Annotated in this window: 54 protein-coding genes, 1 tRNA gene, 1 pseudogene and 1 riboswitch (2 of these 57 cut by a window edge); of the genes and pseudogenes, 33 read left to right on the top strand and 23 right to left on the bottom strand. The window is 66.8% G+C overall.

Annotated features, from left to right (window positions below):
* Positions 1-15, bottom strand: partial view of a phage holin family protein gene (locus A8G08_RS23410; RefSeq protein WP_084436772.1) — the beginning only. 537 nt of this gene lie to the left of the window's left edge; 15 of the gene's 552 nt are visible here — the first part of the coding sequence; the start codon lies at positions 13-15; the stop codon falls past the left edge of the window.
* On the bottom strand, positions 1-1,261 hold the 5' portion of the coding sequence (gene nhaA, locus A8G08_RS23405; protein WP_084436770.1) for a Na+/H+ antiporter NhaA. The gene continues 26 nt to the left of window position 1, outside the view; the window shows 1,261 of its 1,287 coding nt (coding positions 1-1,261); the start codon lies at positions 1,259-1,261; the stop codon falls past the left edge of the window. The genes A8G08_RS23410 and nhaA overlap by 41 nt, the downstream gene beginning before the upstream one ends.
* 45 nt (positions 1,262-1,306) lie before the next feature.
* Positions 1,307-3,271 carry an acetate--CoA ligase gene (gene acs, locus A8G08_RS23400; protein ID WP_068279532.1) on the bottom strand — a complete coding sequence of 655 codons (1,965 nt, stop codon included), beginning with the start codon at positions 3,269-3,271 and terminating at the stop codon, positions 1,307-1,309.
* Between the two features lie 184 nt (positions 3,272-3,455).
* Positions 3,456-5,924, bottom strand: a complete 2,469-nt coding sequence (locus tag A8G08_RS23395; RefSeq protein ID WP_068279529.1) for a phosphoketolase family protein — start codon at positions 5,922-5,924, stop codon at positions 3,456-3,458.
* Between the two features lie 160 nt (positions 5,925-6,084).
* Between A8G08_RS23395 and A8G08_RS23390 the strand changes: the two genes are divergently transcribed.
* Positions 6,085-6,525 (top strand): VOC family protein, encoded by a 441-nt coding sequence (locus A8G08_RS23390; RefSeq protein ID WP_068279527.1) that lies wholly within the window; start codon positions 6,085-6,087, stop codon positions 6,523-6,525.
* Between the two features lie 84 nt (positions 6,526-6,609).
* On the top strand, positions 6,610-7,350 hold the full coding sequence (locus tag A8G08_RS23385; RefSeq protein ID WP_068279524.1) for a Fic family protein: 741 nt from the start codon (positions 6,610-6,612) through the stop codon (positions 7,348-7,350).
* A 576-nt stretch (positions 7,351-7,926) separates the two neighbouring features.
* On the opposite strand, the gene A8G08_RS23380 is transcribed toward A8G08_RS23385, so the two are convergent.
* Entirely contained in the window at positions 7,927-8,745 is an 819-nt protein-coding gene (locus A8G08_RS23380) for an HAD family hydrolase (protein ID WP_068279521.1), read from the bottom strand.
* Positions 8,746-9,061: 316 nt separating this feature from the next.
* Between A8G08_RS23380 and ssd the strand changes: the two genes are divergently transcribed.
* The 8 genes from ssd to A8G08_RS23340 all read left to right on the top strand — a co-directional run bounded on the left by ssd (position 9,062) and on the right by A8G08_RS23340 (position 14,448).
* Complete coding sequence (gene ssd, locus A8G08_RS23375) at positions 9,062-10,156, top strand: septum site-determining protein Ssd (protein ID WP_084436768.1); 1,095 nt, start codon at positions 9,062-9,064, stop codon at positions 10,154-10,156.
* Positions 10,144-11,331, top strand: coding sequence for a TadA family conjugal transfer-associated ATPase (locus A8G08_RS23370; RefSeq protein WP_068279518.1), 1,188 nt, complete (start codon positions 10,144-10,146; stop codon positions 11,329-11,331). The genes ssd and A8G08_RS23370 overlap by 13 nt, the downstream gene beginning before the upstream one ends.
* A complete protein-coding gene (locus A8G08_RS23365) occupies positions 11,328-12,119 on the top strand; it encodes a type II secretion system F family protein (RefSeq protein WP_068279515.1) in 792 nt (263 codons plus the stop codon). The genes A8G08_RS23370 and A8G08_RS23365 overlap by 4 nt, the downstream gene beginning before the upstream one ends.
* Entirely contained in the window at positions 12,116-12,694 is a 579-nt protein-coding gene (locus tag A8G08_RS23360; protein WP_068279512.1) for a type II secretion system F family protein, read from the top strand. Before A8G08_RS23365 ends, A8G08_RS23360 begins: the two co-directional genes overlap by 4 nt.
* Before the next feature lie 72 nt (positions 12,695-12,766).
* Entirely contained in the window at positions 12,767-12,970 is a 204-nt protein-coding gene (locus A8G08_RS23355; RefSeq protein WP_068279508.1) for a DUF4244 domain-containing protein, read from the top strand.
* Positions 12,971-12,996: 26 nt separating this feature from the next.
* The gene (locus tag A8G08_RS23350; RefSeq protein WP_068279505.1) at positions 12,997-13,356 is read left to right on the top strand and encodes a TadE family type IV pilus minor pilin; all 360 of its coding nucleotides are present in this window, start codon (positions 12,997-12,999) and stop codon (positions 13,354-13,356) included.
* Positions 13,353-13,721: an Rv3654c family TadE-like protein gene (locus A8G08_RS23345; protein ID WP_068279502.1), complete on the top strand. Its 369-nt coding sequence runs from the start codon at positions 13,353-13,355 to the stop codon at positions 13,719-13,721. The genes A8G08_RS23350 and A8G08_RS23345 overlap by 4 nt, the downstream gene beginning before the upstream one ends.
* 175 nt (positions 13,722-13,896) lie before the next feature.
* Positions 13,897-14,448, top strand: a complete 552-nt coding sequence (locus A8G08_RS23340) for a hypothetical protein (protein ID WP_245672972.1) — start codon at positions 13,897-13,899, stop codon at positions 14,446-14,448.
* A gap of 33 nt (positions 14,449-14,481) precedes the next feature.
* Here A8G08_RS23340 and A8G08_RS23335 read toward each other — a convergent pair whose 3' ends face one another.
* Both A8G08_RS23335 and A8G08_RS23330 read right to left on the bottom strand, forming a co-directional pair.
* Complete coding sequence (locus A8G08_RS23335; protein ID WP_068279499.1) at positions 14,482-14,937, bottom strand: VOC family protein; 456 nt, start codon at positions 14,935-14,937, stop codon at positions 14,482-14,484.
* Positions 14,934-16,160 carry an alkyl sulfatase dimerization domain-containing protein gene (locus tag A8G08_RS23330; protein WP_068279497.1) on the bottom strand — a complete coding sequence of 409 codons (1,227 nt, stop codon included), beginning with the start codon at positions 16,158-16,160 and terminating at the stop codon, positions 14,934-14,936. Before A8G08_RS23330 ends, A8G08_RS23335 begins: the two co-directional genes overlap by 4 nt.
* 72 nt (positions 16,161-16,232) lie before the next feature.
* Between A8G08_RS23330 and A8G08_RS23325 the strand changes: the two genes are divergently transcribed.
* Together A8G08_RS23325 and A8G08_RS23320 are read left to right on the top strand one after the other, a co-directional pair.
* The gene (locus tag A8G08_RS23325; protein ID WP_245672971.1) at positions 16,233-17,423 is read left to right on the top strand and encodes a sulfotransferase family protein; all 1,191 of its coding nucleotides are present in this window, start codon (positions 16,233-16,235) and stop codon (positions 17,421-17,423) included.
* Positions 17,420-18,397: a zinc-dependent alcohol dehydrogenase gene (locus tag A8G08_RS23320; RefSeq protein WP_068279496.1), complete on the top strand. Its 978-nt coding sequence runs from the start codon at positions 17,420-17,422 to the stop codon at positions 18,395-18,397. The genes A8G08_RS23325 and A8G08_RS23320 overlap by 4 nt, the downstream gene beginning before the upstream one ends.
* Positions 18,398-18,410: 13 nt before the next feature.
* On the opposite strand, the gene A8G08_RS23315 is transcribed toward A8G08_RS23320, so the two are convergent.
* The 3 genes and pseudogenes from A8G08_RS23315 to A8G08_RS26900 form a co-directional block, all read right to left on the bottom strand.
* Positions 18,411-18,950 (bottom strand): nuclear transport factor 2 family protein, encoded by a 540-nt coding sequence (locus A8G08_RS23315; protein ID WP_068279494.1) that lies wholly within the window; start codon positions 18,948-18,950, stop codon positions 18,411-18,413.
* Positions 18,951-18,981: 31 nt separating this feature from the next.
* Complete coding sequence (locus tag A8G08_RS23310; protein WP_068279481.1) at positions 18,982-19,935, bottom strand: SDR family NAD(P)-dependent oxidoreductase; 954 nt, start codon at positions 19,933-19,935, stop codon at positions 18,982-18,984.
* Between the two features lie 338 nt (positions 19,936-20,273).
* Positions 20,274-21,058: pseudogene (locus tag A8G08_RS26900) on the bottom strand (IS110 family transposase); the annotation flags it as partial.
* Between the two features lie 743 nt (positions 21,059-21,801).
* Between A8G08_RS26900 and A8G08_RS28150 the strand changes: the two are divergent.
* Both A8G08_RS28150 and A8G08_RS28145 read left to right on the top strand, forming a co-directional pair.
* Positions 21,802-22,161: a transposase gene (locus A8G08_RS28150; protein ID WP_245672970.1), complete on the top strand. Its 360-nt coding sequence runs from the start codon at positions 21,802-21,804 to the stop codon at positions 22,159-22,161.
* Positions 22,050-22,589 (top strand): IS5 family transposase, encoded by a 540-nt coding sequence (locus tag A8G08_RS28145; RefSeq protein WP_245672969.1) that lies wholly within the window; start codon positions 22,050-22,052, stop codon positions 22,587-22,589. The genes A8G08_RS28150 and A8G08_RS28145 overlap by 112 nt, the downstream gene beginning before the upstream one ends.
* A gap of 873 nt (positions 22,590-23,462) precedes the next feature.
* Here the strand turns inward: A8G08_RS28145 and A8G08_RS23290 are convergent.
* The gene (locus tag A8G08_RS23290; protein ID WP_068279557.1) at positions 23,463-25,787 is read right to left on the bottom strand and encodes a DEAD/DEAH box helicase; all 2,325 of its coding nucleotides are present in this window, start codon (positions 25,785-25,787) and stop codon (positions 23,463-23,465) included.
* A gap of 460 nt (positions 25,788-26,247) precedes the next feature.
* On the opposite strand from A8G08_RS23290, the gene A8G08_RS23285 reads away from it, so the two are divergent.
* The 6 genes from A8G08_RS23285 to A8G08_RS23260 all read left to right on the top strand — a co-directional run bounded on the left by A8G08_RS23285 (position 26,248) and on the right by A8G08_RS23260 (position 32,324).
* Positions 26,248-26,451: a cold-shock protein gene (locus A8G08_RS23285; RefSeq protein ID WP_005248460.1), complete on the top strand. Its 204-nt coding sequence runs from the start codon at positions 26,248-26,250 to the stop codon at positions 26,449-26,451.
* Positions 26,452-26,605: 154 nt separating this feature from the next.
* Positions 26,606-27,190, top strand: a complete 585-nt coding sequence (locus A8G08_RS23280) for a hypothetical protein (protein ID WP_068279474.1) — start codon at positions 26,606-26,608, stop codon at positions 27,188-27,190.
* 142 nt (positions 27,191-27,332) lie between these two features.
* A complete protein-coding gene (gene topA / locus A8G08_RS23275; RefSeq protein ID WP_068279553.1) occupies positions 27,333-30,278 on the top strand; it encodes a type I DNA topoisomerase in 2,946 nt (981 codons plus the stop codon).
* A 98-nt stretch (positions 30,279-30,376) separates the two neighbouring features.
* Positions 30,377-30,946 (top strand): mycothiol transferase, encoded by a 570-nt coding sequence (locus A8G08_RS23270; protein ID WP_068279471.1) that lies wholly within the window; start codon positions 30,377-30,379, stop codon positions 30,944-30,946.
* 31 nt (positions 30,947-30,977) lie between these two features.
* The gene (locus A8G08_RS23265; RefSeq protein ID WP_068279469.1) at positions 30,978-32,177 is read left to right on the top strand and encodes a DNA polymerase III subunit delta'; all 1,200 of its coding nucleotides are present in this window, start codon (positions 30,978-30,980) and stop codon (positions 32,175-32,177) included.
* 71 nt (positions 32,178-32,248) lie between these two features.
* Positions 32,249-32,324 (top strand) — tRNA-Thr (locus tag A8G08_RS23260).
* Between the two features lie 145 nt (positions 32,325-32,469).
* Here the strand turns inward: A8G08_RS23260 and A8G08_RS23255 are convergent.
* The 3 genes from A8G08_RS23255 to A8G08_RS23245 all read right to left on the bottom strand — a co-directional run bounded on the left by A8G08_RS23255 (position 32,470) and on the right by A8G08_RS23245 (position 34,909).
* Positions 32,470-33,192, bottom strand: coding sequence for a hypothetical protein (locus tag A8G08_RS23255; protein ID WP_068279466.1), 723 nt, complete (start codon positions 33,190-33,192; stop codon positions 32,470-32,472).
* Between the two features lie 314 nt (positions 33,193-33,506).
* Positions 33,507-34,346: an SDR family NAD(P)-dependent oxidoreductase gene (locus tag A8G08_RS23250; RefSeq protein ID WP_068279465.1), complete on the bottom strand. Its 840-nt coding sequence runs from the start codon at positions 34,344-34,346 to the stop codon at positions 33,507-33,509.
* A 71-nt stretch (positions 34,347-34,417) separates the two neighbouring features.
* Positions 34,418-34,909, bottom strand: a complete 492-nt coding sequence (locus tag A8G08_RS23245) for a Clp protease N-terminal domain-containing protein (RefSeq protein WP_068279464.1) — start codon at positions 34,907-34,909, stop codon at positions 34,418-34,420.
* An 81-nt stretch (positions 34,910-34,990) separates the two neighbouring features.
* Between A8G08_RS23245 and A8G08_RS23240 the strand changes: the two genes are divergently transcribed.
* The 4 genes from A8G08_RS23240 (at position 34,991) to A8G08_RS23225 (ending at position 39,155) form a co-directional block, all read left to right on the top strand.
* Entirely contained in the window at positions 34,991-36,727 is a 1,737-nt protein-coding gene (locus A8G08_RS23240) for a DUF3556 domain-containing protein (RefSeq protein WP_068279462.1), read from the top strand.
* The gene (locus A8G08_RS23235) at positions 36,724-38,181 is read left to right on the top strand and encodes a phytoene desaturase family protein (RefSeq protein WP_245672968.1); all 1,458 of its coding nucleotides are present in this window, start codon (positions 36,724-36,726) and stop codon (positions 38,179-38,181) included. The genes A8G08_RS23240 and A8G08_RS23235 overlap by 4 nt, the downstream gene beginning before the upstream one ends.
* 75 nt (positions 38,182-38,256) lie before the next feature.
* Complete coding sequence (locus tag A8G08_RS23230) at positions 38,257-38,748, top strand: MarR family winged helix-turn-helix transcriptional regulator (protein WP_068279455.1); 492 nt, start codon at positions 38,257-38,259, stop codon at positions 38,746-38,748.
* Positions 38,749-38,768: 20 nt separating this feature from the next.
* Entirely contained in the window at positions 38,769-39,155 is a 387-nt protein-coding gene (locus A8G08_RS23225) for a DUF5313 family protein (RefSeq protein ID WP_068279549.1), read from the top strand.
* On the opposite strand, the gene A8G08_RS23220 is transcribed toward A8G08_RS23225, so the two are convergent.
* The gene (locus tag A8G08_RS23220; protein WP_169823361.1) at positions 39,152-40,015 is read right to left on the bottom strand and encodes an alpha/beta fold hydrolase; all 864 of its coding nucleotides are present in this window, start codon (positions 40,013-40,015) and stop codon (positions 39,152-39,154) included. The genes A8G08_RS23225 and A8G08_RS23220 overlap by 4 nt on opposite strands.
* A gap of 125 nt (positions 40,016-40,140) precedes the next feature.
* On the opposite strand from A8G08_RS23220, the gene A8G08_RS23215 reads away from it, so the two are divergent.
* Complete coding sequence (locus A8G08_RS23215; protein WP_068279547.1) at positions 40,141-40,905, top strand: crotonase/enoyl-CoA hydratase family protein; 765 nt, start codon at positions 40,141-40,143, stop codon at positions 40,903-40,905.
* On the opposite strand, the gene A8G08_RS23210 is transcribed toward A8G08_RS23215, so the two are convergent.
* Positions 40,906-42,018 (bottom strand): AbrB family transcriptional regulator, encoded by a 1,113-nt coding sequence (locus tag A8G08_RS23210; protein WP_068279449.1) that lies wholly within the window; start codon positions 42,016-42,018, stop codon positions 40,906-40,908.
* Between the two features lie 88 nt (positions 42,019-42,106).
* Between A8G08_RS23210 and A8G08_RS23205 the strand changes: the two genes are divergently transcribed.
* From A8G08_RS23205 to A8G08_RS23195, 3 genes are read left to right on the top strand one after another with little or no spacing between them, the layout of a single operon-like run.
* Positions 42,107-42,781 (top strand): DedA family protein, encoded by a 675-nt coding sequence (locus A8G08_RS23205; RefSeq protein WP_068279431.1) that lies wholly within the window; start codon positions 42,107-42,109, stop codon positions 42,779-42,781.
* 20 nt (positions 42,782-42,801) lie between these two features.
* Complete coding sequence (locus A8G08_RS23200) at positions 42,802-43,194, top strand: DUF2752 domain-containing protein (protein WP_245672967.1); 393 nt, start codon at positions 42,802-42,804, stop codon at positions 43,192-43,194.
* Positions 43,195-43,240: 46 nt separating this feature from the next.
* Positions 43,241-43,435, top strand: a complete 195-nt coding sequence (locus A8G08_RS23195; protein WP_068279425.1) for a hypothetical protein — start codon at positions 43,241-43,243, stop codon at positions 43,433-43,435.
* Between the two features lie 29 nt (positions 43,436-43,464).
* On the opposite strand, the gene A8G08_RS23190 is transcribed toward A8G08_RS23195, so the two are convergent.
* Together A8G08_RS23190 and A8G08_RS23185 are read right to left on the bottom strand one after the other, a co-directional pair.
* Positions 43,465-44,790 (bottom strand): M1 family metallopeptidase, encoded by a 1,326-nt coding sequence (locus tag A8G08_RS23190; RefSeq protein ID WP_068279422.1) that lies wholly within the window; start codon positions 44,788-44,790, stop codon positions 43,465-43,467.
* Complete coding sequence (locus tag A8G08_RS23185; RefSeq protein ID WP_187344515.1) at positions 44,790-48,749, bottom strand: Pls/PosA family non-ribosomal peptide synthetase; 3,960 nt, start codon at positions 48,747-48,749, stop codon at positions 44,790-44,792. The genes A8G08_RS23190 and A8G08_RS23185 overlap by 1 nt, the downstream gene beginning before the upstream one ends.
* Positions 48,750-48,916: 167 nt before the next feature.
* Positions 48,917-49,030: riboswitch (SAM riboswitch) on the top strand.
* Positions 49,031-49,077: 47 nt separating this feature from the next.
* Between A8G08_RS23185 and A8G08_RS23180 the strand changes: the two genes are divergently transcribed.
* On the top strand, positions 49,078-50,421 hold the full coding sequence (locus tag A8G08_RS23180) for an aminotransferase class V-fold PLP-dependent enzyme (RefSeq protein ID WP_068279414.1): 1,344 nt from the start codon (positions 49,078-49,080) through the stop codon (positions 50,419-50,421).
* Here A8G08_RS23180 and A8G08_RS23175 read toward each other — a convergent pair.
* Complete coding sequence (locus A8G08_RS23175; protein WP_245672966.1) at positions 50,414-50,842, bottom strand: hypothetical protein; 429 nt, start codon at positions 50,840-50,842, stop codon at positions 50,414-50,416. The two genes, A8G08_RS23180 and A8G08_RS23175, sit on opposite strands and share 8 nt — an antisense overlap.
* Before the next feature lie 283 nt (positions 50,843-51,125).
* Between A8G08_RS23175 and A8G08_RS23170 the strand changes: the two genes are divergently transcribed.
* Positions 51,126-51,677, top strand: a complete 552-nt coding sequence (locus A8G08_RS23170; protein ID WP_068279411.1) for an ester cyclase — start codon at positions 51,126-51,128, stop codon at positions 51,675-51,677.
* 235 nt (positions 51,678-51,912) lie between these two features.
* Complete coding sequence (locus A8G08_RS23165; RefSeq protein WP_068279408.1) at positions 51,913-52,515, top strand: hypothetical protein; 603 nt, start codon at positions 51,913-51,915, stop codon at positions 52,513-52,515.
* A gap of 16 nt (positions 52,516-52,531) precedes the next feature.
* Here the strand turns inward: A8G08_RS23165 and A8G08_RS23160 are convergent, their stop codons facing one another.
* From A8G08_RS23160 to A8G08_RS23150, 3 genes are read right to left on the bottom strand one after another with little or no spacing between them, the layout of a single operon-like run.
* Positions 52,532-53,110 (bottom strand): flavin reductase family protein, encoded by a 579-nt coding sequence (locus A8G08_RS23160; protein WP_068279405.1) that lies wholly within the window; start codon positions 53,108-53,110, stop codon positions 52,532-52,534.
* 22 nt (positions 53,111-53,132) lie between these two features.
* Positions 53,133-53,606 (bottom strand): YbaK/EbsC family protein, encoded by a 474-nt coding sequence (locus A8G08_RS23155; protein ID WP_068279402.1) that lies wholly within the window; start codon positions 53,604-53,606, stop codon positions 53,133-53,135.
* Between the two features lie 38 nt (positions 53,607-53,644).
* Complete coding sequence (locus A8G08_RS23150; protein ID WP_068279399.1) at positions 53,645-53,965, bottom strand: 2-oxo-4-hydroxy-4-carboxy-5-ureidoimidazoline decarboxylase; 321 nt, start codon at positions 53,963-53,965, stop codon at positions 53,645-53,647.
* Between the two features lie 199 nt (positions 53,966-54,164).
* Between A8G08_RS23150 and A8G08_RS23145 the strand changes: the two genes are divergently transcribed.
* A complete protein-coding gene (locus tag A8G08_RS23145; protein WP_068279395.1) occupies positions 54,165-54,986 on the top strand; it encodes a crotonase/enoyl-CoA hydratase family protein in 822 nt (273 codons plus the stop codon).
* Here the strand turns inward: A8G08_RS23145 and A8G08_RS23140 are convergent.
* On the bottom strand, positions 54,973-55,875 hold the full coding sequence (locus tag A8G08_RS23140) for a LysR family transcriptional regulator (RefSeq protein ID WP_068279392.1): 903 nt from the start codon (positions 55,873-55,875) through the stop codon (positions 54,973-54,975). The genes A8G08_RS23145 and A8G08_RS23140 overlap by 14 nt on opposite strands.
* Positions 55,876-55,959: 84 nt before the next feature.
* On the opposite strand from A8G08_RS23140, the gene A8G08_RS23135 reads away from it, so the two are divergent.
* Positions 55,960-56,289: EamA family transporter (locus A8G08_RS23135; RefSeq protein WP_157108754.1), on the top strand; the 330-nt coding region annotated here is incomplete at its 3' end.

The raw sequence follows: 56,289 nt of genomic DNA, 5'->3' as shown, positions 1-56,289 counted from the left end.
CCTCCGGTTCGTCATCGTTGCCTGAGCTACCGACATGCCGCGGTGCTCCCGCGCCACCGTCGCCGGCGCGCGGTCGCGTCGTCCGCCGCTGACCATGTACCCGGCCGCGGCGGAAGAGAAGCGCCGAGCCGAGCAGACCAGCAATCAGCGACGCTGACAGTACCGCCGCCTTCGCCGTGTCGACCACCGATCCCGGCTCGTGCTCGAGCGCGAGTTCCGCAATCAAAAGGCTAACGGTGAACCCGATGCCACCGAGCACCGATAGGGCAAACATGTCTCGATCGGCCAGTCCGGTCGGGCGGGTGGCCACCCCGAGCCAGGTGGCGAGCCGGCTTACACCGAAGATGCCGAGCGGCTTGCCGACCAGCAGGCCCACGATGACCGCGAGTGCGACGGGATCGGTGAACATGTCGCCCAGCACGGTCGCATTGATCGGAACACCGGCCGCGAACAGGGCGAACAGCGGTACACACAGCCCGGCGGAGATCGGCTGAAGTCGGTGCTCGAGCCGGGCGGCGGGTGCAAATTCCTCATTCGGATCCCGCCGCACGCGCGTCATGAGGCCGAGTGCCACTCCGGCGAGCGTTGGGTGGACCCCGCTCGAGTACAACGCGAACCAGGCGAACGCGGCGAGCGGGACGTACAGCAGTGCCGTGCTGATTCGCGCGTGTTGCGCCCACGAATATGCGGCGACGGCCGCGACGGCGGCGAGGAGCCAGCCGAAGGCGATGGTCGCGGTGAACAGGACTGCGATGAGCACGATCGCGAGCAGGTCGTCGACCACCGCCAGGCTGAGCAGAAATACCCGCGCACTCGCTGGAATCCGCGAGCCGGTGAGAGCAAGTACGCCGAGCGCGAAGGCGATGTCGGTCGCGACCGGGATCGCCCAGCCCTGCTCCATGCCCGGCGTGCCCCACCCGATTGCGGCGGCAATGATGGCGGGCACCACGACGCCACCACATGCGGCTATCACGGGCAGGGCGGCACGCTTGCGATCGGCGAGTTCGCCGACCACGAACTCGCGTTTGAGTTCGAGGCCGGCGACGAAGAAGAACACCGCCAGCAGGCCGTCCTGCGTCCACTCGCCGATGCTCAGGTGCAACGCCTCGGGCCCGAAAGCCCAATCCCGCACCGTGACATAGGAATTGCCGAAGGTGTTCGCCCACAGCAGTGCCACCGCGGCCGCGGCGAGCAGGATCGTGCCGCCTACCGTTTCCGTCCGCAGGTATCGCGAGAGCTCATTGCGCAGCGGGGGAGGCAACGTCCTAAACCTCCGATCGCGGCACCGGTCAGCCGATCTCGACGCTCACCCGTTCTTGATCGCGTCGAACACCTTGGGATCGACGAGCGTCGACGTGTCGCCGAGTTCGCGGCCCTCCGCGATATCGCGCAACAGGCGGCGCATGATCTTGCCCGACCTCGTCTTCGGCAGTTCGGGCACGATCTTGATCTCCCGCGGCTTGGCGATCGGCGAGATCTCCCGCGCGACTTCGTTCTTCAGCTCCGCGATCAGCTCGTCGCCGGTGTTCTCGGTGTTCGAGGCGAGGATGACGAACGCGACGATGCCCTGGCCGGTGGTCGAATCGGACGCTCCGACGACCGCGGCCTCGGCGACACCGGAGTGGCCGACAAGCGCGGATTCCACTTCGGCAGTGGAGATCCGGTGGCCGGACACGTTCATCACGTCATCGACGCGGCCGAGGATCCAGGTATCGCCGTCCTCGTCGTATCGCGCGCCGTCACCCGCGAAGTACCAGCCCTGGTCGGCGTAGCGGGACCAGTAGGTCTCGCGGAAGCGCTCCGGGTTGCCCCACACGCCGCGCAGCATCGACGGCCACGGCTCGTCGAGCACGAGGTAGCCGGTATCGCCCGGCTTCAGCGGCTTTGCCTCGTCGTCGACGATGCTGGACGAGATACCGGGCAGGGGCGTCATCGCGGCGCCCGGCTTGGCCGCGGTCACGCCCGGCAGCGGCGCGATCATGATTGCGCCCGTTTCGGTCTGCCACCAGGTGTCCACGATGGGGGTCTTGCCGCTGCCGATGACGTCGCGGTACCAACGCCACGCCTCGGGGTTGATCGGCTCGCCGACGCTGCCGAGCAGACGCAGGCTGGACAGGTCGTGCGCATCGGGGATCTCGCGGCCCCACTTCATGAACGTGCGGACCAGCGTCGGCGCGGTGTAATAGATGCTGACCTTGTACTTCTCGACGATGTTCCAATGCCGGTGCTCGTCGGGCGAATTCGGCGTTCCCTCGTAGACGACCTGGGTGGCGCCGTTGGCCAGCGGGCCGTAAACGATGTAGGAGTGCCCGGTCACCCAGCCGATATCGGCGGTGCACCAGTACACGTCCTGACCCGGCTTGTGGTCGAAGACGTAGTGGTGGGTGTAGGCGACCTGGGTCAGGTAGCCGCCACTCGTGTGCACGATGCCCTTCGGCTTACCGGTGGTGCCCGAGGTGTAGAGGATGTACAGCGGGTGCTCGGCCTCGAACGGCCGCGCGGTGTGCTCGCTCGACGCGGGATCCACGACCTCGTGCCACCACAGGTCGCGGCCGTCGGTCCAGTCCACGTCGATACCGCAGCGCCGCACGACCAGCACGTTGCGCACCGATTCGGCACCGTCGAGCGCCTCGTCGACCGCGGTCTTCAGCGGTGCGGCCTGACCGCGCCGGTACTGGCCGTCGGTGGTGATGACCAGCTTGGCCTCGGCGTCGTCCACACGGGAACGCAGTGCGGTGGCGGAGAAGCCGGCGAATACGACGCTGTGGGTGAGCCCGAGCCGGGCACACGCGAGCATCGAGACGATCGCCTCGGGCACCATCGGCATGTAGATCGCGACCCGGTCGCCGGCCTGCAGACCGAGTTCGGTGAATGCGTTGGCCGCGCGGGATACCTCGGCGAGCAGGTCCGAGTAGGTCAGCGTGCGGTCATCGCCGGGCTCGCCCTCCCAGTAGATCGCGACCCGGTCGCCGTTTCCGGCCTCGACGTGCCGGTCCACGCAGTTGTAGGCGACATTCAATTCACCGTCGGCGAACCACTTCGCGACATAGCTGGGTCGCTCCGCAGGCTCCGCTCCTGCGGCGCCCCCTGACCAGTCGAGGGTCTCGGTAAACGGCTTGTGCCAGTGCAGCCGCTGCGCCTGCTCCGCCCAGAACCCGAGTCGGTCGGTGGACGCCGCTTCGTAAATGCTCGCGTCCGCATTGGCGGCCGCGACGAAATCCGCGCTTGGCGGGAAGGCGGTGGGTCGTTCGCTCTCGTCGGTGGTGGTCATTGCCTTCCGCCTTCCGCGTCGAAATGAGGTGAGCCGCCGAACGTGTGCTCGGTTCGGCGGCCGGCGACTGTGGCTCGTGCGCGAGGCTGCCACCGATCGGAGCCGATGCTACCGGCGCGGTCGCACCCGACTCGGCACGAGACGCGTTCGCGGGTACCCGGTTGCGAGCACCCGCGAACACACGTCACTCGTTGTCGCCGCCAGTGGCTGCGGTCGCGCCGATGTCTCCACTACCTGCCAGGGCGCGCGCAGCGGGCCACACCCAATCGCGCACCTCGGGGAGGTCCTCGCCGTGCGCGCGGGTGTACTCACGAGCAGTGATTCGCGCGTCGACCATCTTCTGCCGCAACCCAGCTGCCCGACTGCGCAGGAACGGCACGTGGTCGATGACGTCCATCACCAGGCTGTAGCGGTCGAGGTCGTTGAGCATGACCATGTCGAACGGCGTGGTGGTGGTGCCCTCTTCCTTGTACCCGCGCACGTGAATGTTGCTGTGCCCGTTGCGCCGGTAGGTCAACCGGTGGATCAGCCACGGGTACCCGTGGTAGGCGAACACGATTGGCTTGTCGGCAGTGAAGATGGAGTCGAAGTCCCGGTCCGACAGACCGTGCGGATGCTCGCGTTCATCCTGTAGCCGCATCAGGTCCACGACGTTGACGAACCGGATCTTCAACTCGGGCAGATTCTGTTTCAACAGATCCACCGCTGCGAGCGCCTCGATGGTGGGGATGTCTCCGGCACAACCGATCACAACATCCGGGTCTTCACCATCGGTTTCGGTGCCTGCCCACTCCCAGATGCCGAGTCCGCGTGTGCAATGCGCGATGGCCTGGTCCACGGTGAGGAAGGTCGGGCTCGGCTGCTTGCCTGCCACGACCACGTTGACGTACTGGCGTGAGCGCAGGCAGTGGTCGTAGGTGGACAGCAGTGTGTTGGCGTCCGGCGGCAGATACACCCGCACCACTTCGGCCTTCTTGTTCACCACATGGTCGATGAAGCCGGGGTCCTGATGGCTGAAGCCATTGTGGTCCTGACGCCAAACATGGCTGGACAGAAGGTAATTCAGGCTTGCAACCGGCCGCCGCCAGGGGATGTCGTTGGTGACTTTCATCCATTTGGCGTGCTGGTTGAACATCGAGTCGATGATGTGGATGAACGCCTCGTAGCAGTTGAACAGGCCGTGCCTGCCACTGAGCAGGTAGCCCTCGAGCCAGCCCTGGCATTGATGCTCGGAGAGCATTTCCACCACGCGCCCGGCGCGCACGAGGTGCTCGTCGACCTCCGGGCCGATGAGGTCTGCGTTCCACTGCTTGCCGGTTACCTCGAATACCGGCTGCAACCGGTTGGATGCGGTTTCGTCGGGACCGAATATCCGGAAGTTGTCCGGATTGAGCCGCACGACGTCGGTGAGCCACTGACCGAGCACCTTCGTCGTCTCCACGGCACCGGCGCCCGGCGTCGGCACATCGACGGCGTACTCGCGGAAGTCCGGCAGGCGCAGGTCCTTCAACAGCAACCCACCGTTGCCAACCGGGTTGTCACTCATCCGCAACTCACCCTCGGGGGCGAGGTCGGCGATCTCCGGGAGCAGTTTGCCGTCCTCGTCGAACAATTCCTCTGCGTGATAGGAGGCGAGCCATTCGGCGAGGACGTTCAGGTGCTCGGCGGTATCTCGCGCGTTGGCGAGTGGCACCTGGTGAGCGCGCCAGGAACCCGTGGTCTTCTTCCCGTCGATGGTGGCGGGGCCGGTCCAGCCCTTCGGGGTGCGGAACACGATCATCGGCCACTGCGGGCGGTTCTCGTCGCCGCCCGCCGCGCGTGCCTTGATCTCGGAGATCTCGTTGAGCACCTCGTCGAGCAGCGTCGCGAAGCGGCGGTGCGCGTCGGCTGGATCGTCACCTTCCTCCACGACGAAGAAGTGCGGTTTGTGGCCGTACCCGACCATCAACGCCGCCAGCTCGTCGTTCGAAATTCGCGCCAGTACCGTCGGATTGGCGATCTTGTATCCGTTCAGGTGCAGGATCGGCAGGACCACGCCGTCGTAACGCGGGTTGATGAACTTATTGGAATGCCAGCTCGTGGCCAGCGCGCCGGTCTCGGCCTCGCCGTCGCCGACGACCGTCGCGACGAGCAGGTCCGGATTGTCGAACGCTGCGCCGTAGGCATGCGACAGCGCGTAGCCGAGCTCGCCGCCCTCGTGGATCGAACCAGGTGTTTCCGGCGCGACGTGCGACGGAATGCCGCCGGGGAAGGAGAACTGCCGGAACAGCCGGCGCAGGCCCTCGGTGTCCTCGGTCATGTCCGGGTAGTACTCGGTGTACGTGCCGTCGAGGTAGGCGCTGGCGACCAGGCCCGGGCCACCGTGACCGGGGCCGGTCACGTAGATCGTCGACTGTTCGCGCGCCTTGATGACGCGGTTCAGATGCGCGTAGATGAAGTTCAGTCCGGGCGTGGTGCCCCAGTGCCCGAGCAGTCGCGGTTTCACATGGTCGCGCGTTAGCGGAGTGCGAAGCAGTGGATTGTCCAGAAGATAGATCTGCCCCACGGAGAGGTAGTTCGCGGCGCGCCACCAGCGGTTCAGCTGCGTCACGGCCGCGTCGCTCAGGGGGGTCACATCGGCGGATCGCCATGTGCTTGCGGAAGTCGTCGTCACATCACACGCTCCTGATCGGGCAGGGATGGATTACCACTGTCATCCAACCGCAGATCGCGCCATGCGGCAGTCCTTTCGCGGTGTCGTAGTGAAGCCGAGTCACGCCGCGGCGTGACGTGGTGGTTCGCCAGAAGTGCGTATCGATGGTTGGCTCGGACGTATGGAGCAGTCACTGAGCGTGATCACACTCGGGGTTGCCGATGTAGAGGCGGCTCGCGCGTTCTACGTAGACGGACTTGGCTGGGAAGCCACTTTGGTGGTGCCGGACGATGTGGTGTTCCTGCAGATCGGGCACGGCATGCTGCTCGCGCTGTGGAACGCCGAGCACATGACCGCCGAGGCAGGTCCAATCATGGATACGCGCGGCAGTTCGGCGTCCGCGCCGATCACCCTGGGCCACAACGTCGCATCAGCGCAGACCGTCGATGACGTCCTGCGCGTCGCGGAGGAGGCCGGCAGCCCATTGGTTCACTACGGCGAACACCGGGAGTGGGGTGGCTATTCGGGCTACTTCACGGACCTCGACGGTTACCGCTGGGAGATCGTGCACAACCCGGGCCTGCGCGTTGAGCCCGACGGGCGCGTCGTCTTCGGGGGCTGACGATCGAGTGCCGCTGGTCGCCGGGGTCGTACCCGGCGGCCTGGTGAACGCCGTTCCTGCACCAAGCCGGTAGCGTCTTTGGCCGTGACCGACCCTCTGCTCGCGCTCGTCGACCTGCCCGGAGTCCGCGCCGCGGCCGATCGTGCGCGTGATGCGCTCGCCGAGGTGCACCGGCACCGCGCGAACCGCCGCGGCTGGCCGACAACCGCGGCGGAGGCAGCAGTGCGCGGAGCGCGCGCATCTGCCGCGATCGAGGGCGCCGATATCTCATTGCCCGAGGACGGTCGTGTGGTCGAGCCGGTACTCGCGGGTTCCCTCCGGGTCAGCAATGCCCTCGATGGGGATGCGCTGCCAAACACTGTGCGGACGTGGGAGCGCGCGCCGCTGCAAACACTCGCTCGGTTGCACCTGCTCGCGGCGACCGATATCGCGGCAGCGGAGGATCTCGGCCGACCACGCACCGATCCGGGTGTGGGCGAGCGGCTGAACCTGCTCGGGCAGGTTGTGGTCGAGTCGACGGTGCCGGCACCGGTAATCGCCGCGGTTGTGCACGGCGAGATTCTGGCGCTGCGCCCGTTCGGCACGGCCGACGGAATCGTCGCCCGGGCGGCATCTCGGCTGGTCGCGGTCGCGAGCGGGTTGGATCCGCACAATCTTGGCGTTCCCGAGGTGGCCTGGATGCGCCGCCGCGACGCCTACCTCGCCGCCGCGGACGGCTTCGCCACCGGTGACCCCGCCGCGGTCGGCGCATGGATCACTTTGTGTTGCGAAGGGCTGGAGGACGGAGCCCGCGAGGCGACATCGATCGCTGATTCCGCGCAGTAAATGACATTCGCGCAGAAATAAGTTGTGCACTCGGTGCAGATATCGGATAGCGCCGATTTAGGAATTAACTACAAGATCAAATAACGCGCAGACTTTCCCTACACAGATGTGGGCGGCGCTGCCGATCGAAATCGACCTCGCCGCCCGCAAGCACGGATCGCAGGGTTACCATGCGTGCCTTGGTTGGTTGTGTTTTTCGGCCTCGGCGAAGCTCCGGATATCGGTGGTTCATCCCCGCAACTCGTGCGAGGTCCTCGCCAACGAAGACCCGAATCTCGCAGGCCCACAACGCTTCTGCCCTCGGAGTGGCCCGCTCCGCGTGGGTACCAAGCGCCCGTGCTGGGGTTAGTCGGTCGGGAGGTCGAACCTTCTCTTCCGGTTCGGTCTTGGCCTTCCGGTAACCCGTACGTCCTTTCTACCCCGCGCTCCCGCGCACTTCAAGACTTGACAAGAATCAGTGTGTCACGAAGTGGTAAGTGTGAAAGTTGTTGCGCAGTTGAGTTATTCGACTGCGGCACATACCCTTTCGCGCGCGGAATTCCATTGGCGATTGCCGCGGTCCAGAAATGGGACCGATTAGCGGCGACGCCGGAGCAAACTGTAGGTGACGGCGCCGGCAATCATTGCGCCCACGGACACCGCGGCTGTCGCGGCGACCGTGGTGGACGAAGGCGTTGGCAGTCGAGCGCGCAGCGAGACCGGATTGGAGAAAGTGAGCACCGGCCAGCCGCGCTCGGTGGCCTCCCGCCGCAGCGCCCGGTCCGGGTTGACAGCTGTCGGGTGGCCGACGGCCGAGAGCATCGGCACGTCGGTGACGGAATCGGAATAGGCGAAGCATTTTTCGAGGTCGTATCCCTCGCGTTCGGCAAGTTCGTTGATCGCTTCGACTTTGCCGGGACCATAGCAATAGAACTCGAGGTCGCCGGTGTACTTGCCGTCGCGGACGATCATCCGGGACGCGGCGGTGTACGTGGCACCGAGTGCCTCGGCGATCGGGGCAACCAGTTCCTCACCCGAGGCCGAGACCACCACGACGTCGTGGCCGCGGATCTTGTGATCGGCGATCAGGTCGGCCGCCTCGGCGAAAATCAGGGGATCGACGACGTCGTGCAACGTCTCGGCAACGATTGTTTTCACCTGTTCGACGTCCCACCCGCCACACATGCTGGTGAGATGCGCGCGCATCCGCTCCATCTGATCGTGGTCCGCGCCAGAGACCAGGAACATGAAATGGGCGTACGTGCTCTTGAGGACGGCCCGCCGGTTCAGCAGACCCTGAGCGAAGAAAGGTCGGCTGAACGCGAACGTGCTGGACCGTGCGATGACCGTCTTATCGAGGTCGAAGAACGCGGCGATGCGGCCCGGTTGGGTCGTCGCCGATGGCTGCGCCGTCACGCCACCAGGATAGGGCCCGATACGATCGACGGGTCACTTCGAGGCGACATGACACAAAAGTTGAACTTGCAATAATCCACATCTCCGGGTGTAGTATGGCTCTTACCTGGACACGTTCCAGGACGTTCAGCCCGACCCCCCGGGGCTGAACCTGACGGCCCCAGCCTCCTCCCCCCTGGCTGGGGCCGTCCTCTATTTCCGGACGGCTTTGCGCGAAATGCGCAAGCCCCCAAGCGATTCTGTGGATAACTTCAAAGTTATCCACAGTTGTTGATAACGGCCCTTTGCCGAGTGAAATCGGGTCGAAGCTAGTGCCATGACTTCGGCTGAACCGGACCCGCGGGCCGTGCTGGTGATGGTGTCGGGCGGCGGGCTGCTCGACGAAATCCGCCGCATCGGTGCCGCGACAGAGTGTCCGATGACCGAGCCGGCGCCCCCTCCGGGCCGGCAAGCGTGGACCCGAGCTCGGTCGATTGTGCTCGACTCGAGCACTGCTGCCGCGTGTGTCCGCGAGCGCCTGCCACGCCGCCCGGGGATCGTGTTGGTCAGTGAGGGTGCGCCCGGGTTGGCGCAGTGGCAGGTCGCGACCGCGGTGGGTGCCGAGCGGGTGATCGCGCTGCCGGAGGAAGCACCCGAACTCGTCCGCGCCCTCGCCCAGCGGCCCGCCGGCGGCGGGGGTGGCCGCGTGATCGCGGTCCTCGGTGGTCGTGGTGGGGCAGGTGCCTCAACGTTTGCTGCAGCGCTGGCCTGTGCCGCCGACAATTTGCAGCGCACCCTGTTGGTCGATTGCGATCCAAGTGGTGGCGGGCTGGATCTACTGCTCGGGATCGAGAACAAACCGGGACTGCGCTGGCCGGGTTTGGTGGTCGAGGACGGCCATGTCTCGGCGGATGCGCTGCACCATGCGCTCCCGGTCGCGAATCAACGGATCTCCGTACTGTCGTGCGGGCGCGGGACCGCGGCCGTGGAGTTGCGACCGGCGGCCGTGCAGGCGGTACTCGACGCCGGCCGGGAGGCCGACGACCTCGTAATCTGCGATGTCGCGCGCGACCGAGGGCCGACGAGCGCGGCGATTCTGTCCTGCGCCGATCTCGTTGTTCTTATTGTTCCCGCCGAGCTTCGTGCCGTCGCTGCCGCAGAGTCCGCGGTCGGCTTCGTCTCCAGCCACAACATTCGTACGGTGGCGGTCGTCCGGGGTCCGGCACCGGGCGGATTGAGTGCGGACGATGTGTCCGATGCCCTGGGGATTCCGCTGGTTGCGCATATGCGACCGGAGCCGAGGCTGTGTGGACAACTCGAGCGCGGCGGTCTCCGGCTCGGGCGGCGCGGTCCGTTGCGCCGTGCCGCCAACAAGGTCCTCGACGCGCTGTTCGAGCGGGTCGATGCCTCCGATTCAGGATGGGTCGCATGAGTGCGCTCGTCACCGCCGAACTGCTCGATCGTGTCCGGGACCGGCTCGCGCAAAGTACGGGCGAGCCGACCCCGGCCACCGTGGCCGCGGCGATCCGCGCCGAGGCAGGAGGTGTTCTCGGCGATACCGATCTGCTCCGGGCCTTGCGGATGCTGCAGACCGAGCTCACCGGAGCCGGGCCGCTCGATCCCCTGCTCGCCGATCCGGCAGTGTCGGATGTGCTGGTCAGCGGGCCGGATGAGGTCTGGGTGGATCGCGGCGGCGGCCTCGAACGGGTCGGGGTGAGCTTTCCCGACGAGGCGGCAGTACGCCGGCTCGCGCAACGGTTGGCCCTCGGCGCCGGGCGGCGACTCGATGACGCCCAGCCCTGGGTGGACGGTCGGCTGCCCGCTACGGAGCGGTCCGGGTTCGGGGTCCGATTGCATGCCGTTCTCGCACCGATTGCCTACGCGGGAACGTGCCTGTCGCTGCGAGTGCTGCGGCCGGCGGCGGAGGGGCTCGATGCGCTGGCCGCCGGCGGGACGCTTGCACCCGAGGCGCTCGTGCTGGTCGAGCGCATCATCGCGGCTCGCCTGACGTTCCTGATTGTCGGAGGCACGGGCGCGGGGAAGACAACTCTATTGGCGGCCATGCTGGCGCGGGTCGACGAGCGCGAGCGAATCGTGTGCGTCGAGGACGCGGCCGAGCTGGCACCCCGCCACCCGCATGTCGTTCGCCTGGTGGCGCGCTCGGTCAATGTCGAGGGTGTCGGCGAAGTGACGGTGCGTGATCTCGTGCGCCAAGCGCTGCGGATGCGGCCGGACCGCATTGTTGTCGGCGAGGTCCGGGGCGCGGAGGTGGTGGACCTGCTCACCGCACTGAATACCGGGCACGACGGCGGCGCGGGCACCGTGCACGCGAACTCACCGCGTGAAGTGCCCGCCCGGCTCGAGGCGCTCGCGGCGCTGGGCGGAATGTCGCGGCCCGCACTGCACAGTCAGGTCGGGGCCGCGCTGCAGGTGATCCTCCATGTGCACCGCGGCGCAGATGGTCGACGGCGGCTGCGCGAGATCGGCGTGGTTCGCCGCATCGACGCTGGTGAGGTGTGCATCGTCCCGGCCTGGCGGCTCGATGGCCAGTCCGCTCCAGCCGCCGACGAACTGTGTGCGCTACTGGCAGCGCGGGAGGACCGATGACCGCAGCACTGCTGTTCGCGGCGCTTGCGCTGCTCGCTTTCCCGCCAAATCGGGCCCGCACGCGATTCGCTGCGGCTCATAACCCGGCCAGTCGGGAGAGTCGGCTTCGCATGCCGGCGGCAGAGAACGCTGTCGTGCTGCTGTGCATTCCGGCAGGTCTGATCGGCGGGATGGGCGGCCTGGTCGCATCCGCGTTACTGGCGGCCACGCTGCGCACGCGGATGCGGCGCTCCCGGATGGCGCGGGCCCGGGAGGTGGAGCGCAAGCACCTGCTCGACGGGCTCGAGATCGTGATCGCGGAACTACGGGTGGGCGCCCATCCCGCGAGCGCCGCATCGGCCGCCGCAACCGAATGCACCGGATCTGCCGCGCGCGCATTCGAAATCGCCTCCGCCCGTGCCCGGCTCGGCGGCTCCGCAGCCGATGGCTTGGGGCGGGATGACGAGATGATCGGTGCCGAACTCGGCCGAATCGCCGAGGCGTGGCGCATCGCCGAACAACACGGTCTCGCGCTGGCCGAGCTGTTGGAGGCAGCACGGCGGGACCTGTTGGCGCGCATAAGGTTCGGTGCGCGGCTCGATTCGTCCCTCGCCGGTGCGCGAGCCACCGCCGTGGTGCTCGCTGGATTGCCGGTGCTCGGTATCGGTCTGGGGCAGCTGATGGGAGCAGCACCGTTGCGGGTCCTGCTGGGCGGCGGTTTGGGTTCGATCCTGTTGGTGATCGGCACCGGTCTCGTGTGCGCGGGGTTGTTGTGGAGCGACGCCATCACTCGCCGGGTGGTGCCATGATCGCAGCCGCGTTCGCGTGCGGTGCGGCGGCGGTGCTCGCCGCACCAGCTCCGCCCGGGCGACAGCGATTCTCGAAGATGCGTGGAACGGATGCCGAACCGGCGGCGGTCATGAGCCGCGGTGGCGATGATCCACTCGCTGTCGCAACAACTTTCGACCTCTTGGCAGCGTGCTTGCGGGCAGGGCTGCCCATGGCATCGAGCGCCGCGGCGGTAGCCCGAACCGCGCCGTCCCCGCTCGACGAATCGCTGCGGCGCGCAGCGGACCTTATGGTGCTCGGAGCCGACCCCGATGCGGCGTGGCGAGATGCCGCAGCCGATCCCGCGACCGAGTCGCTCGCCAGGGTGGCACGCCGCTCCGCGAAATCCGGTGCCTCGCTAGCACGCGCGATGGACGAACTTGCCGAGCATCGTCGCGAAGGAGAAGAGGACGCCGGTGCCGCGCGCGCGGAGCGAGCTGGCGTGCTGATCAGCGGTCCGCTCGGACTGTGCTTCCTACCCGCGTTCATTTGCCTCGGCATCGTCCCGGTGGTGATCGGGCTCGCAGGCCGAGTGCTAGGGGGAGGCCTGTTGTGAGTGAAGGACAAGCGGCACAAGGACACAACCAGCGCGGGCGGTCCGCGCCGGCAATGGAGGAGGGGGACAGCGATGTTGGTGCGATTCGGGAGGACGATCCGCCTGCGGCTGGTCGAGGCGGCGGTGCAGGACGACGGCATGAGCACGGCGGAATATGCCATCGGAACTATTGCCGCAGCGGCCTTCGGCGCGGTGCTCTACGGAGTGGTGACCGGGGACTCGATTGTGTCCGCGCTGACCGGGATCATCGACAAGGCACTGAAGACGTCGATGTGAATGGCAGTGCGCGGTGCCGTGCCCGGATGGTTCGGGCGCGGCACCGCGCCGCCAACGACTCCGGCGGCGTCACGGTGGAGGCGGCGATCGTGATCGCCGCGGTCGTTGTGGTCCTGGTGCTGTGCCTCGGTGCGCTGGTCGCCGGGTCAATGCACGTGCGCTGTGTCGACGCCGCACGCGAGGCGGCCAGGTTGGCTGCGCGCGGTGACGACGCGAACGCCGTGGCGACGGCACGGAAAGTGGCCCCGCCAGGCGCAGTGGTGACGGTGCACGAGGACGGTTCGCTCGCGATCGCCACCGTCACCGCGCACACACCGTTGCTTCCGGGACTCGATATCAATGCCCGCGCGGTAGCCGCGGTCGAACCGGATCGTGACGACCGATGACCCGAGGTCCCACTCCCGATGAGGGTGAGCGGGGCGCGGCCACCGTACTCGGCAGCTTCGGAATCATCGCCCTGCTCGCAGTGGTGTTGCTGATGGTGCAGTTCGGGACGGCCGTCGCGGCTCGGCACACCGCGCAATCCGCGGCCGACCTCGCGGCTCTGGCAGCGGCGGCCGCGCTCGAACGCGGCAATGGTTCGGCGTGCGCGGAGGCGGCCCGGATCGCGGGGCAGATGACGGTCCGGCTCGCCGACTGCGAGGTCGAGCAGTGGGATGTCGTGGTCGCCGTGGGGGTTTCGGTGGCGCTTGCGTCGTTTGGGCGGCGGGAGGCGCGGGCGGTGGCGCGGGCAGGGCCGGCGGACGAGTAACTGAAATCAATTCAGTTTAATTTCAACATGATTGGAGAAGTTCGTGTCGACAACCTTTTCGGCTGAGCAAGTGCGAACCTTGGTTGAGCGTTGCGAGCAGTTCAGAGGATCGAAAGCGCCGGGCGGCTACAGGGACAGCCTTGCGCTGTGCGTCATCGACTCGGTCCAGTCGACGATGGTCACATACTCGACCGTCGAGAAGGTCGTGGATCGCTACCGTGCGTACCGACGCGAGCAGGGCGGCGATGCGGACACGGATGGCGCCGAGGAACTCGCCGCGACCTTCGCAGAACTGGACGGTCATGAGGCGTGGGCAGACCGTATCGGCACTCGAAACAGAACCGCGCCAACCAAGGAGGCGCCGCTGAAGTCGTTTGCGATCGAGGCCGAAGCAATAGCCCTTCTCGGCGTCGGAATCGTTACTGCCCAACAACTTCGCGACGCAGCGGAGGATCCAGCCGGGCTGGAACGAGCTATGGCCGAATGGCTGAAGGTTCCTGGCCAGCGATCGGGCGTGACGTGGCACTACTTCCTGATGCTCGCGGGGATACAAGGCATCAAGCCGGACCGGATGGTCCTGCGGTTCGTCGCGAAGTCGCTCGATTTGCCGTTGCGAACGGTGACGCCGGAATTCTGTATCGAGATCCTCCGAGACGTCGGATCCGAAGTTTGCATGGACGCGACCGATCTCGACTACGCGATCTGGAATTGCGAACGCGGGCGGTAGCGCGGGGACGGGCCGGCGGACTAGTGGGGCGCCCTACTTGTTCGCCGTGCCCCACCAGTACTGCATGAACGGCTCCATTCCCCGGCTGACGAGCTCGATCCGGGGCCCGGTCGGCCCCTTCGCGTATGCCCACAGGACAGATCCGGAACCGTCCGGGTTGTAGGACTTCACTTCGAAAGGAATGCCGTTGGATTCCAGTGTGGCCAAATCAGATTCGATGTCGTCGGACCAGTAGCCGATGTGGTGTACGCCGGAGTCTGCAGGAGTCCACAGGGAGCCGGGGACGGTCTGCAGTAGCTCCACTCGCGGATCGGCCCCGGAGTAGACCATCTTCATCGGGATGGTGACTTGGCCGTCGGGTGTGACGGCCTCCTGGTCGACCTCGACGATGTCGGTCCACGTGTAGCCGGCAATCTCGGCGAGCCGCTCCATCGTGGCTTCGAGGTCATCGACGACTATGCCTGTGTGGTACAGGTTCTCGGCCTTCATTCGGTCTCCTTGGCCTGGGCGAGCTTGATCTCGGTTTCCAGCCACTGAACTTCGCTGTGGTTCTCGTGACCGCTCGCAGAAAGGAGTTGCTCGAGAGCATCGCGCTTAACGGTCAATGCGTCCGCATCACCAGGGTTATGCGCCAGCACGATGTCGATCAACTGCAGGGCCTCCAGTGGCCGGCCCGCCTTCGCATGGGTCTCTGCCCGCTCGATGAGGGGCGCGGGTCCACCGACGAGGTCGACCACGTCTGACCAGACCGACGACGGTGGGCGGTCGTACAACTCGGTGGTGGACTCGAAGCGGAACCAGCCGACGTGTTCCTCCCAGATCGACCGCACAATCCACGGCACCTTGCCGTGCACCTGCGGCAGGGCCAGTTCCGGCGGGAGGGTTACGTCGCGCATCAGCGTCCACAGGTCGGCTCCCGCGTTCATGCCGTCGATAGTCCGGTCGCGGAGGTACACGGTCGCGTCACGCACCTTGTTCAGCGTCGACAGGATTTCGTCGGTGCCGTTGAACTCTTCGTGGCCGTTGATGAGCGTGGCGGGTTCGAGCGCGATCACCCGGTCGACAGAATGGACGAAAGCCATTGCGCTGCGGATCTTGTCGCCGCGCAGGGTGTACAGATTCGGGACGTGGCCGAAGAACGGGCCCATGAGGTTGCCGATGAATACCGTGCGGTGTTCGGGCATCCACACGACAAGCGCGTCGGTGGCTTCGCCGCCGGGAGTGGCGAAAAGCTCGAGCTTCCGGCCGCCGAGATCGAACTCGAAGCTGTCGATGAATGAGTCGGTGAGCACCGGCTCCGGCGGCAGCATTGCCGCGGCGCTCTCGACGTCCATGAAGGCGCCCCACAGTTTCATGATCCGGCGTACGTAGAACGGGTGGAGGCGCCGCCAGTACTCGCGAACGTCGGAATGATTGGCCTGCGCGATCGTGCGGACCCCGGGCTGATCAAAGTCGTGCCACCCGCTGACGTGGTCGGGATGGCCCTGGGTGAAGGTGATCGCCCGCAGCGGCCCCTTGCTGACCCGGTCGAACCGGGCCTTGATCTCGGCCGCCTCGAACACCGTCCCGGTGTTGATGAGCAGGTCACCCTCGGTTGACGTCACCAGATAGCTGTTGGCGATGTTCCTGGACATGAAGATGCCGTCGCCCAGATCGGCGGCCTCCTGCGCGCCTTCCCCCTGCTTGACCAGCTCGTCCAGCGATGGCGTCATATCGCATCCTCCGAGGATTGAATGGCTTGTAACCTAACATTTGTTCTCCTATCCCGGATAGCATCTCGGTTCGTGACCTCCCCAATTTCTTCGCCGCCGGTATCGGTGGTCGACGGACTCGCCGACCGAGCCCGCGAGCGGGCCGGGCTCGATGATTTCGGCGGCGACTCGTGGCGTGTGGGCCTGCAGTTACTGGTCGACACTTGCGAGTCGGCGCCCGGCGTCAACCCAGGTGGCCGCGAGTTCGTCTATGGCCAACTCGTCGATGCGTTGTGGAATCGGCTGCGGGTGGTCGACTACGTCAAACGTCATCCCGAAGTAAGTGACCAGCCCGTCGAGCGGCCGATCGTCGTGCTCGGACTGCCGCGCACCGGGACGTCGCTGGCGAGCTATCTGCTCGACCAGGATTCGCTGCGCCGCTCGCTGCTGACCTGGGAGGCGGAGGACTCGATCCCGCCCTCGACGATCGACACATTGCGGACCGACCCGCGCTGCCTGAAGAAGAAGGCCGAACTCGATGTCCTCGCAGCGGGATTGAAGGCGGCCAACATCCCGATGGTGCATTGGGACGAGGCGGACGGGCCGACCGAGTGCGTGTTCGTGCAGGGCCAGGACTTCAAGTCGTATCTGTGGGAGGCGTTCATGCCCACCGCCGATTACGCCGACTGGCTGCTCGGGGCCGACATGTCGAGTGCCTATGACTACGAGCGGACCGTGCTGCAGGTACTCCAGTCGCGTACTCCCGGGCAGACGTGGTCGCTCAAGATGCCGTCGCACGCCGTGCATATCGAGACGCTGCTGGCCGCCTTCCCCGATGCGCGGATCGTGTGGGCGCACCGCGACCCGTTCAAGTCGACGGCGTCGTTCTTGCGACTGAACTACCTGTCCCGGTCGGTGCTGGGCGCCGAGATCGACGTCGATGTGATCGTGCCGAATGTGTTGCGCCAATTGAAAGAACACGTCGAGCGGCCGTTGGCTGCGCGCCGCCGGATCGGCGACGATCGATTCTTCGACCTCCACTATGCCGAGCTCGTCCGGGATCCGATCGCGGTCATGCGGTCGCTCTACGATTGGGCCGGCGACGATCTCACCGAGTCGACGGAGCAGGCGATGCTGGACTTCCTGGATGCGCATCCGCAGGACCGGTTCGGAGTCGCGCCCTATTCTCTGGACGAATCGGGTGTGACGCGCGCCGACCTGGAACCGATCTTCGATGAGTACCTGTCGGTCTTCGATGTCGAACTCGAGGGAGACGCGCGATGAGGGCAGCGGTGACGACGGCCGACCAGGGCTTCGAGGTGATCGAACTTTCCGACCCCACGCCGGAGCCCGACCAGTTGGTTATCCGCGTGGCCGGGTGCGGAGTCTGCGGCTCGGATATCAAGGCCCAGCCATACGCTCCGGCCGGGATGGTGCTCGGGCACGAATTCGGCGGTGAGATCGTGGCCGTCGGGTCGGAATCGAATGGTTGGCGAACCGGAACCAATATCGCTGTGCTGCCGGTCATTTCCTGCGGTTCGTGTCGATACTGCGAGGCCGGCGCGGTGTCGCACTGCGCTGGATCGAGCTATATCGGGATGGGGCCGCAGGGCGGGTTCGCGGAGTTCGTCGCGGTACCTACGCGCCACGCGTTCGAGCTTCCCGCGGAGTTGCCCACGAACTTCTCCCCGCTGGTTGAGCCATTCGCGGTCGGCCTGCACGGCGTGCACAGTGCCGAGATCGGCCCGGGCGATGACGTCCTCATCGTGGGTGCCGGAGGTGTTGGACTGACGACTCTCGTGTGGGCACTGCAGAAGGGCGCAGCCCGGGTCACTGTGGCCGATCCCGACCCGCAACGTCGTGAGTCGGCGATCGCGGCGGGGGCTACCGAGGTGCTCCCGTCGGTGGCCGACGCCGAACCCGCTGCCTATGAAGCGGTCGTCGAGTGCGTGGGGCTCCCCGAGTTGTTGCAGGCCTCCCAGCCCGCGCTGCGACCGCGGGGTCGCCTGGTTGTGTCCGGCGCGTGCTCCGAGCAGACGACCATCGAACCCATCACTGCGCTGCTCAAGGAGCTCACGATCCGGTACTCCGTCGCGTATACGACGGATGAATTCCGGGAGGTCATCGCGGCGTTCGGAACCGGAAAAGTCGATCCCACAACAACTATCGGGCCGACGTTCGGCCTCGACCGCATCGCGGACGCGTTCGCGGCGGTCCGGGGTGGACAAGTGCAGGGGCGCGTTTCCGTCACGCCGTAGCACCATCGCGGCGTTAGGTGCGCGTCACGGTGAGCGGCCGGTCGTATGAGGTGTCGGAGCGATCCTGCGCAACGGTCTGAATCTGGGACAGGAAACTGACGACATCCGGGCTCAGCAACGACGGCGCGGTCGTCGCCCATTCGACGAGGCATACGCGAGTGACGATGCCCCACCGGCCGTCACGACGTTCGAGGCGGTCCGCGTAGCGGCCACCCGTGAGCGTGAACGGCTTCTCAGTGTCCTGCTCGGTACCGATGAACAGGAAGTACGTCTCCGCGTGCGCTTCGTCACCGTTCAAATCGACGGTGTGGTTCGTCAGGTAGTGCTGGTGTCGCGGGTGGCTATCGTGATAGCTCATCGCGAAGTCGATGTAATCGCCTACCGGGCCGACGAATTGGGCATGATCGTCAATCGCATCGTCGTGGTACGCGGAGCGGATGAGTTCGCGATCGTGCCGGTCCATCCCGCGCGCATATCGATGCATGCAATCCAGGATGTCTGCGCGATCGGCCAGTTCCTGCACACGCCGCATCAACGCTGAGTTTTCGTCCATCTCCGTACCCTTCGTCGCAACGGGGGCCGGGTCAAGCGCTCTCGCCGCTCTGCGCGAACACGTCCACACCGAGTCGGTCGCAGACGGCAAAGACTTCCTCGAATATCGAGCCGGGGACGGTGAAGGGTTCGGTCGCCTGGACTTCCGCAAGGTGCGTGGCAATGTCGTCGGCGGTCGGCTTGCTGTCGCCCGTTGAGAGCCAGCCTTCGCCTAGCCCGACGAATACCCGGGCGAATCGCCCGGCGCACGCGGAGTAATTCTGATGAGTGAAATCGCAAGTCCGGCTTGCCAAGTACACGACCATCGGGACGACCAGGTCGGGGTCGATAACCTTCAGGAAGCCGATGTCGTCGAGCGACGTGGCATCGCCGATCGTTTCGGTAACCATCCGGGACAGCCCGAACGGGAGCACGGTGTTGGAATGGATCCCGTGCTCCGCACCCTCGATCGCGATGACGTTGCTCAGCCCAACCAGGCCGGCCTTTGCCGCCGCGTAATGCGATTCCCAGGGCTGGCCGAACATCCCGCCCGAGGACGAAATGAAGACGAAGCGTCCGTAGCCCTGCGCCTTCATCACCCGAAATGCGGGTTGTGCCAGATAGAACCCGGCGTCGAGATGGACGCGAAGCATATTGCGCCAGTCGTCGGGAGTGAGTTCGTCGAAGGCGATGCTGTTGAAGATTCCCGCGTTGCTCACCACGGCGTCGAGGCGGCCGAAGTTGTCGACCGCGTTCGCGACGATCGCCGCTCCGCCCTCCGGGCTGTCGACCGAGTCGTACGACGCGACCGCCGTACCGCCGGCCTCGAGGATTTCCGCGACAACCGCGTCGGCCACGCGGGCGTCGGATCCTTGGCCGCCGATCGACCCGCCAAGGTCGTTCACGACCACCGCTGCACCGCGCCGCGCGAGATCGAGGGCGTAGAGGCGGCCGAGTCCGCGACCGGCGCCCGTGACGATGGCGACCTGATCCTGGAAATCGATCATCTGCTGCTCCTCCGGAGTTTCGGCGGGCGAATGGGCGCGTTCCCGTCCCGCACTGTAGGCCGGAACAGATATTTGGGTCAACCGTAGTGACGGTCGCTGGGGCAAGCGATCACCACGGTGGCTTGAACGGACAGGAGACCGGCGAGCTTGGGGCCAGCGCCGAACTCAGGGCCAGCGCCGTGGATCCACGCGTATGGAAGGCCGCGCCGCATGGGTGGCAACGATTGCCAAACGAATATCAGCGGGTGCTGTCGTTGAACAGTGATCAGGGTGCATCTCCACGCCGGTCGTGGGGCAGTTGTGCACTATCAGCGCGGAGTTGCGTCGGACGGGCGCATCCTTTCGATGTCCGCCGCGAGCGACTGGCGTTGCTGCACAGCGGCCTTCAGCGAGTCCGCAAGCTTGGGCAACACGATCTCGGCAGCCTTGGCGCCGGGCACGACCACGGTCTGCTGCGGCAGCGCGGCGAGGATGTCATCGACCAGGCGCGCCCCCATGCGGGGTGCGTGTTTGACCGCGACGGTGAGCAGTCGACGGCGCCCGGCGCTGCGGATACCGTCTGGGCCACCGAACCGAGACAGGATTTCGAGGACCGCGGGATGTGTAACCGCGGCCCGAGGACGCGTTCGAGCGCGGGATGAATACCGGTGAGCAGGCCGCGGATCCGGTTCACGGTGCGGGTGACTTCGCCGGCGAGGTCGTCGTCGTATCCGACGATCACGCCGAGTTCGGTGAGCGTGTCGTCGCCGACATCGACGCGGCGCAACGCATGCGGCATGGTGCGGGCCGCGTCGGCGATGATGAAGGCATCGCGCGCGTCGGTCTTGGCTTGTCCCGGATACAGATCCGCGATTCGGCGCATCGCAAGCCCGGGCAGGTAGGCGATGTCGTGACCGCGCGCGCGGGCTACGGCGACCGGCAGCGCGCCGATCGTGTTGGGCTGGTCGACCACGATCAACAGCCGGCCATGTGTCGCGAGCTGGTCGAACACCGCCCGTAGTTTGGTCTCGTCGTTGGGCAGGGCTTTGTCGAACAAGCGCTTACCGGCCGCGTCCAGACCGACTGCGTGGTGTTCGCCTTTGCCCACGTCAACACCGCAATAGACCGCGTATCTCGGCGCCACGTCGCGTGTTCCTCGTCGTTCGTGACCGTCCGGTCGCCGATCCGGCATCGACGCCCGGCACCTACGTTACGAAGAGACCTACCTGCGGCCCTGTCCTATCAGCGGTCCGTCGATGCCGCCAGCTCGCGGCGACACCACCCCCCGGATCATTGGAAAGACAGGGGCAGGAAGTCATACCGGAGCTGGCGACCGGAGCCCTGGTTCCAGGGCCACGAGAAAGGTAACGGGGGGGTCAGATGCAGAACTTCTGTTCAATCGAGCCGAATGGGAAAGTGATGCAGAACAGGGACCCATTGCCCCCTCCGGACCCGGTGGACGACCCCGGGCCCGACTGGACTGGATGGAGACCCGGTACTGCAGGTACCGCGGAAGCCGCAGGTGCGCTCAGCGCACCGACCGACAGGGCGATCGCTGTTGCCGCCAGCGCGATAGAAGTTTTTCTGGTCATGGTGGAGCCCCTCAGTTTTGCAACGAAACGGATAATCAACCCGACCCAGCGCGCTCATTCATACTCGCACCGCTGCAATTGGAGCCGCAAGCAAATCCACTAATCTAGCAGCTCGGGAAATTAACGAACCCCCTTGAAGTAGCCCGCACAACCGTAGACGCGGCGTGCGTCAACCGGCATCGGGTGTGTCGGACCGAGGGCGTGTCTGACAAATATCTCGTGGTGTTTCGGGTGACTATTGAGGGTGTCGCGAATTCAGTTGCTCTCCGATGAGCGGTGGTCATTCATCTAAGGAATGCTGCCTTCTCGAACAGGTAAGCGGGGCAGGCCGTTCGGTGACGCCCGCACGATCGTGGAAGGCATCGTCTACCGGTACCGGTACCGGTGTGGGATCGGGTGGCGAGATCTGCCCGAGGTGTTCGGGCCGTGGCAGACGGTGTGGACCTGGCATCGACGGATGAGCGGCGACGGCACCTGGGATCGGGAACTTACCCGTCTGCTGTCCACGGCCGATGCCGCCGGGCAGGTGGAGTGGCGGTATCGGTGGACTCGACCATCGCCCGTGCACATCGGCACGCCACCAACCTCACGCGCCTTGCGGGGGCTGGATCGAATTACACGAATCCGGGCGTCGAGGCACCTGACCACGGCATAGGTCGCTCGCGGGGCGCCTGGTCGAGCAACATTCACCACCTCGTCGACGGGCATAGCAGACCGCTGGTGATCCTGGTCGGGGAGGGCCAGGCCGGTGATGCACCGGTGTTCGGGCAGCTGATGGGACATCTGCGGATTCCCCGTGTCGGGGGCGGCCGGGCGCGCACTCGACCCGACCGTGTCCGCGGCGACAAGGCGTACTCCTCGCGCACGATCCGCAACCACCTGCGTCGCCGCGGTATCGGAGCGGTCATTCCGCAGCCCGCCGACCAGATCGGGCGCCCCAAACGCCGTGGCTCGGCCGGTGGGCGCCCGCCGGCCTTCGATGCCGAGGACTACAAGGGCCGCAACGTGATCGAACGCGGCTTCAACGCCGTCAAACAATGGCGCCGGCTGGCCACCCGCTACGACAAACTCGTCGTCGTCTAGGGGGGCTCCATGCCATCACCGTTTGGGTGAATCATTTGTCGGACACGCCCTAGGGGTGGCGCTCGTATGCGAGGTCGCGCGGACGACTATCGTCCTCTAAGTAAGCAGGCTCACAAGGTAATTAGTCTACTTGGACACAAAGCGATCGCAGTTATCGAACGACGGACATCTCGCTAATAGATCGAGGCCGTCCCCGCCCGGCGCGATGGGTATCGTCGGATGGCTCGGATTCCGAGTCCGCAGGCGTTCACCTGCCCGGAGTTCTGAAGCCGCCGCCGTATAGCCGAAAGAATATCTAGCGGCCCGGGCGGAGGTTGTGCGCGGCCGCGATACCGAGTTAGTTCTGGCGGTTCGCTCGTGTATGAATTGACTGCCTGCTTGATCGAATATCCACACCAATCGATGCGCTCGTGAATGGCCCGGTGACCGGCCTACACGGTCATCCCCGGTCTGATCTATGTGCCGAGGGACAAGCCCTGGTGGTCACCGTGTCGGCAAAGCGCAGCAGCGCAAGCGTTCGCCCGCCACCGGAACCCGCCGCGTTCGCGGCCCGAGGCCGTCGGCGCGAAAGCCACCCGTCCGGGTACCTTCAAATGCTGCTCGGCGGGTGCTCTCCCGGCGCACGAACAACGCCACGCACGAGTGTCGGTGCATCGGGACGCGCAAGCGTCAGTCGGCCACCCGCGGTGCGAGCCGGGGTGGGCGCATCGAAAGCCAGTATCAGAGCGGCATTTCGTTCATGCCGAGCGAAATCCGTCAAATCTAGTGGACGACCGACTAATTCAACGTTCGGTTTGTTTTTGGCAACGGCGCGGCAAACGGTGCGAGCGTACCGAAACGGGACTTTTGGGCGGGAGGGCCCGCGGGCGGTGGCTATGGGCCCGACCGGTTGAGCTCGCCGAGCACCGCGGTGAGAACCGTTACGGCCCCGTCCTTGTCGAGCGGGTGGTTCCCATTGCCACATTTGGGCGACTGCACGCAGGAGGGACATCCTGCGCTGCACTCGCAATCGGAGATCGCATCCTTCGTTGCGTTCAGCCAGTGCACGATCGCGCTGTGGCCGCGCTCGGCGAACCCCGCGCCGCCCGGATTGCCGTCGTAGACGAACACGGTCGGCAGGCCGGTGTCGATGTGCAGTGCGGTCGACACTCCGCCGATGTCCCATCGGTCGCACGTCGCGACGAGCGGGAGGAGGCCGATCGCGGCGTGCTCCGCGGCGTGCAGTGATCCGGGGAACCGGTCGGGTTCCAGCCCGGATCCGATCAGTAGTTCCGGGGTCACGGTGTACATGACCGCGACCGTGTCCAGGGTCTGCGGCGGCATCTCCATGTCGACCAGGTCGACGATCTCCCCGGAATGCAGCTTGCGCATGTACCCGACCACCTGATGGGTGACCTGCACCCGGGCAAGGGCGACGGCGACGGCGCCATGATCGTGCTGGTCCAGGACTTCCTCGACAGCGATATCGGTGATTTCGCGTGCCGACGTCGTCCACTCCGGGACCTCCGGGCGCACGAACGCAACCCCCGCGTCGAGGTCGAGTTCGTCGACGACGTACGTCTCGCCCTGATGCAGGTGCACGGCGTCGGGGTGCAGCGTGGACATCGCGCGCCCGGTGTCGCACGTGCCGAGCAGCCGGCCGGTCTCACCTTCGACGATCGCGATCTGGGTGCCGATCCCGCCCCGAATGTCGAGCGCTTCGTGTGGCTTGGATTCACCCGTGACGAACCAGCCGTGGCCGCGTCGGCGGATGAGGCCCTCTTCGGCGAGGCCGGTGAGGACGTCCCAGGCTCCGAAGGCCCGCACTTCGTCATCGGTGAGCGGCATTTCCAGCGCCGCGCAAAGCAGTTGTGGCCCGAGTACATACGGGTTGCTCGGGTCGGTGATCGTTGCCTCGATCGGCTTGTCGAGCAGCGCGGCGGGATGGTGCACGAGGTAGGTGTCGAGCGGGTCGTCGCGCGCGACCAGCATCACCAGCGAGCCCTCGCCGCGCCGACCGGATCGCCCCGCCTGCTGCCAGAACGAGGCGACAGTGCCGGGAAAGCCTGCGACGACGACGGCGTCGAGGCCGGCGATATCCACGCCCAGTTCGAGCGCGTTGGTGGTGGCCGCGCCCAGCAGGGTGCCGTCGGCGAGGGCCGCCTCGAGTTCGCGCCGGTCCTCGGCGAGGTATCCCGCGCGGTACGCCGCGACGCGATCGCCCAGGTCCGGATCCACCTCGGCGAGCAGCCGGGATGCGCCCATGGCGGTCAGCTCGGCACCCCGGCGGGACCGGACGAACGTCAGCGTGCGGGCGCCCTCGACTACGAGGTCGGCCATGATCCGAGCCGCCTCGGAACCTGCTGAGCGCCGCACCGGTGCACCGTTCTCGCCGGTCACCGCGGTCAACAACGGCGGTTCCCAGAGCGCGACGGTGCGCGGGCCGTGCGGCGAGCCGTCGTCGGTCACCTCGGCACACGGCGCGCCAATTAGCCGGCTCGCGGCTGTGCCGGGGTCGGCGGTTGTCGCCGAGGCCAGCACGAACACCGGGTTTGCACCGTACCGGGCGGCGATGCGCCGCAGCCGGCGAAGAACGAGGGCGACGTTCGAGCCGAACACGCCCCGATAGGAATGACACTCGTCGACCACGACGTAGCGCAGGTTCCGCAGGAATCGCGACCAGCGCGCATGCCCGCGCAGCAGGGCGAGGTGCAGCATGTCCGGGTTGGTGAAAATCCACCGCGCATGCGCCCGCGCCCACTGCCGGACCTCTCCGGGTGTATCTCCGTCGTAGGAGCTGGTCCGGATGGAGGACAGCTCCTCCGCAGCGTCGAGCAGTTCTTCGATCGCGCGCAGCTGGTCGGCGCCGAGGGCCTTCGTCGGGGCGAGGTAGAGGGCGGTGGCCCGAGGCTCGCGCAATAGCGTCGACAGAATCGGCATGCGGTAGGCGAGGGACTTGCCCGACGCGGTTCCGGTCGCGACGACGACATGTTGTCCGGACGCCGCGAGCGATGCCGCCTCGGCCTGATGTGACCACGGGCGCGCGACGCCAGACTCACGCAGTGCCGCGACTACCGGATCGGCCACCCATTCGGGCCAGTCCACATATCGAGCGGTTCGGGAAGGCAAGTCTGCGACGTGTCGAAGGGGTTCCTCGCGCACCGGTGTACCAACGAGAACCCGGTTCAGTAGCTCCCGGCCGAAACCGATCGGTGCCATCGTGTCCGGTTCGCCCGATGTGTCCGGCGTCGTCACGTGGTACCTCGAAGTCTCGTTTGGGCGGCCGCTCGCGGCTGCCCGCGGTCGGGCATTGATGCTATCGGGCGGATCCGACGCAAAATTCGAGGCATCGTAGCGCCGCCCACAGCAAACTTCCAGCAAACAAGAACCGAAAGTTACATACGTCACCAGTGCCCAGTCGGTCAGGATCACAAGATCAAATTTCTTGGCCGAATTGAGGCATCTCGGGTATCGCGAACGGGACTCTCATGGTTCACTACACGTGGTCGCATGCTTCTGTGTTCGTAGTGCTCTACCAGTACAACGCTCGCAGGATCGATGTTGCGAACGGTGTGCTTAGAGCTTTCCTGAGGGGGAATCAAAGAGTGCAGCGGTCACAACGGGCCCGGCGGACTGTAAGTGCTGTTCGTCGTTCCGGTTAGAAAAAGAGAAGGTAAAAATGGCACAGGGAACTGTGAAGTGGTTCAACGCGGAGAAGGGTTTCGGCTTCATCGCGCCCGAAGACGGCTCCGCTGACGTCTTCGTCCACTACTCCGAGATCCAGGGTTCGGGCTTCCGCACCCTCGAGGAGAACCAGCGCGTCGAGTTCGAGGTCGGCCAGGGCACCAAGGGTCCGCAGGCCACCGGCGTTCGCGCGGTCTGATTCGTTCATTTCTGAACGAGTTCCACATGGTCGGGACTCACTAAATCCCGTCCAGCTCGTCCCCCGTCACCAATGGTGACGGGGGACGAGTCGGTTGAGTGGCAAAAGCGTTTGGTCACGCTCGATGTGACCGGCGTGGCTTAACCTCGCTGGTGTGGGACAACTCTCATTTTTCTCCGCCGAGGCGACGCCGCCCGCGGTTACGGACCTGTCCGGCCTCTTGGCCGGTCCTGGTCAGATGGTGTCCTTCGGCGCGGGCGCCAGAATCTCGGTTGTCGTCGACGAGCAGTGGCGCGCTCGCGCTGTTGCGCAACTTATCGAGGAGGCGGAGCTCCCCGCCGAGATCACGAGGTCCGAGGAAGGCCGCCCGCTGGTCCGCACCGGCGTTGCACCGGAGCTCGCGGCACTCGCTCGTGAATGGACAAGGGGCGCAGTCAAAGCAGTGCCCGAGATGTGGGTGCCGGATTCACGTGAGCTGCGTATCTGGGCAATTGCCGCCGGGTATGGAGAACACGATGGTGAGCGGTTCGTGCTCGGGCTCGACCCGCACGCGCCCGATTCGCATCCCCAACTCGCGCTCGCACTGATGCGGGCCGGAATCGCGCCAACACTGATCGGAACCCGCGGTCCCCGGCCTGGTCTGCGGATCGCCGGCCGGCGGCGGCTGATGCGCCTCGCGGAGTGCATCGGAGAGCCGCCCGCGGATGCCGGTCCGAGCCTCGGGTGGCCCCGTTTCTAGCCGTATTCGGTACCGAACGGGCGGGGTTGGCCTGCATAGTCTGTATAACTCTGTACTTTGGGCAGCGTCGGCGCCGGGGGCTGGCGAAGCTTCGAGCCGATCGCGCATCTGCGTCGCGATGTAGAAGAAAGGGACGTTGGACGTGGCAACACGGGACAAGACAGCCGACGAGGCGACCTCGAGTTCGGGGACTGCGCCGCGCCGTCTCGTCATCGTCGAGTCGCCCACTAAGGCCCGCAAAATTGCGCCCTACCTGGGCCGTAACTACGTCGTCGAGGCGTCGGTCGGGCACATCCGCGACCTACCGCGTGGTGCCGCCGACGTCCCCGCCAAATACAAGGGCGAGTCGTGGGCCCGCCTCGGCGTCAATGTCGACAACGACTTCGAACCCCTTTACGTGGTGAGCCCGGACAAGAAGTCCAAGGTCACCGAGCTGAAGAACCTGCTCAAGGACGCCGACGAGCTCTACCTCGCCACCGACCCCGACCGCGAGGGCGAGGCCATCGCCTGGCACCTGTTGCAGACGCTCAACCCCAAGGTGCCTGTCCGCCGCATGGTGTTCCACGAGATCACCGAGCCCGCCATCCGCGCCGCAGCCGAAAACACCCGTGAGCTCGACAGCGACCTGGTGGACGCGCAGGAAACCCGTCGCATCCTCGACCGGCTCTACGGTTACGAGGTCAGCCCGGTGCTGTGGCGCAAGGTCATGCCGCGCCTGTCCGCCGGTCGTGTGCAGTCCGTCGCCACCCGCGTCGTTGTGCAGCGCGAACGCGAGCGCATGGCGTTCCGCTCCGCCGAGTACTGGGACATCTCCGCGAAGCTCGATGCCGGTGAGCAGGCGAGCCCGCGGGCGTTCGGCGCCCGCCTGGTCAATGTCGACGGCTCGCGCGTCGCGGCGGGTCGGGATTTCGGCCCGGATGGGCAGCTCAAGTCGTCCGGTGTCGTCGTCCTCGACGAGGCCTACGCCCGCCGCCTCGCCGAGGCGCTGAACAACGCTCCGCTCACCGTCGCCTCGGCCGAGTCGAAGCCGTACACCCGTAAGCCCTACGCGCCGTTCATGACCTCGACGCTGCAGCAGGAAGCCGGCCGCAAGCTCCGGTTCACCTCGGAACGGACGATGCGGATCGCGCAGCGGCTGTACGAGAACGGCTACATCACCTATATGCGTACCGACTCCACGACGCTGTCGGAGTCGGCAATCAACGCCGCCCGCCGCCAGGCCACGGAGCTATACGGTGCGGACTTCGTGCACCCGTCGCCACGGCAGTACACCCGCAAGGTGAAGAACGCGCAGGAGGCGCACGAGGCGATCCGCCCGGCGGGCGACACCTTCGCCACCCCGGGTGAGCTGCACTCGCGGCTCGACAACGACGAGTTCCGGCTCTACGAGCTGATCTGGCAGCGCACCGTCGCCTCGCAGATGGCCGACGCGCGCGGCACCACGCTGACGCTGCGGATCACCGGCACCGCTGGGACCGGCGAGGAGTGCACCTTCTCCGCCTCGGGCCGCACCATCACGTTCCCCGGTTTCCTCTCTGCCTACGTCGAGAGCGTCGACGAGGAGGCAGGTGGCCAATCTGACGACGCCGAATCGCGGCTGCCGGTGCTCACCGAGGGCCAGGCCGTCACGGCGAGCGAGCTCGATCCGGACGGGCACTCGACCAACCCGCCGGCCCGCTACACCGAGGCCTCGCTGATCAAGGCCCTCGAAGAAATGGGCATCGGCCGCCCGTCCACCTACGCATCGATCATCAAGACGATTCTCGACCGCGGTTACGTGTACAAGCGCGGCAGTGCGCTGGTCCCGTCGTGGGTGGCCTTCGCGGTCATCGGTCTGCTCGAAGCACACTTCGGGCGATTGGTGGACTTCGACTTCACCGCGGCTATGGAGGACGATCTCGACGCGATCGCCGGCGGTCGCGAGCAGCGCGGAAACTGGTTGTCCACCTTCTATTTCGGCGGCGAACACGGAGTAGAGGGCTCGGTTGCACGGTCCGGCGGCCTCAAGAAGATGGTCGGCGACCGACTCGAGGACATCGACGCGCGCGAGGTCAACTCGATCAAGCTGTTCGCCGACGATGAGGGCCGCGATGTGGTGGTCCGCGTCGGCCGGTTCGGTCCCTACCTCGAACGCATGATCGCGAATCCTGATGACCCGAACGGGGATCCGACTTCGCAGCGGGCCAACCTCCCCGACGAAGTACCCCCGGACGAGCTGACGCCTGAGTACGCGGAGAAGCTGTTCTCCACCCCGCAGGAGGGGCGGAAGCTCGGCGTCGATCCGTCCACCGGCTACGAAATCGTCGCGCGCGAAGGACGTTTCGGGCCGTACGTCACTGAGCTGATCCCGGAGCCGACTCCCGAGCCGCAGCCGGAAGATATCGACGACCTCGAACCGATTCTGCCCAACGGCAACGGCGGCAACGGAGAGAACGGCGGTGTCGCAACGAAGGCGCCGGCGAAGAAGGCCGCCAAGAAGGCTGCGAAGAAGGCCACTGGCCCCAAGCCGCGCACCGGCTCGCTGTTCAAGTCGATGGAACTCGCGAACGTCACGCTCGACGACGCGCTCAAGCTGCTGTCGCTGCCGCGCGTCGTGGGCACCGACCCGGAGAGCGGTGAGGAGATCACCTCGCAGAACGGGCGATACGGCCCGTATCTGAAGAAGGGCACCGACTCTCGCTCGCTCGCGACCGAGGACCAGATCTTCTCGGTGACGCTGGACGAGGCGCTCAAGATCTACGCCGAGCCGAAGCGTCGTGGCCGGCAGGGCGCTGCCACGCCGCCGCTGCGGGAACTCGGCACCGACCCGGTGAGCGAGAAGCCGATGGTGATCAAGGACGGCCGCTTCGGTCCGTACGTCACCGATGGCGAGACCAACGCGAGCCTGCGCAAGGGCGACGAGGTCGAATCCATTACGGACGAGCGGGCTTCCGAGTTACTCGCGGACCGTCGTGCCCGCGGGCCGGTGAAGAAGAAGGCCACGAAGAAGGCGCCCGCGAAGAAGGCGCCGGCCAAGAAGACCGCGGCGAAGAAGGCCACGGCCAAGAAGGCAGCGCCACGGAAGGCCGCGAAAAAGACTGCGGAATAGCTTTTTGATTGCGGACCGGACCTGTCCGCAATTGCTCATAGCGTGGTGTCAGTCAACGATCGAATGATCGAGACCTGGACCAACCGAAAGGTACTGCGATGGGCACCTACACCTCCGTGGCTCTCACCGTCGACGTCAAGGGCGAGAAGGCCGACCTGCTGACCCTGCTCGCCGATCAGCGCGCGCTGTTCAAGGTGACGGTGCGCGGACTCACCGACGAGCAGGCTCGCGAGCGCACCACCGTTTCCGAACTGACCCTCGGCGTGCTGCTCAAGCACCTCGCCCGCGGCGAGCGCGAGGTGGTCAAGGTCATGACCGAGAAGGACGAGAACGCCGAGTTCGACGTCAGCCGGTTCGGCGACGAGTACACGTTCACCCCGGAAGACTCACTCGAGTTCTGGATCGCCGAATATGACCGGGCCGCAGCCGAATTCGATGAGTTCATCGCCGCGAGCGATATGGACGAGCTGATTCCGCAGCCGACCGCGCCGTGGGCACCCGAGCGAGAATGGCTCAGCGTTCGCAGCATCGTCGCCCATCGGTTGCGCGAGACGGCCCACCACAGCGGGCACGCCGACATCATCCGTGAGGCCCTCGACGGGCAGTCCACGATGAAGGCGATCAGCGAGGGCCAGGAGTGGGCCGAGGACTACGACTGGGGCGAGTGAGCTGTCGCTGCCCGCACGTAGGGTGAGCGGCATGGCGGGTGTGTTCGATCGGCTGACAGGGCAGCGGCACGTCGAGGAGGAACTGGCGGCCGCTGCCGTCGCCGCGCGCAGGGGACTCGGCGCGGCCGGCTCGGCGATGACGCACTCGTGGCTGTTCACCGGCCCGCCGGGATCGGGCCGGTCGGTCGCCGCGCTGTGCTTCGCCGCGGCGCTGCAATGCACCGACCCAGAGACGCCCGGTTGCGGCCACTGCCACGCCTGCACAACCACGATGCACGGCACCCACGGCGACGTGCGGCGCGTGGTGCCGGAAGGGCTGAGCATCTCGGTCAAGGAGATGCGCGAGATCGTGCAGATCGCGGCCCGTAGGCCGAGCACCGGCGATTGGCAGGTCGTTCTCATCGAGGACGCGGACCGGCTTACCGAGGGGGCGGGCAACGCGCTGCTCAAGGCGGTCGAAGAACCGCCGGCCCGGACAGTCTTCCTGCTGTGCGCACCCTCGGTCGACCCCGAGGACATCTCCGTCACCCTGCGCTCGCGTTGCCGCCACATCCACATGGTGACGCCGACCGTCGCCGATATCGCCGACGTGCTGCGCCAGCGCGACGGACTCGACGCCGAAACCGCGCAGTGGGCGGCCTCGATCTCGGGCGGGCATGTCGGCCGTGCGCGTCGGCTCGCAACGGACGACGATGCCCGGGCCAGGCGGAAACGGGCCTTCGATCTCGCCGCCGCCGCGAGCCGGCCGAACGCCGCGTACGAGGCCGCCGACGAGTTGGTCCGCGCCGCCGAGGCCGAGGCCAAGGAACTCACCGCCGCCCGCGACGAACGTGAAACCGAGGAACTGCGCACGGCATTGGGCGCGGGCGGCACCGGTAAGGGCGCGGCGGGTGCGCTGCGCGGCTCGGCGGGCGTGCTCAAGGATCTCGAGCGGCGGCAGAAGTCCCGGGCCACTCGTACGAGCCGGGACGCACTCGACCGGGCGCTGATCGACCTCGCCGGTTTCTACCGCGACGCGCTCGCATTGTCGATGGGGTCGTCGGCAGCTGCGACGCATCCGGATATGGCCGAGCGCGCCGCCGAACTCGCCGAGCGGGCGACGCCCGAGGGCCTGCTGCGCTGCCTCGAGGCGGTGCTCGAATGTCGTGAGGCGCTCGCGGTCAACGTGAAGCCTCGGTTCGCGGTGGCGGCCATGGTCGCGGCACTCGGCGCTGCCGTCCCGGCGGCCTGAAAGGCGCTCTGACGTGTACGTTTGTGAGGTTTCGAGGACGAGGCGATAGACTCGCTGGCGCCGAAAGGCACGCCGCCTTAGCTCAGTCGGTAGAGCGCTTCACTCGTAATGAAAAGGTCAGGAGTTCGATTCTCCTAGGCGGCTCCATGCACGGCCTACGTCGATAGACGTGGGCCGTGCTTTTCCAATTTCTGGTCGATCTCGGCAGCCCGGTCGGTACGTCCGAAAAAGGTATGGCCCCACCGCGTGTGCGGTGGGGCCATACCTGTGTGATCCGACGTAGCGGTCAGGCTTACGGGGCCGGAGGTGCGCTGAGCGTCTGCGCCATCTGCACCGCGCTGGCGATACCGACCGGGACGCCGACGATCACGCCGCCGGCGATGCCGCCGACGGTGCCGACGGTGCCGGCGCCGATTAGGCAGCCGGCTATCGCACCCGGGACTGTCAGAGTTCCAGCAGTTACCGGAGTCGCAAGGGTCCCGCCGGTGAGGGCGCCGATCGGGCAGCCGATGGCGATACCGAGTGCGCCGCCCGCCACTGTGCCCGCGGTTACGCCCAAGCCAAACTGTGTTGCCGCCACAGCGAGCGCGCTATTGAAGTCAGCCTGCGCATCGACGTCGTGCAGCGGCAGGTTCGGATTGGACGCGGCACCCAGGGCCGCGGATACCGGGGTGGCTCCAGCCGCAGCCGCAGCCGCAGGCACAGGTGCGGGCGCGGCGACCGGCGTGGCAGCCTTCACGTCCGGCAGCGGCGTGCCGGCGACGAGCGTCTTCTGGCTGTCGAGCAGCTGGAACTGTCCCGCAACCGTCGTCAAGGAGCCGAGGGGCGTGCTGAGCACGACCGAACCGTCCGACGTGTCACCGGTGTACTGGACTCCCGGAAGCACGTCGACGCTCACCTTGGTCGGCGCGGCGACGGGCTGGAGCGCCGGCGCTGCCGTCGCAGTCCCGGCAGCGATGGCCACTGCGGCGACGGCCATCGTCGAGGTCGCGGCGACGCGCGAGATGTTCTTCATGAGGAGCCCTCATTCTTTCTGTCGACCGAAAAAAATACGACGCAACGGATGACTGCCTGATTCGAGTCCAGGGGAGCCAGTGGATCCGAAGCCGCGACTCCGCGAGTCCCGGCTTGGCTTGAACCGTAAGGCCTCTCCTCGGCCGAATGGCAATGCGGGAGAAAGCTTTTACGGTTTGGATACGGCAATCACATTTTGGAAACGCTCAGGTAACACGCCCGATACTTAACGGGCCGTACGAGTCCCGTGGGGCTCGCACCGGGCCGCTTTTGAGCGCTGTCGACCGGTGCCGGAGCCGACTGCCGGCGCCCGCTTCACAGCTTGCGCGGCACCCCGGTCGCCGCGCCAAGCACCCGATCGAGAACGGCTGTCGGCGTCAGGCCGACTGCAACGGACTGGATCTTGGGCAACGTGCCCACTACGTAGCGCGCACGCGGCCGCCGAGCGGTCAGAGCCTTCTCGATACTCGCGGCTACCGTCTCGGGCGGTGCGGCAAGCTTCTGGGACATCGGGATCGACTTGCGGAATCCCTCGATATGACCCGCATACAGTTCGCGCATCGCCGGGGTCGTCGACGCGACAGCTTCATCGAGGGCGGACTCCGCGTCCTGCCAGATCGCCGTGTCGGTCTGTGCGGGTTCGACGAGGATGACCTTGATTCCCCACGGTGCGACCTCGAGCCGCAATGCGTCGGCCATGCCTTCGAGCGCGAACTTCGAGGCGTTGTAGGCGCCGGTCATCGCGGTGGACACCCGGCCGCTGAGCGAGGAGACGAATACGACCCGCCCATGCGACGCGCGCAAGCGTTCGAGCACGACCTGGGTCACGGCCACCTGGCCGAACAGATTGACCTCGAACTGGCGGCGCAGCTCGTCGAGCGGGATGCCTTCGATCGGACCGCCGATCGCGATGCCTGCGTTGTTCACCACCGCGTCGAGCTGGGCGGGCAGAGCGGCATCGAGCGCGGCGATCTGCGCGGCGTCGGTGATGTCGAGAAGTACGGGATGCACCCTGTCACCGGTCTCCTCAACCAGCGCGGTGCCGGACTCGGCGGTGCGCACCCCCGCCCACACGTCCCAGCCGGCTGCAACGAGGCGATGCACGGCAGCGCGGCCGATCCCGCGCGCGGACCCGGTGATGAGAACGTTCGGCATGTGGCAACGCTACCGGCCGAATCCCGTCGCCCGCAGTAAGAGATTTGCTCGCGTTTGGCGCGGGTGCAGTGCTACTGAGATACCGCTGGGCCGCCCTTGGGCGTGCCGATGCGCTCCCGCAGCCTGGCGAGGTTTGCGCCCGCCACGTCGGACAGCACCTTTGCAATGGTGCTTCCGTCCTCCGCCAGAATCGCGCGCAGCAGGTTCTCCGACCGGACACTCACGTCGCCGCGCGCCCGGGAGTCGTAAAACGCAACGGTCAGCACGATTTTCGCGTTTTCTGTGAACGGAAGGTTTTTGCTGGTGGGGGTCGGGCTGGATCCGACGAGCTCCAGGATGCGCGCGCGAGCCGCATCGCCGGTCACGCCGGCCTCCGCCAGCACCTCGCTCACCGAACCGTCACCCAGATGTGTCATCCCCAGCAGGAGGTGTGCGGTATCAACTCGGGCGTGTCCGACGGTGCTCGCCTCGTTGAAGGACATCGCGACCACCTTGCGGGCGCCTTCGCTGAACTTCTCGAACAATCGGTCCTCCCGATCCTTTGCCTTGCGAAGCGACACCATACTGATTGACAGTGCGCGGCGTCACATGTGACCCTTCGGTCGGTTTTGCGTGACGTGGCGTATCGGATATCGGAGGTCGGTATGAGTTTCAGGCAGCAGGATCTGCCGGCAATCGATATCGATGAGTGGTCGCTCGGCACCCGGAGCGAGCGCGTCCGGCCGATGGCGCGGCATCTCGCCGAACGCGGCTTCGGCACGCCGACCATCCTGTACCTCTTCTACATCGCCAAGATCGTGGCCTACATCGTCATCGGCTGGCTCTTCGCGATGACCACTGCCGGTGTCGACGGCTTCTTCGATGTGGGCTCGTGGTGGTCGGAGCCGATCGTCCTGGAGAAGGTCGTGCTGTGGACGATGCTGTTCGAGGTCGTGGGCCTCGGCTGTGGTTTCGGCCCGCTGAACAACCGCATCTTCCCACCGATGGGCTCGATCCTGTACTGGCTGCGCCCCGGCACGATCCGGCTGCCACCGTGGCCGGAGCGGGTGCCGCTGACCCGCGGAACCGCACGGACCCCGTTCGATGCCGCGCTGTACGGCGCGCTGATAGTGATGATTCTCGTTGCGCTGTTTTCCGACGGCACGGGCCCGATTCCGGTGCTGGACACCGAGATCGGCGTGCTGCCGCGCTGGGAGATCCTGGCGGTGCTCGGACTCCTCGCGGTGCTCGGCCTGCGCGACAAGGTGATCTTCCTTGCGGCCCGCGGTGAGGTGTACGCGCCGATGCTGGTGGCGTTCCTGTTCGTCGGCGCCGACATCGTCATCGCGGCGAAGCTCGTCATGCTTGCGATCTGGATGGGCGCGGCGACATCGAAGCTGAACCACCACTTCCCGTTCGTGGTGTCCACGATGATGTCGAACAGTCCTGTGCTGCGACCGAAGTCGTTGAAGAAGAAGTTCTTCGAGAACTTTCCGGACGACCTGCGCCCGGGCCGGCTCTCGCGGATCGTTGCGCACTTCAGCACCGCGGTCGAGATGCTCGTGCCACTTGTGCTGTTCTTCTCCCATGGCGGCGTGGTGACCGCGATCGCGGCGACCATCATGGTCATCTTCCACCTCGGCATCCTCACCGCCATCCCGATGGGCGTGCCGCTGGAATGGAACGTCTTCATGATCTTCAGCATGCTGACGCTGTTCGTCGGGCATTCCAGCATCGGCCTCACCGATCTGGAAAGTCCGTTGCCGCTGGTTCTTTTCGCCGTCATCGTCTCGATCGTGGTGACAGGCAACTTGTTTCCGAACAAGGTCTCGTTCCTGCCGGGTATGCGCTATTACGCCGGAAACTGGGACACGACGTTTTGGTGCGTCACGCCCGCTGCGAGCGCGAAGATCGAGGCCGGGATCGTTGCGATCGCGAGCATGCCGCAGAAGCAGCTGGAGAAGTTCTACGGCAAGAAGGAAGCCCAGATCCCGGTGTTCCTCGGCTATGCGTTCCGTTCGATGAACACCCACGGCCGGGCGTTGTTCACGCTGGCCGATCGCGCGATTCCGGCGGGCCGGACCGCTGAATTCACCATCGTCGACGGCGAGCGCATCTGCAGCACCGCGGTCGGCTGGAACTTCGGTGACGGGCACATGCACAGCGAGCAGTTGATCGCCGCGCTGCAGGAGCGTTGCCACTTCGAGCCGGGTGAGCTGCGCATCGTGCTCCTGGACGCGCAGCCGATCCACAAACCGACCCAGCAGTACCGGCTTGTCGACGCCGCCACCGGCGAGTTCGAGCGCGGCGAGGTGCGGGTGGCGGACATGGTCACCAGGCAGCCCTGGGCGCATGATGTGCCTGTGCACATTCATTCCGCCCGGTCCGCCGAATCGATATGAGTGAGGCGCTCGGGCGCGATATGAGCGACACGCTCGATGCGGTCGTTGTCGGCTCCGGCCCGAACGGGCTGAGCGCCGCGGTCACGCTGGCACAGGCGGGCCTGCGGGTCACAGTGCTCGAGCGTGCCGACGAAATCGGTGGTGGCACAAGAACAGCCGAGCTGACCGTTCCCGGCCTCAAGCACGACATCTGTTCGGCGGTGCACCCATTCGGTGTGGCTTCGCCATTTCTGAGTTCGTTGCCGTTGGAAGAATTCGGATTGCGCTGGCGCTACGCCGACATCGATCTCGCGCATCCACTCGATGACGGCACGGCCGGACTGCTGTCGCGCTCGATCGACGAGACCGCGGACGGACTCGGTCCGGACGCCAAGCGCTGGCGGCGCATGTTCGGCCCCCTGCTGCGGAACTTCGACAACCTCGCTGCCGACGCGCTCGGCCCGCTGCTGCGTGTGCCGTCGCATCCCCTCGAGATGGCGAAACTCGGTGCGCTGTCGGTTCTTCCGGCTACCATCACCGCGCGCGCATTCAAAACAGAGGCGGCGCGAGCGCTTTTCGTCGGCTGCGCGGCACACAGTTTCCGTCCGCTCGGCAGCCTGATGTCCTCCGCGCTCGGCACGATGCATGTGGTGTCCGCGCACAGCGGAGGATGGCCTGCGGCCGAGGGTGGTTCGGCCGCGATCACGCGCGCGCTCGCCGGTCTCCTCGAGTCGCTCGGCGGTACGATCGTCACCGGGTGCGAGGTGAAGTCGGCCGGTGATCTGCCGAGTGCGCGCGTCACCCTGTTCGATATCGGTCCGCGGGCCATTGCCGAGATCATCGGTGATCGGATGCCGGCCCGCCGCGTGCGCGGCTACCGCCGTTATCGCTACGGCCCTGCCGCGTACAAAGTCGATCTTGCTGTGCGCGAAGGGATTCCGTGGACGGCGCCGGATGTCGGCCGAGCAGGCACGGTGCATATCGGTGGCAGCATGGCCGATCTCGCCGCGGCGGAGTCGCAGGTGAATCGCGGCATCATGCCGGAGCGGCCGTTCCTGTTGGTCGGTCAGCAGTACGTCGCGGATCCGGGTCGCTCGGTCGGCGATGTGCATCCGATCTGGGTGTACGCCCATGTCCCGAGCGGATATACCGGTGACGCAACTCCGGCGATCCTCGCGCAGATCGAACGGTTCGCGCCCGGTTTCACCGACCGGATCGTTGCGCAGCAGGTGATGACTCCGGCGGACTTCGAGGCTTACAACCCGAACTACGTAGGCGGCGACATCATCAGCGGGCAGAACTCGCTCCGACAGTTGGTATCGCGGCCGGTATTCGCGCCCGATGCGTACGCGACGGGTGTGCCCGGCATGTTCGTCTGCTCGGCCGCGACACCGCCCGGCGCCGGCACCCACGGCATGTGTGGCCACCACGCGGCGAACAGCGCTCTGCGCTATCTCGATCTCACCGCCTCCTGAGCTGCCGCTAGTCCACGATCTGTGAAAGTCCGCACAAATAGTTAGTACACGAACTATTTGTGTACACTTCACTGCATGGCGACAGCTGTCGATCCGCTCTCCCTCGAGCGTCAGGTCTGCTTCGCGCTGGCCGTGGCCAATCGGTCGGTGCTTGGCGTGTACCGTCCGCTGCTCGAACCGATGGGCCTCACTCATCCGCAATACCTCGTGATGCTCGCGCTGTGGGAGCGCTCTCCACGCTCGGTGCGGGACATCGGACAGGCCATCCAGCTCGATTCGCCGACACTCTCGCCGCTGCTCAAACGGCTCGAAGGGTCCGGATTGATCAGCCGGCGGCGCGACCCGGCGGACGAGCGCAACCTCATCGTCGAACTCACCGATGCGGGCACCGCGCTCCGCGAGCGTGCACTCGAGATCCCGCCGGCCGTTGTCGAGACGCTCGGCGTCGACCTGGCCGACCTCGAGGAACTGCACCGAGTGCTCACCAAAGTGAATGCCGCGGCGCTGGCCGCAGCCGCCGCCCAGTCCGGAGGACTGAAAAGGGATCCTGCCGGAGGACTGAAATGAGTTACGGCCGGGAGGCAGGCATGAGTTTCGGAACCACCCGACCGACGCCGTGGCAGTGGATCGGCTACGCATTCGGTCGTTCGCTGCCCGCGACCATGCGTGCCTGGGTCGCCCGCGACCTCACCGGCCGCAATCGGGTGGTCCGGCATCTACTGCGCAGCCTGGCGCCGTTCGTGCCGATCTTCGTGGCGTTCGTGGTGCTGCTGCCCGGTGCGCTGTGGCTGCGGGGCGCGACGATGCTGCTGGGTGTGCTTCTCGCGCTTTTCTATTCGGCCGCGTACATGAATCAGAACCGCGCCAAGCGGCTGTACCAGCATGGCCTTCCGGCCGATCTGGAGGACGATCAGCGCCGGGCGCGCCACGTCGCCGAGCGTGACGCCTACCTTGCGGCGCACCGTCCGGCCTAGTCCTCAGCCGTCAACACTTCCATCGCTTTCGCTTGCGCCGCAGCCGAATCCGGGTGTGTGTAGAAGTCGAGATGCGTGGCGTAGTCGAGCATGAGCAGTTCGCCCTGCGGAATTGCGGCGGCGGCATCGACACAATCGGCGGCGGCAATCTCGGCATCGTGCGACGACGCCACCACCAGCGTCCGTGCGGCGATGGCACCGAAATTGAGACTCTCGATGTTGCTGAACTGCACAGCGTCGTTGTCCCAGCCCGCTTTTCGCCGACCACCCCTGCCGACGGTGCGGGTGATGTCGAGTACGAAGCGGCGCTTCTCGGGGTCGGCCATGATTTCGTTCACCCGTTCGTCGGCGCGATTCGCAGCGAGCGTGCCCTGCGAATCGACCGCGCCGGCCACGATCTGCCGCGGGATGACCCGCTCCATCGCGGCGACCACCCAACTCCCCGCGGGCGTCGCGAACAGCGCTCGTTCCACAAGCCCCGGCGGGCTCAGGTGCTGACGGCTCGTCACCGGTGCGACCGCGACGAGACCGCGGACCCGGTCGGGATGCCGGGCCGCGAGGCGAAACGCGGCAGGTCCGCCGCCCGACCAGGCGAGCACGCCCGCCGCGGGGACATCGAGGGCGTCGAGGAGTGCGGCGTGCCGGTTGGCTTCGGCGTCGATGGTCCGGTCGACGCTCAGCGGAGTGCCGAGATAGCCCGGCCGGGAAACGGTGATCACCCGAAACCGATCCCGTGGCAGGAACCGGGCCATGATCTCCGCCGAATCGATTCCACCGGGACTGCCGTGCAATACGAGCACCGGTGTGCCGACGCCACTTACACCGCATTCGACCGAGCCGTACGGGGTGTCGAGCCGCATGACCTCAACCCTAGACATCCGCCGATGCCGTACACGCTGTTCTGCTCCGCGACGGGATCGTTATGTTGTCTGTAACCGCCGAGCTTGTGACGGCGGTCACCGCAACCCAACCGATAGGGGATTCCGTGACTGACAGCGTGCTGGTGGAGCGGCGTGACCGCATCCTGATCATCACCATCAATCGACCTGAAGCGCGCAACGCCGTCAACAAGGCCGTGAGCCAGGGCGTCGCCGACGCTATCGAGCAGCTCGATAGCGATGACTCGCTGTCGGTCGGCATCATCACCGGTGCGGGCGGAAACTTCTGCGCCGGTATGGACCTCAAGGCGTTCGTCGCGGGCGAGAACGTCGTCGTCGAGGGCCGCGGCCTCGGCTTCACCCAGCGTCCTCCGATCAAGCCGATCATCGCGGCCGTCGAGGGCTTCGCGCTCGCCGGTGGCACCGAGCTCGTTCTGTCCTGCGATCTCGTCGTCGCGGGCCGCGGCGCGAAGTTCGGCATTCCCGAGGTCAAGCGTGGCCTCGCGGCCGGTGCGGGCGGCCTCTTCCGGCTGCCGCGCCGCGTGCCGTACCAGGTCGCCATGGAGCTCGCGCTGACCGGTGATTCCTTCACCGCCGAGGACGGCTACCGCTACGGCTTCGTGAACCGCCTCGTCGACGACGGCGGCGCACTCGACGCGGCCCTCGAACTCGCGGAGAAGATCACCGCGAACGGCCCGCTCGCCATCGCGGCCAGCAAGCAGGTCATCGCGGCTTCTGCGGGCTGGGGTTCCGACGAGGAATCCTTCGAAAAGCAGGGCGAACTGCTCGCGCCGGTGTTCGTCTCGCAGGACGCGATCGAGGGCGCCACGGCGTTCGCGCAGAAGCGTCCCCCGGTCTGGCAGGGCAAGTAGTTACGACGAGGTCGTGACGAGTTCGGGCACGTCGGTGGACCGCCGCCGCCGTTGCCCGAACCGCACGTACGCCCGCGTCAGGAGCGGAGCGAGGAAAAGCATCAGCAGCAGCCGGATGAGCTGCACCCCGGCGACGAAGGTCGCGTTCGCGCCCGATGCCGCCGAGATCGCCAATACCGCGGACAGGCCGCCTGGCGTCGTGGCGAGGTAGCCCTCGAGTGGGGTCATGCCTGTCCACTGAGCCAGCGCGACACCGAACCCCGCGCAGATCGCGCCGATCCCGATGATGAGCACAGTGGCCAGCGGCAGCGTGCGCCCGATCGTGCGCAACGAATCGCGGTCGAAGGCCACGCCCGCCTGCCAGCCGACCACCATCAACGCCAGCGGCAGTACCGCGGCCGGGACCGTGGCGCCGAAATTCAGGCCGGTCAGTTCGAGAATCGCGGCGATGGTCAGCGGCGCAAGCAATGCGCCCGCGGGCATCGGGACGAACCGGTGTACGAGCAGCCCGGCACCCATCACCACCGCGAGGAAAGCCAGTCCGAGGTACCAGGGCGATGTGGGGCCCGATGAGGGCGCCGCGCCGGAGGTGTCCGCATCGAAGGCGAGCACGGCCACCACGGGGAGCGACAGCACCACGAGTGCGACCCGCAGATATTGAATGACCGCGACCATCCGGTCGTCGCCGCCGAGTTCACGTGCGATCGCGACCAGGCCGGTCGCGCCGCCGGCCACCAGGGACAGCGAGCCCGTCAGCGGATCGACGTCACGGCGCAGCCCGAGGAGGGCACCCGCGAGCACGCTGACGACCAGCGTGCCCAATCCGATAGCTACCGCGGGCAACCACGCAGAGCCCAGGGATTGCAGCGTGTCGGCGTGCACCATCGAACCGATCACCACGCCGAGTGCGGCCTGCGACAGCGAACTCGCCCACCGAGGCACCGCCTTGGGTGCGACACCGGCGAGGGCGAGCACGATCGCGGTGGTCAGCGAGGCGAACAGGGCGGCCGACGGCGCGGCGAGCAGGGTGAGGATCGTCCATACCGCAGCGGTCGCGGCACCGAGGTAAACCCAGTGCCGCGTCTCGCGAAGTCGCTCGGACGAATAGGCCATCGATTATCAATTTTACGCCCGCTAATGATCGCGTCTCGGTGGCCCGCGGGGGCAGTAGCCTCAACCGGGTGGACCGGCGGACCGTGCGATGACAAACATCATCGAGAAGATTCTCGATATCCCGGCAGCGTGGGTGTACGTCGTCGTCGGCCTGCTCGTCTTCGCCGAGGACGCGATCTTCATCGGGTTCGTCATTCCGGGTGAGACCGCGGCGGTGATCGGCGGCGTGGCAGCAAGCCAGGACCACGTGTCGTACCCGCTCATCCTCGCCGTCGTCATCGCAGCGGCCATCGCCGGCGACTCGGTTGGCTACGAGATCGGCACCCGATTCGGTCCGCGAATGCTCGAAGTGCGGTTCATGGCCAAGCGGGCCGACGAGATCGACAAGGCCCGCGCGTTCCTTGCCAAGCGCGGCGGCTCGGCGGTGTTCCTCGGACGGTTTGTCGCGTTCTTCCGCGCCGTGATGCCGGGCCTCGCCGGCATGTCGAACATGCACTACCGCAAGTTCCTGCTCTACAACGCCATTGGCGGAGTGGTCTGGGGCACGATCTTCGTCACCATCGGATTCGTCGCGGGTAACTCCTACGAGAGGGTCGCCAAGGCGGTCGGACGCGATATGGCCATCATCGTTGTGGCCCTGCTCGTATTGGCCCTGATCGGCTGGCGGGTGCGGCATCACATCCTCAAGCGGCGCGAGCGGCAGGCGCACGAGGCGGAAGCCGCCGGAGACGATTCGCCGGCGGTCCCGGCACCCGAGGACTGAGCGGCGCTACCGTGGGCAGCGTGCGTACTCCCGCAACCCGGTCGATCGCGCCGGTCGCCGCCGCGGCCGCGGCGCTGGCCGGAGTCGCGGTGCTGCGGGTCCGCGATCCGCACGTCTCCGGCTCGTACGGATTCTGCCCGTTCCACGAACTGACCGGCTGGTGGTGCCCGGCGTGCGGTGGTCTGCGCGCGACCAATGCTCTCGCGCAAGGAGATGTGCTCGCTTCGTTGTCGAGCAACGTTTTCGTGGTGCCGCTGATACTTGGCGCGGTCCTGGCCTGGGTGATGTGGGTGAGCGGTCGTCCGGTCCGCTATCGACCGGGCCGAATCGCGCTGATCGTCACCGTGGCAGTGCTGCTGGTGTTCACCGTTGTGCGGAACACGTCGTGGGGGAGCTGGCTCGCTCCGGGCTGACGGCGGTTCGCAGGACAGCCGCGCGCGTTCGCGGCATGCTCGGGGAATGGCTGATTCGCTCAAGGCGCGAGTGCGCGAAAAACTGATCCGGCAACTCAACGAGGATGGCGGGCGCCCCACCGACGAGGATGACGACGATCCGCGGCTGATCACTCTCGAATCCGACCTGGCCGCGCTCGATGCCGTCGGCGACGAGGATCCGCTCATCGAAGAGCTCGCCACCCGCTACTGGGTGCCCTGACCCTCATGCCGCAGCGCGGCGGTAGCGATTCAGCGCACCGCGCTGGCGGGCAGCTCCGGCAGCTTCTTGGTGTACAGCCATGCATCCCACAATGGGTTCAGCGGCAGCGGTGAGAACCGGCCCGCGAGGAGCATGAAATCGTCCGAGGTCACCGAGCCGTACCGGTACCGCGCCGTCCATTCGTACAGCAGCGCATAGAACTTCGCGTCACCCAACTGAGCACGCAGGGCGTGCAGGGTAAGCGCACCGCGCTTGTAGAGCCGGTCGTCGAACATCAGGTCTGGGCCGGGGTCGCCGATCAGGATGTCCTGGCGTTGGCGCGCGAGATTCTGCCGAGCGGCCCGGGCAAGTTGGTCTGCAGTGGGCCCGCCGGACGACTCGGACCACAACCATTCCGCGTAACACGCGAAACCCTCGTGCAGCCAGATATCGCGCCAGGTCCGAATGGTCAGGCTGTTGCCGAACCACTGGTGCGCGAGTTCGTGCGCGACGAGCCGTTCCGACGTGCGGCGGCCGTCGCAGTGGTTCGCGCCGAAGATCGAAATGCCCTGCGCCTCGATCGGGATCTCCAGCTCGTCGTCGGTGACGACCACGGTGTACTCCGCGAAAGGGTATGGGCCGAACATCTTTTGGAAGGTCGTCATCATTTGCGCTTGGCGGCCGAAGTCGTGGTCGAACTTGGCGCGCAGCCGAGGCGGCGCGACAACGAACATCGGCACCGGCTCGCCCTTCACCCGGCGGCGTTCGTAGCGGCCGATCTGCACGGTGGCGAGGTAACTCGGCATCGGCACGGCCTGTTCGTACACCCACGTTGTCTGGCTGGCCTTGACCTGCTTGCGGACCAGGTTGCCATTGGCGAGCGCGTAGAACGGGCTGTCGGTGGTGATCGTGATCTGGTAGCTGGCCTTGGAACTGGGGTGGTCGTCGCACGGGAACCAGGACGCCGCGCCGTTCGGCTGGTTCGCCACCATGCTGCCCTCGGCCAGCTCCTCCCAGCCGACCTCGCCGAACTGCCCGCGGATCGGCTGCGGGGTACCGCCGTAGCCGATAGCGACCGCGATTGCGCCGCCTGCCGGAATCGGTTGTGGCGGCGTGATGGTCAGCTTCCCGCGCTGATGCGCGTACTTCGCACGGCGGCCGTTGACGAGGACCTTGGACACCTGCAGCGTCTGAGCAAGATCGAGTGCGAACCGGGTCCGCTGCTCCGTGGTGACCGCAGTGATCAGCGCCTTGCCGGTGAGCCGGTTGACGACCACCTTGTACTGCAGCTCGAGTTCGTAGCGGGAGACCCGGTAGCCGCGATTGCCGTTCTGCGGAAGGTAGGGATCGATGGGCTGCTCGGGCTTGGAGCCCATCAGGGTTCCCCTTCCGTCGAATCGGCCCACACCGCAATGGGATTGCCCTGCCACCGCGTCGAGGGCGGCACTGTATCACCGCGCATCACCAGCGACGCCGGACCGACTGTCGCTCCGGCGCCCACCGAGGCTGCGGGCAGCGCGACACAGTGCGGGCCGAGGGTGGCACCAGCACCGAGCGTGACCGTGTCCATGGCCATGATCCGATCATGGAACAGGTGGGTTTGCACGACGCAGCCGCGCTCCACCGTGGCGCCGTCGCCGAGGGTCACCAGATCGGCCTCGGGCAACCAGTACGACTCGCACCAGACACCGCGACCGATCTTCGCGCCGAGCCCGCGCAGCCAGATGTTCATGACCGCCGTGCCGGTGGCCGCGCGTGCGAACCACGGCGCAGCGACGGTCTCCACGAATGCGTCGGACACCTCGTTGCGCCACACGAATGAACTCCACAGCGGGTGCTCGACCTTGCGAATGCGACCCACCACGAGCCACTTCGCCAGCACGGCGATCAGCCCGGCGAGCGCGCCCGCGACCATCAGCACCACGCCAGCGAGAACCGCGGCGACGGCGTAGTTCAGCCCGGACGCGAGGGCTGCGAGAGACGCAAGCACCAGCAGACCGACCCCGAACGACACCATCACCGGAATGAGACGGCAGGTCTCCACCAGCGCACGCGCGATCTTGAGCCGCAGCGGGGGATCGAAGGTGCGCCCCACGTCTGAATGACTCGCCGCGCGGCGCAGTCGCACAGGTGGGCTGCCCAGCCACGACGAGCCTGCCTTCGCCTTCGACGGCGCCGCGGACAGCACCGCAACGAGGCCGTTCTTCGGCACGCGGCGGCCGCCCGCGGTCATGCCCGAGTTGCCGAGGAACGCGCGCTTGCCGATCTTCGCCTGCCCGATCCGCATCCACCCCCCGCCGAGTTCGTAGCTCGCGATCATCGTGTCGTCGGCGAGGAATGCGCCGTCGCCGACCGTGGTGAACTTCGGCAGCAGCAGCACCGTCGACGCTTCCACATTCCGGCCGATGTCGGCGCCGAGCAGGCGCAGCCACACCGGCGTCAGCAGGCTCGCGTAGAGCGGGAAGAGGAACGTGCGCGCCGAGTCCATCAACCGCTCGGTGGCCCACACCTGCCAGCCGATCCGGCTGCGTACCGGATGCGCGCCTTCGTGGACGCCGATCGCGAGCAGTCGCACCGAAACGACGGTGAGGCCGGCGAAAAGGAACAGGCTGAGCAGTGTCGCGACGGGAAGCATCAGCATCGCCTGGCCGAACGCGGACCACACCGACGCGCTGTCGTGAATCCACCAGCCGATCAGCGCGATTCCAGCGGCGAGACCGAGTATCGGCATCGCGGCGAGCACGATCGACGTGAGCGCGAAAACGAGCACCCAGTGCCGCGCGCGGGGCGGGGTCTGGTCGGGCCACGGATGTTCGGCCTTGCCGACCTTCACCGCGGGCGAGCCGGCCCAGTACTGTGCGGCCTTCACCTTTCCCGTGACCGCGGAACCCGCTGCGACCACCGCGTTCTTGCCGACGACCGCACCGGGAAGCAATGTTGAACGCGACCCCACGACCGCGCCCGGGCCGATCACGATGCGGCCGATATGCACGACATCGCCATCGATCCAGTGCCCGGACAGGTCCACCTCGGGCTCGACGCAGCAGCCGTCGCCGAGTTCGAGCAGCCCGGTGACCGGCGGCAACGTGTGCAGGTCGACGCCACGGCCGACCTTCGCCCCGAGCGCACGAGCGAACGGCACCATCCACGGTGCGCCGGAGAGATTTTCGGCGCCGCTAGCCTCGGATAGTCGCAATGCTGTCCACAGCCGCACGTGCTCCGACCCGCCGCGCGGGTAATTGCCGGGTTCGATGTCGTCGAGGAGCAACCTCGCCCCGAGCACGCAGATGGCCATCCGGCCGAACGGCGTAATGAAGAGCACGAAGGCCGGCAACACCAGCCACCACGAGAGGGTCGGGACCCACGACAGCGTGGTGCCCGGTCCGGTCGGCACGAACCAACCGAAGATGTTCGATACCAACGCCAGCCACGTGACCCACTGCAGGCCCGTGAGCGTGGACAGTGGCAGCGTCGCCGCGATCTGGATGAACTGCGCGCGGCGCGGTGTGGGCGCGACTACTCGTGCCTCCACCTCGGCGGCAGGGGCGAAGTTGTCGAGGCGTTCCGCGAGTGAGCCGAGCCGCGGGTGGTCGTACAGGTCGGCGACCGTCACGTTCGGGTGCTGCTCACGCAGCGCCGTGACGAGTTGCGCGGCGGCCAGCGACCCGCCGCCGTGATCGAAGAAATCGTCGTCGAGGCCGGTGATCTCTGCGCCGAGGATCTTCGTCCAGAGTTCGGCCACCCAGCCGGCGGTTCCGTCGAGCCCGTGATCGGCGCCGGCATCGCCGACCCCGGCCAGCGGCCAGGGCAGTGCGTTGCGATCGACCTTGCCCGAAGTGCGGGTGGGGAGCTCGTCGACGAGCGCGAGGCGAGGGACCAGCGCAGCTGGCAGCTGTTCGGCCAGCAGGACTCGTGCGGCCTTCAGGTTGAACCCGTCGTCCGCGGCGAGGTAGCCGACCAGAATCTGATGACCGGTCTCCGTCTTGCGCACCGCCGCCGCCGCGCCGCGCACACCCGGCAGATTCTGCAGTGCGTTGTCCACTTCGCCGAGTTCGATGCGCCGGCCGCCGAGTTTCACCTGATCGTCGGCGCGGCCGTTGAAGATCAGGCCGTCGCGTTCGAGCCGGACGAGGTCGCCGCTGCGGTAGGCGCGGTCCCAGCCGAGTGTGGGCATGGGCGCGTACTTTTCGGCGTCCTTCGCCGGGTCGAGGTAGCGGGCGAGTCCGACGCCGCCGATCACGAGCTCACCGGTTTCACCCTCGGCAACGCGTTGCCCATTGGCGTCGACGACGGCGAGGTCCCAGCCGTCGAGCGGGTGGCCGATGCTGACCGGACCGCCGTCCATCAGGGCTGCGCAGGCGACCACGGTGGCCTCGGTGGGGCCGTAGGTGTTCCACACCTCGCGGCCTTCGCCGGCGAGCCGGCCATCGTGGCCCGTGCCGGCGAGCCGTTCGGCGAGTTCGGGCGGGACCGCCTCGCCGCCGAAGATCAGCAGGCGAACGTTCTCCAGCGCCTCGGGCGGCCACATCGCGGCGAGCGTCGGAACGGTCGAGATGACATTCACCTCGTGCGCGACGAGCCACGGACCGAGGTCCACGCCGCTGCGCACCAGCGCACGTGGCGCGGGCACCAGGCACGCGCCGTGCCGCCACGCCAGCCACATCTCCTCGCACGAGGCGTCGAAGGCCACGGACAGGCCGGCGAGGACGCGGTCCCCGGGATGAATTGGGTCGTCCTGCAGGAACAATCGCGCCTCGGCGTCGACGAACGCAGCCGCACTGCGATGCCCGACGGCGACGCCCTTCGGTGTGCCGGTAGAGCCGGACGTGAAGATGATCCACGCGTCGTCTTCGAGGGTTGGGCGCGGCACCGTCGGGTCCGCGATCGGAGGTGCGGGAGGTGCGTCCATCATCGTCACCCCGTCGGCGGTGATCACCGCACGAACCTTCGCCTCGCCGAACACCAATTCGGCGCGCTCCTCCGGGTCGTCCGCGTCCACCGGGACGTATGCCGCACCGACCGCGAGCACCGACAGGATGGCGACGTAAAGCGAGTAGGAGCCCGACGGCATGCGGACACCCACGCGGTCCCCCGGGCGCACACCGCTGCGGTCCAGCCACTCGACGCCCTCCATGACGACCGTCGCGAGTTCCGCGTAGGTCAGCAGGTGGGCGCCGTCGTCGATCGCGGCCGCGTCGGGGTACTCCTCGACGGCGGCGTTGAGAATGTCGATAAGCGTGCGGGGTGGCGGCGCAAGGCCGCCGCGCAGGTAGTCATCGGCGATGTCGCGCGTGAGCGCCGCCTCTCCGATTGCCGCACCTTGGTGCGATTCCACTGACAACGTTTGTCTCCGCTTCGCTCTCCCAACCCCATTGGGGTCGAATGACGATGGGGTTTATCTCACCAATGGATGGACAAAAGGTGAACGAGCCACGCGGCGGCACTGTCGATTGGAATAACTCGCCTTGACAATTCCGCCGAAAGTCTGGAACTCTCGCGGCAGGTCACGAGTACCAGCGTGAAGCCCCGGCTAGCTGGTCGGCAACCCTCCTCCGCGGTGGGGTGCTCCGGGTGACGACCCGGCTGTATCCGAATTGGATGCGGCAAGCGCGGACTCTTCTGGTCACCGACCAACGAGTCCCTTACCCGAATGGGATGTCGTGATGACTGCTGTGCTCTCTGCCCCCGTATGCGCTGTTTCGCCGTTTGCGACCGTTTCCGGTTGCGATCTCGAGGTTCCGCTCGTGCAGGGCGGCACCTGCACCTACGCCAACTTCGACTACGCGGCGAGCGCGCCTGCACTCGCCGCGGTCACCGATCGCGTCACGAACTTGCTGCCGTACTACGCGAGCGTGCACCGCGGCGCCGGCTACGCCTCGCGGGTGTCGACGGCCTGCTACGAAAGCGCCCGCGAATCGGTTTCGCGCTTCGTGTGCGCCGCGAATGACCAGGTGGTCGTGTTCACCCGCAACACCACCGACTCGCTGAATCTGCTCGCCGCGTGCGTGCCGGGCGACACTGTGGTTCTCGATATCGAGCACCACGCGAACCTGCTCGCCTGGCAGCGCCGCGGCCGCCGGGTCGTCACCGCCGCAGCAACGATCGAGGCGACGATCGATCGGATCGAGGCCGAGCTGTGCGCGAAGCCCGCTGCACTGCTTGCCATTACCGGTGCATCCAATGTCACCGGCGAGGTGCTGCCGATCGCGCGACTCGCGCGGCTTGCGCACCGATGGGGTGCGCGGATTCTGGTGGACGCCGCTCAGCTCGCCCCGCATCGGCGAATCGATCTGCAGGCATGCGGGGTGGATTACCTCGCGCTCTCCGGGCACAAGCTCTACGCGCCGTTCGGCGCCGGTGTGCTCGTCGGGCGGCGCGACTGGCTCGACGCGGCCGAGCCCTATCTGGCCGGCGGCGGTGCGGTCCGTGAGGTAACCACGACTGGCACCGAGTGGGCGCCGGCGCCGCAGCGGCACGAGGCGGGTAGCCCGAACGTGCTGGGTGTCGCCGCCCTGGCCGCGGCGTGCGATGCGCTCGGTGGGCTCGACGATTCAGCGGTCCGCTCGCATGAACGCGAACTGTGCGCGCGCCTGCGGGACGGGCTTTCGGTGCTGCCGGGAGTGGAATTGCTCCGGGTCTTCGCCGATAGCGCCGATTGCGTGGGCATCGTCGCGTTCACGGTCGCGGGCCACGAGCCCGGCGCCGTCGCCGCGTACCTGTCGGCGGAGCACGGCATCGGTGTGCGTGACGGACGGTTCTGCGCACACCCACTGCTCGCTCGGCTCGGTTACGACTCGGCAGTGCGGGCGAGCATCGGCCTCGGCACGAGCAGTGCGGATGTCGATCGGCTGATCACCGCCGTCGCGCAACTCGTCGGCAGTGGCCCGGCGTGGGGTTACGGCAAGGCCGACGGGCAGTGGAACCCGGTGCCGGAGACCCGCCCGTTCCCGGGCGCCGACACGGGCGACGGTTCCGCGCCCTGCCAGCTCGGTGCGGAGGTCAGGTGAGCGCGGCGACCAGCGCGTCCCCGATCCATTCGCCGTATCGCTGCACGGACCAACCACGTTCGAGGACGAGCAGCTCGTAGAGCTCGACGGCGATATAGGTCCACAGCACGTCGCGGACCTCGTCGATGTCGATACCGGCGCGCAGCTGGCCGCCCTCATGCAGGTGCCGGGCGAGCATCGTCATGCCGGTGAGCCGCTCGTCGAGCAGCGTCCGCCAGGTGGCGCCGATCCGGTCGTCGCTGTGCCGGGCGTCGCGAATGGCGATCTGCACCTTCGCCGAACGCACCTGCCGCGTGGCCATGCCAGCGGCGTACATCGCAAGTTTGCGGCGTACGTCGGGCTCGCCGGCGATCGCCTGCGCGGCGGGGCGTTCGGCAACGGCTTCGGGTTCGTCGTCACCGGCAATGACGAAATCGAACACAGCCTTGGCGAGCGTCGGTTTGTTGCCGAACGCCTTGTAGACAGTTTCGGCCGAGACCCCCGCACGGCGCGCGACGCTCGCGATCGTCGTCGCCTGGTACCCCTTCTCTTCCAGCTCGTCACGCGCGGCAACGACGACGGAAAGTCGGGTCGCGCGGGCTTTTTTCGCGGCGGCTCGCGGCGTCGTAGCTACGCCGCTCGGGAGTCCTTGTCATGGGCCTTGCCATCGTAGCGGTTATTAAATACAGTGTCACTGTATCTAATATTCGAGCGAAGGAGGCGTTATGACCACGTCGAGCGCACCCGCTGATGTGCAGGGGAAGGACACGGACCTGCGGGACATCGCCGTGCGCAGCATCGAGATCATGGCGAGCGGGTCGTTGCCGGATTTCGAAGCGGTGGTGCACCCGGACGCGGTGAACCGGGAGGGTGAGGCGGAACCTGCGGAGGCGCGCGGATCCGGTCCCGCGGCGTACTTCGCGACCGCGCAATGGCTGCGCGGCGCCTTCGCGGATCTGCATCACGAGATTCATGAATGTGTGGCCACGGGCGACTTGGTCGTGCTGCACACGACGATGAGTGGCCGCCAGGTCGGGACCTTCGTGGTCTACGACGAGAACGCCGCGGTGAAGCAGGCGTTCCCGCCGACCGCGCGCAGCTTCGCCATCACCCAGTCGCACTGGCTCCGGATCCGGGACGGCAAGGTGATCGAGCACTGGGCCAACCGCGACGACCTCGCGATGTCCGAGCAGCTGGGCTGGGTTCCGCCGAGTCCGCGCTACCTGATCCGGATGGCGGCCGCGAAGCGGAAGGCGGCGAAGGGTTTGTCGAATTAGCCGAAGTGCCGGTAGCGGGTTGGCCGTCCCCGCGTCCCTGGTTCAGCAGGTAGGCTGCTCACATGGAACGAAATCCGCGAGTCGGGGCGCCGCTCGACGGGTTGTTCCAGCGGCGTCGGCATATCGATCTGTGCCGCACGGCCGCCGGTAGTTGTCGCGACTGACGTGTACCCGCACCGGGCATTCGCCCGCGTGCACAGACCGTCCTTTCCGTCGCGACCGAAAGACCGTTCCCATGACGACAACGCTGCTTACCCGTCCCCTTCATATCGCCGTCGAACTCACCGAGCGCGGACACCATCCCGCCCTGCGCCCGAGCGTTGAGCGGCTGCCGGTCCGCCCGAATCGGTGGATCGAACTGACCGCCGGCGCTCCCGGCGTCGAACCGCTCGACCTCACCGCGTACCCGGATGCCGTCCGCCGGGTGCGCGCGACGGATCTTCGTGAGGCGCAAAAGCTTCGGGCCCGCATCCGGGCCGAGGCCGAGAGCGCTGGTCGTAACCCCGATTCGGTATCGGTGGTACTCGATATCGAGACGCTGCTCGCGGCAGATGCCTCGGCCGCGTTGCGCCGACTCGGCGAGCTCGACAGCCTGCTGTCCGAGCCGCGCCGAACGGATTCGGTGCCGTACATCGGCACGGCGGAGGGCCTGGTCGGGTTGATCGGCGACCTGCGGCTCGCCGAGGTTGCGGACGGCGTCACGTTGCGTCCGCTCGAACTCGACAACACGCTGCCGCTCATCCTCGGCGAGGTCATGGCCGAGCTGTCGGCTCGGGGGCTGAGCTACCCGGCCGAGGGCCTGGACGAGTTGCTTTCGGCGAGCGGGTTCTCGGGCTGAACCCTGGGTTGCCGCGCTAGTCGTCGAGCGGCGTCGGCCGGTGGTACTTGCCGTCGTGATAGAGCAGCGGCGCGCCGGTCGGCGTATCGGTGACGTCCTGCACGCGGTTCACCAGCCCGACGACGAGGGTGTGGTCGCCCACCGCGATCAGCTGATGGATTGTGACGCGCAACCAGATCGGCGTGCCGTAGAGCACCGGCTCGCCGGTCTCGAGCCATGTCCACAGTGAGTTGTCGGAAAAGCGCTCATCCGCGCTGCGCGCGAAGCGCTGAGCAACGTGCCGCTGATGTTCGCCGAGGAAGTGGATAACCACGGAGTCGCACGCGTGCAGTGCGCCGATGCTGGACGACGTGTGCGCGATATTGAACGAGATCAGCGGCGGGTCCAGCGAGAGCGACGCGAATGAGGAAGCCGTGAATCCGATCGGCCGGTCATCATCGGTGCGCAGCGTCACCACGGTGACGCCGGTCGGGTAGTGCCGCATCGCCGCGCGGTACTGATCGGCGGTGATGGGGCTCGCATCATCGGGTACCTGCAGAGCGTCTGCAGGCACGTCGAGAGATTCTTCGGAGATATTCGGGCGCTCTGAAACCACGGCGCCAGTCTAGGTACGCGGCTCAGTCGACGTCGATGGCGAGGCCCGCCGTGATCCGGAGCAGCTCGGTGAACGTGGTCCGGAAGACGGTGTTGGGATGACCGGCCGCGGCCCACAGCTCCGGGAACTCGTCCAGCGCGTTGTCGACGTAGGTCTGCAGATTCGTCGGGTGCCCGATCGGGGCCACGCCGCCGATCGGCTGCCCGGTCGCGTGTCGCACCATCTCGGCCGGGGCGCGGGTGAGGACGCCCTCGAGGCGGGTGCCGGTCTTGTCGAGATTCACCTGATGGCTGCCCGAGACCAGCAGCAGCACCGGATCGTCGTCGAGTTGGAAGACAAGCGATTTCACGATTGCACCGACATCGACACCGAGCGCGTCGGCGGCTTCCTCCGCGGTGTGAGTGGGCGTCGGCTGGGTGATGATCACGCCGTGGTGGCCACGCGCAATGAGGGTGTCCGCAACATGGGATGCGTTCGGGTGCAGCAGCCTCCGCATGTACTCAGCGTAGGGCGAAGTGGGCGATCCGCGCGAGATCAGTAGGTCGGGAAACCGCCCTCGGGGCCGAGCATCGTCGCCAAGCGGGCGCGCGTGATCCGCGCCAGCTCTTCCGCGGTGTGGAACTCGACCTGCTCGTGGATACAGGTCTCGAAGACTCTGTCGAGGTCGATCGTGGACAAGGCGAAGAGCTGCTTGTCGGCCATCGCGAAGAGTTCATCGTGGCTGGCGAAGGGCCGCGAGTCGGCGACCTTATGCGCCCAGGTGACGTTGCAGCAGCATTCGAATAGCGCGTGCACCGCGCGTGCCGAGGTCATCGAGTTGAATTCTTCGAGTCCAATGCCCTTATGCATCAACATGCCGGACCTCCAAATTTTTGCCTGCTCGAGCGCTGCGCGGGGAGATGATCGCGTTGCGCCGCAGACTTCGATAATCGCGCTCTACGGGATCGACATTCGAGCCCATGCGACGGAGTTTCCGAGACGTTTACATATGAAACAAAACGTAACGAAAGTCACCGGTGTACTCGCCAGTAGCTTCGCCGGATACTCTCGACGCATGAGCGAATGGAACGCCTTCACCGTCGAGACCAAGGACAACGTCGCCCAGGTCACCCTGATCGGTCCCGGCAAGGGAAACGCCATGGGACCGGACTTCTGGCGTGAGCTTCCGCTGATTTTTGCCGAACTCGACAGCGACCCCGAGGTGCGCGCGATCGTGCTCGCGGGCTCGGGCAAGAACTTCTCCTACGGGCTCGATCTGCAGGCGATGGCGCCCGATATGGCGCCCGTGCTCGCCGACAAGGCGCAGGCGGCGCCGCGCACCGATTTCCATGGCGTCATCGGCCGCATGCAGGGTGCGATCACGGCGGTCGCGGACTGCCGCAAGCCGGTGGTCGCCGCGATCCAGGGCTGGTGCATCGGTGGTGGCGTCGACCTCATCACTGCCGCCGATATCCGCTACGCCAGCGCGGATGCCAAGTTCAGTGTCCGCGAGGTCAAGGTGGCCATGGTGGCCGACGTCGGCACGCTGGCACGACTGCCCCGGATCATCGGCGATGGGCACGTGCGCGAACTCGCCCTCACCGGCCGGGACATCGACGCCGCCCGCGCCGAGAAGATCGGCCTGGTCAACGACGTGTTCACCGACGCTGACGCCGTCCTCGCCGCGGCCCGCGAGACCGCGGCCGAGATCGCCGCGAACCCTCCGCTGGTCGTCCACGGCATCAAGCAGGTGCTCGACCACAGCCGCAAGCCGTCCGTCGATGACAGCCTGCGCTACGTCGCCGCGTGGAATGCGGCGTTCCTGCCGTCGAACGATCTGACCGAGGCGATCACCGCGGTATTCGCGAAGCGCCCGCCGGAGTTCAAGGGCGAGTAACCGCAGAATCGGGCGCCGGGGCGAGCAGCCTCAGCAGCAACGCCACCGGGGCCCAACTTTCGCGGCCCAACCGTGCGACCGCGTAGGTCCGCATCGTCACCGCCGGCTCGGTCAGGTTCGCGATTGTGATGCCTGGCCGGGCCGGAATGGCGGTGGGCAGTAAGCCGACGCCGAGACCTTCGGCGATCAAGTCCTCCACGAGTTCGAGGCTGTCCGCGCGATGTGTGATCCGCGGCGTGAAGTCCGCCAGCGCCGCGATCGTGCGGACCACCTCTTCGTCGGCGGTATTGCGCGAGTTCACAATCCATTCGCTGTCGCGGAAGCGGCGGAACACTTCGACCGCGTTGCCGGAGCCGTCGCTGTCCTCGGGAATCGCGAGTCCCCATTCGGTCGTGCCGATCCGGAGCGCACGCACCGAATCCGGTAGCCGGTGCGGGGCCAGGTCGTAGTCGTAGATCAGCGCGAGGTCCACCTCGTCGCGCGCGAGCAGATCCAGCGCCTCGAAAGGTTCGTGCTCGCGCATCAGCAGATGCACGTGCGGCGAGAGCTCGCCGAGCCGGGACAACAGCGGCAGCAGGTGGCGCCTGGCCGCGGACGCGAATGAGGCCACCCGGACCTCACCGGCGGGTTCGGCGTCCGGGTCGAGATCGATCCGGGCGGCCTCCACCGCCGCGAGGATCGTCACCGCATGCGCGGCCAGCCGGCGCCCGGCCGGCGTCAGCCGTACCCGTCGGCCCTCCGGTTCGAGCAGCGTCACGTTCAGTTCCTTGGCCAGCACGGCGAGCTGCTGGGAGACCGTGGACGTGGTGACGCCGAGCTCGTCGGCGACCTCACGCATCGACCCGAGCTGCGACAGTTCCAGCAGCATTTCCAAGCGTCGGGTGTCCACGCTCGAATCATTCACGAATTGCGAACGATATGTCCATGAATAACAGGTGGACGCGGACGTTGTGTCCGGTTTTCAATGGTCCGCATGGATAACAGCGCACGCACGGGAGTCGGCATGGCCGTCCTGGCGATGCTCTGCGTCCAGCTCGGTGTCGCAGCTTCAGTCGGGATGATCGACAGGATCGGAGCCGAGGGCACAGCGTTCCTGCGACTGGCGTGCGCCGGAATCCTGATGTTCGTGCTCGTCCGCCCGCGGCTGCGCGACTTCCGCCGCGCGGATCTGCTGGCTTGTGTCGCGCTCGGTGTCGTCACCGCGGGCGTGACGATGCTCTACATGGCGGCCATCGTGCATCTGCCGATCGGCACCGCGAGTGCCATCGAGTTCCTCGGCCCGCTCGGCGTCGCTGTTTTCCGC

It is taken from the genome of Aldersonia kunmingensis, from assembly GCF_001646865.1.
Classification (GTDB): domain Bacteria; phylum Actinomycetota; class Actinomycetes; order Mycobacteriales; family Mycobacteriaceae; genus Aldersonia; species Aldersonia kunmingensis.
Note: the sequence above shows the minus strand (reverse complement) of the source record. Positions and strands in the feature narration are given on the sequence as shown.

Bases quoted from the DNA above. Each gene is read 5' to 3' on its own strand.
- acs (WP_068279532.1), bottom strand. From the start codon at position 3,271: ATGACCACCACCGACGAGAGCGAACGACCCACCGCCTTCCCGCCAAGC.
- A8G08_RS23390 (WP_068279527.1), top strand. From the start codon at position 6,085: ATGGAGCAGTCACTGAGCGTGATCACACTCGGGGTTGCCGATGTAGAG.
- ssd (WP_084436768.1), top strand. From the start codon at position 9,062: ATGACTTCGGCTGAACCGGACCCGCGGGCCGTGCTGGTGATGGTGTCG.
- A8G08_RS23370 (WP_068279518.1), top strand. From the start codon at position 10,144: ATGGGTCGCATGAGTGCGCTCGTCACCGCCGAACTGCTCGATCGTGTC.
- A8G08_RS23365 (WP_068279515.1), top strand. From the start codon at position 11,328: ATGACCGCAGCACTGCTGTTCGCGGCGCTTGCGCTGCTCGCTTTCCCG.
- A8G08_RS23360 (WP_068279512.1), top strand. From the start codon at position 12,116: ATGATCGCAGCCGCGTTCGCGTGCGGTGCGGCGGCGGTGCTCGCCGCA.
- A8G08_RS23355 (WP_068279508.1), top strand. From the start codon at position 12,767: ATGTTGGTGCGATTCGGGAGGACGATCCGCCTGCGGCTGGTCGAGGCG.
- A8G08_RS23350 (WP_068279505.1), top strand. From the start codon at position 12,997: ATGGTTCGGGCGCGGCACCGCGCCGCCAACGACTCCGGCGGCGTCACG.
- A8G08_RS23345 (WP_068279502.1), top strand. From the start codon at position 13,353: ATGACCCGAGGTCCCACTCCCGATGAGGGTGAGCGGGGCGCGGCCACC.
- A8G08_RS23340 (WP_245672972.1), top strand. From the start codon at position 13,897: ATGGTCACATACTCGACCGTCGAGAAGGTCGTGGATCGCTACCGTGCG.
- A8G08_RS23335 (WP_068279499.1), bottom strand. From the start codon at position 14,937: ATGAAGGCCGAGAACCTGTACCACACAGGCATAGTCGTCGATGACCTC.
- A8G08_RS23330 (WP_068279497.1), bottom strand. From the start codon at position 16,160: ATGACGCCATCGCTGGACGAGCTGGTCAAGCAGGGGGAAGGCGCGCAG.
- A8G08_RS23320 (WP_068279496.1), top strand. From the start codon at position 17,420: ATGAGGGCAGCGGTGACGACGGCCGACCAGGGCTTCGAGGTGATCGAA.
- A8G08_RS23315 (WP_068279494.1), bottom strand. From the start codon at position 18,950: ATGGACGAAAACTCAGCGTTGATGCGGCGTGTGCAGGAACTGGCCGAT.
- A8G08_RS23310 (WP_068279481.1), bottom strand. From the start codon at position 19,935: ATGATCGATTTCCAGGATCAGGTCGCCATCGTCACGGGCGCCGGTCGC.
- A8G08_RS28150 (WP_245672970.1), top strand. From the start codon at position 21,802: ATGCTGCCTTCTCGAACAGGTAAGCGGGGCAGGCCGTTCGGTGACGCC.
- A8G08_RS23290 (WP_068279557.1), bottom strand. From the start codon at position 25,787: ATGGCACCGATCGGTTTCGGCCGGGAGCTACTGAACCGGGTTCTCGTT.
- A8G08_RS23285 (WP_005248460.1), top strand. From the start codon at position 26,248: ATGGCACAGGGAACTGTGAAGTGGTTCAACGCGGAGAAGGGTTTCGGC.
- A8G08_RS23270 (WP_068279471.1), top strand. From the start codon at position 30,377: ATGGGCACCTACACCTCCGTGGCTCTCACCGTCGACGTCAAGGGCGAG.
- A8G08_RS23265 (WP_068279469.1), top strand. From the start codon at position 30,978: ATGGCGGGTGTGTTCGATCGGCTGACAGGGCAGCGGCACGTCGAGGAG.
- A8G08_RS23255 (WP_068279466.1), bottom strand. From the start codon at position 33,192: ATGAAGAACATCTCGCGCGTCGCCGCGACCTCGACGATGGCCGTCGCC.
- A8G08_RS23250 (WP_068279465.1), bottom strand. From the start codon at position 34,346: ATGCCGAACGTTCTCATCACCGGGTCCGCGCGCGGGATCGGCCGCGCT.
- A8G08_RS23245 (WP_068279464.1), bottom strand. From the start codon at position 34,909: ATGGTGTCGCTTCGCAAGGCAAAGGATCGGGAGGACCGATTGTTCGAG.
- A8G08_RS23240 (WP_068279462.1), top strand. From the start codon at position 34,991: ATGAGTTTCAGGCAGCAGGATCTGCCGGCAATCGATATCGATGAGTGG.
- A8G08_RS23235 (WP_245672968.1), top strand. From the start codon at position 36,724: ATGAGTGAGGCGCTCGGGCGCGATATGAGCGACACGCTCGATGCGGTC.
- A8G08_RS23230 (WP_068279455.1), top strand. From the start codon at position 38,257: ATGGCGACAGCTGTCGATCCGCTCTCCCTCGAGCGTCAGGTCTGCTTC.
- A8G08_RS23225 (WP_068279549.1), top strand. From the start codon at position 38,769: ATGAGTTTCGGAACCACCCGACCGACGCCGTGGCAGTGGATCGGCTAC.
- A8G08_RS23220 (WP_169823361.1), bottom strand. From the start codon at position 40,015: ATGCGGCTCGACACCCCGTACGGCTCGGTCGAATGCGGTGTAAGTGGC.
- A8G08_RS23210 (WP_068279449.1), bottom strand. From the start codon at position 42,018: ATGGCCTATTCGTCCGAGCGACTTCGCGAGACGCGGCACTGGGTTTAC.
- A8G08_RS23205 (WP_068279431.1), top strand. From the start codon at position 42,107: ATGACAAACATCATCGAGAAGATTCTCGATATCCCGGCAGCGTGGGTG.
- A8G08_RS23195 (WP_068279425.1), top strand. From the start codon at position 43,241: ATGGCTGATTCGCTCAAGGCGCGAGTGCGCGAAAAACTGATCCGGCAA.
- A8G08_RS23190 (WP_068279422.1), bottom strand. From the start codon at position 44,790: ATGGGCTCCAAGCCCGAGCAGCCCATCGATCCCTACCTTCCGCAGAAC.
- A8G08_RS23180 (WP_068279414.1), top strand. From the start codon at position 49,078: ATGACTGCTGTGCTCTCTGCCCCCGTATGCGCTGTTTCGCCGTTTGCG.
- A8G08_RS23170 (WP_068279411.1), top strand. From the start codon at position 51,126: ATGACCACGTCGAGCGCACCCGCTGATGTGCAGGGGAAGGACACGGAC.
- A8G08_RS23165 (WP_068279408.1), top strand. From the start codon at position 51,913: ATGACGACAACGCTGCTTACCCGTCCCCTTCATATCGCCGTCGAACTC.
- A8G08_RS23155 (WP_068279402.1), bottom strand. From the start codon at position 53,606: ATGCGGAGGCTGCTGCACCCGAACGCATCCCATGTTGCGGACACCCTC.
- A8G08_RS23150 (WP_068279399.1), bottom strand. From the start codon at position 53,965: ATGTTGATGCATAAGGGCATTGGACTCGAAGAATTCAACTCGATGACC.
- A8G08_RS23145 (WP_068279395.1), top strand. From the start codon at position 54,165: ATGAGCGAATGGAACGCCTTCACCGTCGAGACCAAGGACAACGTCGCC.